The organism is Bradyrhizobium sp. CB2312 (assembly GCF_029714425.1).
Taxonomy (GTDB): Bacteria; Pseudomonadota; Alphaproteobacteria; order Rhizobiales; family Xanthobacteraceae; genus Bradyrhizobium.
On record NZ_CP121668.1, the window covers coordinates 3,227,494 to 3,282,168 of the forward strand.

Sequence of the window (54,675 nt, forward strand, 5' to 3'; positions counted from 1 at the left end):
CTCGCGGGCATAGAGTGCAAGGCCTTGCGAAACCGTGTCGCGCACCGCCTCGCGCAAGCCGTCGAGCGCGGCACGAAGACGCTCGGCCAGCGACGGATTCGTCGCAGTCAGCCCGTCGAGATCGTCGCGCAGGCGCTGGAGGCCCATGGCGTCGAGGATACGGCTGGAGAAGATGCCGCGCTGGGTGGAGTAGCGGATATCGGACAGCGAGGCTGCACCGGAAGCGCTGGCGATGGCAGCTTCGATCGCGTTGCGGTCCTGCGACAGCAGCATCTGCGCGAGCGGACCTAATCCTTGCGGAGGCTGTCCTTCGCCGGACTCGCCAGCCGAGCTGGACGAGGGCGACTGATCCGAATCCTGTGAGGCGTTGTCGTTGTCGTCGGCCTCAGGCTGATCCTGCCGCGGCTCCGGCTGGCTGAAGAACAGATCAAAGCAATCGCCGAGCGCCAGCTTCTCGTCCTGCGATTTGGCAAGCGTCAGCAGCAGCGCGTCGCGCAGGATCGCGCGGTCGGAAAAGCCGACCTGCGACACCGCGCGCATCGCATCGATGCTTTCGGCAGGCGAGACGTGGACGCCGACGCCTCGTGCCGCTCGAAAGAAACGATGCAGGTTCTCGCGCATCGGCGTCAACCGAAGACGTTGGACCGGGCCGCCTTGGCAATGAAGGTCGTCACCTGCGGCGATGCGGCCTCGATGTCGGCCTCATACTTCAGGAGCACGTTGAGCGTATCCTTGACGATATCGGTGTCGAGCTCGGTCGCCTGAAGCAGCACCAGCACGCGCGCCCAGTCGATGGTCTCGCTGACAGAGGGCAGCTTCTTCAGATCGAGCGAGCGGATCTCGTGGATGAAGCCGACCATCTGCCGGCGCAGCGCCTGCGAGATGCCGGGCACGCGGCTTTCGACGATGCGTTCCTCGAGCCGCTGCTCGGGGAAGCCGATATGCAGATGCAGGCAGCGCCGCTTCAGCGCGTCGCCGAGATCGCGCTCGCTGTTGGAGGTGAGGATCACCGTCGGCGGCGTGATCGCCGAGACGGTGCCGAGCTCGGGGATCGTGACCTGGAAGTCGGAGAGGATCTCCAGCAGCAGCGACTCGAACTCGGCGTCCGACTTGTCGATCTCGTCGATCAGCAGCACGCAGCCGCCCGGCTGCTCCAGCGCCTGGAGCAGGGGGCGCGGCTCGACGAACTCCTTGGAGAAGAACACGTCGCCGAAATCGTGGAGCTGGTCGAGCGCGGCATGCAACGTTTGCGCGCCGCCGAGCACTTCGCCGAGCTTGTCCTTGAGGATCTGCGTGTAGAGCAGCTGCTTGGCGTATTTCCACTCGTAGAGCGCCTTGGCCTCGTCGAGGCCTTCGTAGCATTGCAGGCGGATCATCTTCATGCCCCGCCAGGCGGCAATCGCCTTGGCAAGCTCGGTCTTGCCGACACCCGCGGGGCCCTCGACCAGGATCGGCTTCTCGATCTGTTGCGACAAATAGACGGCGGTCGCGATCTGCCGGCTCGCGATATAGCCCTGCGCGGCGAGGCCGCTCTCCACTGCCTCGATCGACGTCGAGGCCTTCTGATCAGCCACGAAATGGCGCTCCCAAACGTCCTATTTGACGCTTGTTCTGCCTGCGTTCCCGGCAAAGAACAAGCCTCGTTTGGGAGACATCAGACCCGCGTGAACGGCGTTTTTTCCGCGAAACGCAAATACTTGCGCCGTTCGCGCGATCAGTGCCGCAGCAGCTCCGGCTTGCGGATGGTTTGTCTGACCTCGGCGCCGCAATCGGCGCATTCATAGACGAAGTCGATCTTGGCAAGGCTCCAATGCGGCTCGACCTCGCGGACATACATTGGCAGGAACCCCATGCACGTCGGGCAAATCACAGGCGCGATTTCGATATCCTGATGATGCTGTACATAAGCTGGCATCTCGGCTCTCCTTCGCAGGCGACCCATCAAACCCCGCGCGAAGGCTACTGCCGGTTGCCTGAAGGCCGTCATCAACTCTTTCGAACAGAGGCGGAACGGCCGGCGTTTGTGGTTCGCTGTGACATTCTTGTTACGGCTCTGTACTGTAACGGGCGGACTAAATGCCTATTTCACAGGCCGATCCGGTGTTCGGACTTCACCTCAACGATAAGGGAGCAACGCCCATGACGCATACCATTCGCTTTCATAAGACCGGCGGTCCGGAAGTCCTGGTCTGGGAGGAGGTCAGCGTCGGCAAGCCCGGACCGGGCGAAGCGCGCATCCGCCACACCGCGGTCGGTCTCAACTTCGTCGACATATACAACCGTTCGGGTCTTTATCCCGCGCAATTGCCGAGCGGGCTCGGCAGCGAGGCGGCCGGCGTGGTCGAGGAAGTCGGACCCGGTGTCACCGATTTGAAGCCGGGTGATCGTATCGCCTATGGCGCCTCGCCGCTCGGCGCCTATTCCGAAGCCCGGCTGATCCCGGCCGACCGCTTGTTGAAGCTGCCTGACGGCGTCGACGACAAGACCGCGGCGGCAATGATGCTGAAGGGGCTGACGACGCAATATCTGATCCGGCAGACCTATCGGGTGAAGGCGGGCGACACAATCCTGCTCCATGCCGCCGCCGGCGGCGTCGGGCTGATCCTGAGCCAATGGGCCAAGCATCTCGGCGCGACCGTGATCGGCACCGTTAGCAATGACGAGAAGGCGAAGCTCGCCAAGGCGCATGGCTGTGACCATGTGATCATCTATACGCGCGAGGATTTCGTGAAGCGCGTCGACGAGATCACCGGCGGCAAGAAGGTGCCGGTGGTGTACGATTCCGTAGGCAAGGACACATTCCTGAAGTCGCTGGACTGTCTCGCGCCACTTGGCGTCGTCGCGCTGTTCGGTCAGTCTTCCGGCGCGGTCGAGCCGCTCAATCTCGGTCTGCTGGCCCAGAAGGGCTCGCTCTACGTCACCCGGCCGACGCTGTTCACCTACGCCGCCAAACGCGAGAACCTCGTGGCGATGGCGAACGAGCTGTTCGACGTCGTGAAGTCCGGCGCGGTCAAGATCGAGGTGCACCAGACCTATCCGTTGAAGGACGCGGCCAAGGCGCACGCCGATCTCGCCGCGCGCAAGACGACGGGATCGACCGTGCTGACGGTGTGATCGATCTTCCGTTAGGCGCTGGCGCAGGCTCGCTATCCTTGCGTCACGTCCGCTCGTGCTTGCGCAGGTCGCGGGCGTGATCGAGCCGGATCGCCTGGAGATCGATATCTTCGGGCGCGATCTGGGGGAGGGCGGCCTCGGTCAGAATGGCCTCGGTGACGTCCTCGACCGAGTTCTCCGCGATCTCGTGAATGAACGAGATGTTCTGGTATTCACCCGAGACGACGCGCGAGATGACCTCGCGCCGCGTGATTTCGGGGTCGACGATCGCCTCGCGGCCGCGTCGTCCGTAGTCGATCATCACGACGAAATACTGCATGAAACGATCCTGCCGCGCCCCTCCGTCGGAAGCGCGGCAGAGTATTTCCGAAAAACGGAATTAAGTCAAGTGCGATTTCCAAAAATCGGAAATCGCTCGATCGCCCCTACTTGCCTTTCTTGCGGGGACGGGCCGATTTGGCGCGCAGCCGCTCGAGCTGGCCCTTGGGCATGGAGAGGCAGATTTCCCCGACCCAGTCGAGCTTCACGCCGACGATCGGCTTGGCATTGAAGCTGGTGAGATTGACGACGGAAGGGGATTTGCCCCGCTCGATGGTCTTCAAATAGCGCTCCCCGGTCTTCAGCCGGACCACGGCCTCTTCGCCGTAGAAGCTCGACAACGGATGACGCTGATCCTTGTAGACCACGATCACATCACCGCTCTCGTATTTTGGCAGCATCGAATCGCCCACTATCTCGAATGCGATCGTCTCTTCCATGATGGGGAAGGGCAGCGCGATGTCGCCGAGCCCGTCGGGCGGAACCTGTTCGTAGTCCGGCTCGATCACCGCGCCGGCCCCGACGCGTCCCATGATCGGCGCGAGGTTGAGCTCGAGATATTCCATGATCGGAATGATTTCGGAGGCCTTCACCAGGCGCTCGCCGCCGAGGATCTCCGACACCGCGCCGGGCCGCACGCCCATCGCCGCCGCCAGGCCGCCCTTGCTCTTGCCCGTCTTTTCCAGGCCCCGCTCGATCATCGCAACGTCCAACATGGTGATTCCCTCGATTGCCCATCGACTGTCCTCTTGTAGTCCGGAATTCGGAATAAATGCAATTATGAATATCAGAATTATTGCTTGACTCTCGCTTCGGAATACCGGAATGTGCGTCTCGCCTCCGGTCGTGCGACCGGAGAAGGCGCATCACAGGACAGCAGCATGGAACCGGGTCATTGGCCGTCGGAACACTCCGACGCGCTTCGCGACTATTTTCTCAAAGGACTATCCTATGCGGAGATCGGGAGAGAGATTAACGCAAGGTTTGGAACGGCTTACACGCGCAATGCCGTGGCGGGCCGGGTCAAGCGGCTCGGACTTGTCGGGGTTGCACGGGTGACCAGCCCGCCGATCGCGCCGTCCTTGCCAGGCGAGACCTGTCTGCTTTCGGCACATCGCCCGGCATTGCCGAACCTGATGCTGCCGCCGAAATCCGCGATGAAGCCCGCCGCACAGGTGAAGCTGCGCTGCGTCGGCGTCCAGCCGCGGCTGATCTCGTTCGCCGAACTCGCAGCCGGCGATTGCCGCTATCCCTATGGCGGCGACAGGGACGGGGAGGAGATCACCTTCTGCGGACATCCGCGCCAGCCAGGCTCCAGCTATTGCACGCCGCATGCGCGCCTGACGCGCCGGTCCGGAGTTGCGCCCGCCCGTGCAGCCGGTCCCGTCGTGCTGAGGCTGGTTTTCGCCGCCTGAGGCGGCGGTCACCCGCCTGTCCAATCGTCTATCCTGCAAGGAGTATCCGAGTGGCACGTGCCCGACGCAACAAATCCTACAAATTGACCGGGATCTATGACCGGCGCTCGCGCGAGATGCCGTTCAATGCCGACGTGGCCGAGGTCGAGGTCGACAATCCATTGGCGCTCGATCCCGGCGAGAAGATCATGGCCATCCGCTCGGTCCGCAGCGATCCGCTCGGCCGGTTGCATTCGCACCATCAGATCGACGAGGCGCAATACCGTGGCGGACGCGCCTTTCAGAACGATTGGGAGAGGGCGGAGCGGGGGCCGCAGGCGGTGGATACGACGCGCGAATATGTCGATGGCACAAGCACGCGTGAGCCCCTCACCGAGAGCCAGCGCCAGGCGGTGCTGCGGCTGAACCGGGTCGAGCGCGAGCTCGGCACCGACGGCGCGGGGCTGGTGCACGACGTGCTGGTGCAGGGCCTGACCATGGACCAGATCGGAGAGCGTCGCGCTGTCCGTACGCAGCGCTGGAACGACTATTTTGCACGCCGCTTTCGCGAATGCCTGGACCGGCTGGCGCTGATCTATGGCTTTGCGACGGAAGCGGGAACGAAGCGTGCAGACCGCCGCAAATGATGACGGCACGCCTGCGGCCTTCGGCCGTAGGCGTACCGGTCCGCCACTTACGGGTGCGGCACGATCTGGTAAGGTGTCGTATAGGGCTCGACGCGGAGCGAGGCGTTGGCCAGAAGCCCGATCTTGGCGGTCGGCGCCTGCTGCAATTCGCCGCTCGGGCCGCGATGCACGTTGTATTGCCAGACGGTGAGGTCGCCCTTTTGCGCCAGCGCGTGCGCAACCGCGCTCGCGTCATTGCCGCCGAGCGCCTGCAGCTCCTCCGCCGACAATCCGATGACGATTTCGTCCTTGATAGTGACGATCTTGAACAGATTCATCCTGGTCTCCTGCGCCCATGCGCCTTGTATCGAGAGGGTGAAAAGCGCGACCGCGGCGCCCTTGATGAGATCGCAGCGAGAAAGCATGCCGTCGTCCTTTGGTGCTGAGGCGCGCCCTAAACGATTGAGTCCGTCGGCCATGGCGCCCGTGATCTGCGTGGCCGTTTCGCAACCGCTTTGTCGCTCGATCTTGAATGGCGGTTCACGGGCGGAAACATGTCCGTTGCGATGAACCTCGATGCCAGAAGACGAGTCCAAGCCCGAGAGCTTGAGGGACCGTCAGATGAAAATCACCGCCATCGTTTGCTTCCTGGCGCCGCTGGGCATGGCACTCCCGGCTGCGGCCGCCGATCCCTTCTACGTGGGTAGCTGGACGTTCACGACCGCGACGGTCGCGCCATGGGCCGATCCACACCGCAAGCCCGACGATACCGAGCGGACGCGGCTGATGGGCAAGGCAGTGGTCTTCAAGGCGAGAGAGATATCGGGGCCACGTCCCTTTGCCTGTGCGAAGCCGCAGTACAAGGTGACGGATTACGCTCCCGACATGATCTTCCAGGGAGCATTCGACGAGATGCAGCACGCCGACAAGAAAGCCGATCCCAAGGCGCTCGCCGCCTCGCTCGGCTTCGCCGGCGCACGGATCAGGACGCTGGAGACCGGCTGCGAGATCGACGTTCATTTCGTCGACGATACAACCGCCGAGGTCGGACTCAACAATTACGTGTATACTCTGAAGAAACTTTAATCTGACCTCGCCAATCGCCGTTCACATCGGACACACCGTGAAACGCTGTGCCGATTGACAGCGGTTGAGGCCGTGTGCGTGATTGATGCTGCTTCTTGACGCAGGTGGGTGACGACCGCAGATATTCCTGTTATCCGGAATTGCCGTGGTCAGATGCGGACGAAGCATCGCTAGGCCGATGGTTGGGCTTGCCGGAAGGGTTGTTCCTTGGCATAACTGCAACCTGCTCGGTTGGGCCCGTCCGTTCGGACACGTCGTTCAGCGTGTTACCCTGCCGGGGCCACCCGGACGCGAACTGATCGTCACCGTGACGTCCGGTCACGGCGTTCGGTTCTGGAGTTGGGCTTCTATCGGAACACGAATGCCGATGCTTGTCATAGGTGCGAGATGAAAAACCTCAATTTCGCGGCTGAACTGCACCTCAAGCTCGGCGCCCCTGCAAGTGGCACTGTCGAAAGCCTGCGCCTGCTCCGGGCGTTTTTGAAGCTCGCGCCTCGACAGCGCTTCGAGGTCATCAAGCTCGTCGAAGACCTCGCCACCGAAGAAACCCTCCCCGAACACCCCCTGTCCTGAGCCCTGGCTGCGCCGGCCTTACGCCTGTTCCTTCGTTTCCTCCAGGAGCCGGACCGCGGGGCGACGTTTGTCCCGGGGGCTGGCCGCTGGCAGCCGATCGGGCAAGTGTGGTAATCAGTTAAGAAAAAGGGAGGAGTGCGACCATGATCGAACCGAAGCTCGAAGTTCCGGCCGAACTGCGCGACCTGGCCGAGAAGACGATTGACCAGGCCGAAAAGGCCTTCGGCATGTTTTTCGAAGCCGCTACCAAGTCAATGACCACGGTTCCCGGAGCGGGCACCGAGGTCTCCAAGCAAGCGCTCGCTTTCACCGAGCAGAACATGAAGTCGGCGTTCGAGCATGCACGCAAGCTCGTCCATGCCACCGACCTTCAGGAAGCGATGCGAATCCAGTCCGATTTCCTGCGCAGCCAGTTCACCAGCGCCGGAGATCACATGCGCCAGATGACCGGCAGCTTCATGCAACCGGGCAAGGGCAAATCCTGATTCTCTGCTCGTGCAGGGCGTGCCCACAAATTGGTCTTGCCTGACGCGGCGATCCGCATTTCGATGCTGGTGCAGGTCCATGATGGGCCACCGAATGGATCCATTCGCCGTCCGTCATCCTTTCTGCTGATCCCTGTCGGTCCTCCGGCAGGGATTTGCAGTTCGTGGGATGTGTCGCGCTTGCGCAGTGTGCCGCTAGCGCAGTGATCCGATATAGGCCGCGATGTCGCCGGCCTCGGTCCTGCTCAAGGGGAAGTTCGGCATCTTTGGATGCGGGTCAAGGAGGAAGAAGGCGAGCCTCTCTGGACTGAAGTCCGGCCTGCGCGCAACCGACGCAAAAGAGGGGACGTCGGCGCTCGCCTGGGCCTGCCCGTTCCCGACGAGGTGGCAGCTCGCACACCAGCGTTTGGCGAGGTCGGCGCCGTGACCGGCGTCGGCGGCGAGGGCAGAGGACGCACCGAGGCTCGAGGCCACGACAACCATCAGACAGCTTCGTCTCAAATGCTCGCGCACCCAGTACCCCCCCATGCATGGCTTGCGGCCGTGCTCAGCCGCAGCACGATCCCGGAAATTGCGACAGATCGATGCGGGCGATGATCGATCGCAGCACCTTGCGGGCGGAACGATAGAGATGCCGCGCGAATGCCGGCGTCCGTGTCGCGGGCAGACCCAAGCTTTTCTTATCAAGGCTTTCGATGGCGTGCGACACGTGCCTCTCCGGGGATGGTGAAGCCCTTCCTAGCGCTGCCGGCCGGGGTCAGCCTTGATCTGCCGCAAAGGATTTCCGGCTAGTAATCGCCGGGGTTCATGATCATCGGGCTTCTCGTGTCGGCCGGGGCCAGCGCGCTGCTGGCGCTGTCGCGCAGGAAGCGGTCGAGCGTTGCCTGGATCTTCTCCTTGACCGCGTCGGGGCCGCGATCGCTCATCTCGGTGTGCTGTGCGCCGGTATGGACGATGTCGATGCCGCGCGCCTTCGCCTCTTCCGGCGTCGGCAGCACGCCGGGATCGGTCTGGAAGTGCGGATCCTTGGAGCGGAACGACAGAATCTTCAAATTGTCGCTGACCACGAAAGGCACCCGCAAATTGTCGAGCGTGATCACCTTCGACACCAGCTCCGGATGCTGATGGGCGACATACATGGAGACGTCGCCGCCGTTGGAATGCCCGACGAGGGTGATGTGGTCGTAATCGACGTTCTCCTGCCGCCGCTTCAGCTCGCCCAGCGTGAAGAGGATGTTGGTCTCGCAGCGGATATAGACTTCGCGCCGGCCGACATATTGCTGGCCGACATGGGTCATCAGCGGCGGATCGCTCGGCAGGTCCTGCTGGATGCTGGCAACGAGGTAGCCGCGCGCGGCGAGCACGTTGGCAAGGAAGGAATACTCGGTGGCCTTGACGGTGTTGCCGTTGCTGATGATGGCAAGCGGGAGCTTCCAGAGGCCGAGATTGGCCTTGTTCTCGTAATCGCGCCGCACGGCGATCTCGACCGAGATCGGCCGCTGGCGGGTGGCGTCGAACAAGGACAAAGTCTCATGGCGGATCGCGAACCGGCTGACCACGAAATACTGGCCGACGCCGAGGACGCAAAGGAGTGCCAGGATTGCAAACACCCTTTTCATGGTCCCGTCTCAAATCACTTTCGGCTGAAACGTGGTCATTGGGAACTCCCGGATCGAGCGATCGTGAGCAGGTTACGGGATTAAATTTAGGCAAGTCTGTGAGAAGCGCCGCAAAAAGGCCGCATCAAGGCAAGCGCTCGAGGCCGCGCGGCTAGAGGCAGCTGCCCTTGCCGCGCTCGGGGCAGAGCCGGAACGCGCTCGACAGGGTGAACAGGAAGCGCGGGCTCCGGCGCTCGTTGTCCGGCGCCCGGTAGCTCAGGGGGACGGCCACGCCGAGATCGGCCAGGAAATCGTCCGGCAGGAAAAACCGCACGCCGGCCCCGGCCGATGTCAGCGAGAGGCCGTCGCTCAGGCCGTAGCCGTCGTTCCAGACCGCGCCGACGTCGCCAAAGGCGTAGAGTTGGTAGCCGCTCCAGTAGCGGAAGTTCAGCTTCTGGTCGAAGCGCACTTCGAGCGAGCCGGCAAGACCGTTGTCGCCGCTGATCTCGGCCGCGCCATAGCCTCGGCCGAAGGCCGCGCCGCCGAGATAGAATTGCTGCGAGGTGAACAGCGGCCGCGATGCGGTCTGGCTTGCCGCCGAGAGCTTGAGCGACCAGGCGTCGTTCAGCGTCTGGTATCGCGTGAACCAGAAGTTCAGCACGGAGAAGTTCGAGGACGCGCCGTCACGCGACAGCAGATCGTCGTCGAAATGCGAGGCGCCGAAGATGTCGAGGCCCTGGCGGTAGGTCATCGTCGCGAAATTGGTGCCGCCGAAGCGATCCTGCAGCCGGTAGTCGGCGGTCAGGCTCGCGGTCCTGATGTGATCGTTGTACCAGGGGCCATAGAGATCATGCTCGGAGACGTTGCTGAAGGTGGTCGCCGCTGTCAGCGTCAGCGCGGAGGATTGCGACTGCAACGGCACGATGCCGGCACGCAGCTCGAACGCTTCGGTCGTGGTGATGTCGCGGTCGAGGCGGCGGGCGTCGCCCGGCCGCACCGCGCTGTACAGGACCGACGCGCCGAGACGCACGCCGTCCACGCCGACAGGCGCATCATAGGAGAGGCGCGCAAAGCCGAGTTCACGTGGATCGTTGGCAATGGTCGACAGGTTGATCGCCAGCGTGTCGCCGGGCGTGAGATAGGAGTTGAACGCGCCGGTCGCGTAGGTCTGCCAGGGGCCGACTGAGGACGAGCCGAGATTGTCCAGACCGAACGACGTGAAAACGTGCCAGGTCTTGAGATAGACCGTGAGACGGAAGCGGCCGGTCGTACCGCCAATCTCCTCGAGCGCGGTATCGGTGATCCGGACGCCCGGCCTGCCATTGATGAGGAAGAGCTGGCGTTCGAGGGTCGCGAGGCGCGATGGCTGTTCGGCCAGAACCGGAGCGAGCATCGGCCTCACGCCGAACTGCTCGGCGCCGTCGCCTTTCAACTCGGCGTCCACGATGGCGCCTTCGATTACCCGAACGCTGACACGACCGTCGGCGATGTCCTGCGGCGGCACGATCGCGCGGCTTAAGTGGAAGCCGGCGGCGCGGTAGAGATCGCTGATCGCGCCTGCGATCGCGGCGAGGTCGGCCTGCGAGATATTCTTGCCGAGATAGGGTTGATAGATCGCAGCGATGCGATCGCCGGAAATGGCATGGGCGCCGCTGACGTTGACGCCGCGCAGGACGAATTGCGGCCTGGTGTCGCCGCCGGTGTTGGGCTGGCCGACCGTCGGCAATCTGACTGCAGGACGCCTCAGCGACTCCTGCTCGGATTGGTTTTCAAAGTATTTCTCCGGCTGTCGCGGATCGAAGCCCGGCTGGTTCGCCTGCTGCGCGAAAGCCTGCGGAACGCCCGTGAGAATTGGTGCTGCGAGCGCCAACGCGGTGAGGGCATGCCGCCTTGCAACTTGTGCGTCTAACCGCTCTCCGTAGTTCAACGGAGAAATTCTCATGAGGCGGTAAAGGTTCGCTAGCTGCATGATTTTTCATAGGTTTTTATGGTCAATGAATCGTTAATGGCACCTGCCGACCGGATGCTTCCCGCTAATTCTATGTTGAGTGATTTCGGATACCTCGGGGTCCTCCTGTAACGGGGACTGAGGATCATCATGCTCGGCGGAGTTGGAATGCGGTGCGCCTTCGTGGCTGCGCTGATCCTGGGAATGGCTTCTGCTGCGCACGCCGCGGACGACGGTGTCTGGTCGGTCAGCAAGTCCTCGGGCGAGGTCTGGCTCGCCACTGATGGTGCGCAGCCCGTGTCGCTGAATCAGGACGGCACGCTCAAGCCTGGCGACACAATTCGCACCGGCCGCAACGGACGCGTGCTGCTCATGCGCGGTGAAGAAACCATTCTGATCTCTCCGAACTCGGTGGTCGGCTTGCCGGCCGAGAAGAAGGAGGGGCTTTCGACCACGATCATCCAGCAGGCAGGCTCGATCCTGCTCGAGGTCGAGAAGCGTAACGTCAAGCATTTCGAGGTCGAGACGCCCTATCTCGCCGCGGTCGTCAAGGGAACGCAGTTCAGCGTCACCGTCGGAGCGGGCAGCACCAAAGTCGGCGTGCGGCGCGGCCAGGTCGAAGTGTCGGACTTCAAGACGGGACAGATCGCCCAAGTCATGCCGGGACAATCGGCAACCGCCTTCGAGCACGGCAAGCCCGGCCTCAGTCTGGGCGGTGCCGGGACCTTCAATCCGATCGAGCAGGGCAAGCCGCGCGCCTCGACGATCGAGCGCGTCCCCGTGCCGAAGTCGGGCCTGTCGGCGCCGCGCAATGCGGCCAACGGCCATGCGATCCATGCGCTTGGTCCGATCGACAAGGGGACGAAGGCAGCCGGCGCGCCGAAGCAATCGCATCAGGCGAGCGGAGCTCACGCGCCCAAAGCCGGCGTAGTGCGCATCTCGAGTTCGCTCGGCGAAGTCAAGCTGAACGTCCACAAGGTCACCAACGGGCTTGCTCACGGCGCGACTGCTCCGGGACAGGTGCGCAACGCGAACGCCAGCACCAATACCGCGACGGTCTGGAGCGATAGCAAGACGAGCACGATGACAACGGCCGCGAACAGCTCGACCGCGACGGCCGCTAGCACGAGCAGCAGTGCAGCTGCGGCCAGTGCCACGTCTTCGTCGACAAGTGCGACGACGACTGTTGCGACCAGCGCCGGGTCGACCAGCGATGCGTCAGGCAAGAATGGCAACAACGGCAATGGAATTGGCGGCAACAACGGTAACGGGAATAGCGGCAACAACGGAAACGGTAACGGCAACAGTGGTGCCACCGGGAACGGCAAGGGCAACAACGGTAACGGCAACGGGAATGGCGGCGGTAACGGCAGTAACGGCCACGGCAACGGCCGACACTGACGCGAATTCCAAGGGGTGAGGGGGCGCACGCGCTGAAGCGGGTGTGTAGGTGGATCGGGTGAAACGTTATCGGCCGCATATTCTGGTCGTGATCGCGCTTGCGGTCGTGCTGTCCACGGGATGGCATGGCGCGCTTCGCAATGCGCTCACCGATCTGCGTTTCGCCTGGCAATCGCGTCCGGCGACCGGCAACGTCGTCGTGGTGGCTATCGACGCGCTCTCGATCGACCAGATCGGAGTCTGGCCGTGGCCGCGGCGGCTCCATGCCGAGCTATTGCACAGGCTCGAGGCGGCGGGCGCGCAGGACGTCGCCTTCGACGTCGATTTCAGCACGCCGTCGGATCCGGCCTCGGACGCGGCCTTCCTCACGGCGCTTCGCGAGGTCGGCGGTTCGACGATCCTGCCGTCCTTCAAGCAGCCGTCGCCGAATGGCGGCACGGCTCACATCAATCGCCCTCTGAAGCTGTTCAGCAACCAGTCGTGGCCGGCCGTCGTCAATGTCGCGATTGAATCCGACGGGCTCGTCCGCCGTTATCCGGTTGGCGAGAAGCTCGGCGAATCCCAGATGCCGTCGATGGCCGTCGTGCTGGCCGGGCAGGACGCCAATCGGCGGCCGCCCTTCCTGATCGATTTCAGCATTCGTGCGTCCTCCATCCCCACCGTCTCCTATTCCGACGTGCTGCGCGGCGACGCAGCCACTCTGGGCAAGTTGAGAGACAAGAAGATCATCGTCGGCGCCACGGCGCTCGAGCTGGGCGACCGGTTCAGCGTTCCGAACGGCAAGATCATCTCGGGGCCCGCCCTCCAGGCGCTCGCGGCGGAATCCATCCTCCAGAACCGCATGCTGCGCTGGACCTCCGATGTCGGCATGTTCATTGGCCTGGGCCTGATCTGTTTGCTGATGATGTATTCGTGGCGCCGCTTCGCTCCCGGTGTCCGCGTCGCGGTCCTCGTTGCTGCGGGGGTTGGCCTCGAGCTGGCCGCTGCCTTCGTACAGGTAAAATGGCCGCTCATCATCGACACCTCGCTGTTTCATATCGCGATCATCGCCTATCTGACGGCGATCGCGCTCGACGAGATCGATTTCCGCAGCCTCTTGGGGCGCATCGCCGAAAGCCGCTTTCATCGTATCGCAATGTCGCTCGGCGACGGTCTGGTCTGCACCGACGAGGATCACCGGATCACGGTGTGGAATCCCGGCGCCAGCGCGATCTTCGGCTACATGCCGACCGAAATGATCGGGCAGCCGTTCGAGACGCTCTGTGCGGTGCCCGCGGGTGCTGGCGCAAAGGCTTTCGCCATGCGTGATGCTGCGCGCCAGGCGCTGCTGGTGCCCGGTGGCGCCGTCGTCGTCGAGTTCGTGGGCCGGCGCAAGAACGGCGAGACGTTCCCCGTCGAAGCCAGCTTCTCGGGCTGGCAGGGAACGGACGGTTTCCAGTACGGAGCCATCCTGCGCGACATCTCGGTCCGCAAGCGCGAAGCCGAACGTGTCAGGTATCTCGCCGAACACGACGCGCTGACGGGACTTGCCAACCGGAACATGCTGCATGCCGGGCTGGTCGGCTCGATTGCGGATGCGCAGCGGCGCTCCTGCGGGGTCGCGCTGCTGGTGATCGGGCTCGACGGCTTCCAGCGCATCAACGACATGCTGGGTCATTCCGCCGGCGACCTCGTGCTGCAGGCGGTCGCTGATCGCCTGAAGGAGCAGGCCGGAGATGGCTCGGTCGTTGCCCGGCTCAGCGGCGATGAATTCGCCATCGTGCGCGAAAGCGCAGATGTTGGCGAGCCGATTGCGGAGTTCGTCGAGCGCATCGCCCGCGCGTTCGAGGCGCCGCTCACAACGGGCACGCGTCAGCATCGCGTGCGGATCAGCGTCGGCGTCGCCGTCTATCCGGAAGGCGGGCACAACGCCGACGATCTCCTCAGCAACGGCCATCTCGCACTCAGCAAGGCCAAGCTGACGCGGCGCGGCAGCCATGTGATCTTCGAGAATGCGATCAGGCAGGAGCTTGAGAACAGGCTGACGCTGGAGAGTGAACTGGCGCTCGCCGCGGATCGCGGCGAATTCGAGCTGTTCTACCAGCCCCAGGTTCGGCTGGTCGACGGCGGCCTGGTCGGGGCCGAAGCGCTCATCCGCTGGCGGCACCCCGTGCGCGGCTACGTGTCGCCTGGCGAGTTCATGCCGGTGGTCAACACCTCGGCGCTGTCCGAGCGGATCGCGACCTGGGTGATGGAGACTGCCGCTCGTCAGGCGCGCGCCTGGGAATTGTCCGGCAACAACGTGCGCGTCGCGATCAACCTGTCGCCATCGCAGCTCCACTCCGGCGATCTCGCGCATTCGGTTGCGGCCCTGCTCGAAACGACGGGGCTCACGCCGTGGCTGCTCGAGCTCGAGGTCACCGAAGACATCCTGCTCCATGACGAGACCCGCGTGCTCGACATGTTCAAGCGGATCCAGCAGCTCGGCGTGCGCATCCTGTTCGACGATTTCGGCACCGGCTATGCAAGCCTGAGCTATCTGAAGAAATTCCCGCTGGACGGCCTCAAGATCGACCGGTCGTTCGTGCTCGACCTGCTCGCCGATTCCGACGACGCTGCGATCGTCGGATCGACGATTGGCCTCAGCAAGCAGCTCGGTCTGACGGTCATGGCCGAAGGCATCGAGAACCGCGCCACGGCCGACTTCCTGGTCAGCATGGGATGCAAGGAAGGGCAGGGCTACTTTTTCGGCCGTCCGATGCCTGTGGCGGCGTTCGAGACACAATTTTTCAGGGCCGCACTCGCAGTCGTCACCGCGGCCTGAATTGCTTGATCTCGGCCGCTAGCGCCGGCGGGCGACCGCCACACCAAACAGGAAGGCGACGAACAGACTGGCCAAGGGCGCTTCGCGCGTGATCGCCGCGACAGTCGCGAGTGGTCGTCCGGGCTTTCGCGCCTCATCGATTGCATAGGTGAGACGGTCGACCGCTGCGCGCAAGCCTCCCGCGACCTCGCCGATGGTTTGGGAGACGTCGGTGGCGGCGTCGATGGCGCGTTCGGCCATGCCGGGCTGAGGATTGGGCTGCGGTATTTCCGTGCTCAAGCGCGCGACCTCCGAACCTGACGGAAAGATTGAGACCGGCACCTTTGGCTATCCTCGCGTGCGCTTGTTTTGGAACAGCGGGCCCGAAGACCTTTGGCTATCCGCGACAGGCGCCGTTTTGAACGGCGGGTGCCGGCCTTGCAGTGGAAATGCGCCGCACGGGAATTAGTTCCAGCCGGACGCATCTCGTTGCGAAATCCCCGGGAAACGACGGCTGCGAATCTCTGTTAGGCTGGTGCAGCCTTGCTGAACTCGGGAGATTGCCGTGACCGACCGGACCATGGATCGAGCCCGGCGCATCGCCTTGCTCGGCGCGCCCATCGACATGGGGGCCTCGCAGCGCGGTACCTTGATGGGCCCTGCAGCGTTGCGCACAGCCGGTCTTGCCACACTGCTCGAAAGTCTCGACTTCGAAGTCGTCGATTATGGCGATCTCTCCGTCGCCGAGGTCCCGGACCTCGCCGACAGGCCGCCTGAGAAGGCAAATCACTACCGCGAGATCCAGCGCTGGACGCGCGTGCTGAGCCGCAGAGGCCACGAGATCGCGCAAACTGGTGCGCTCCCGATCTTTCTCGGCGGGGATCACACATTGTCGATGGGCTCGGTCAATGCGATGGCGCGTCACTGGCAGGAGCGCGGGCGCGAGCTGTTCGTGCTCTGGCTCGATGCCCATGCCGACTACAACACGCCGGAGACGACGATCACGGCCAACATGCACGGCATGTCGGCCGCCTTCCTGTGCGGCGAGCCGGGCCTTGACGGCCTCCTGGGCGACGATCCGCGCGCCTCGATCGATCCTGATAGACTGGATCTGTTCGGCGCGCGCTCGATCGACAAGCTCGAAAAGGAATTGATGCGCGCGCGACGGATCAGGGTCGTCGACATGCGGCAGATCGACGAGTTCGGTGTCGCAGTGCTGATCCGACGCGTCATCGAACGGGTCAAGGCGAGCAATGGCGTGCTGCATGTCAGTTTTGACGTCGATTTCCTCGATCCTTGCGTGGCGCCAGGCGTCGGCACCACCGTACCGGGCGGTGCGACCTATCGCGAAGCGCATCTGATCATGGAGCTGCTGCACGATTCCGGCGTGGTCGGATCGGTCGACATCGTCGAGCTCAATCCATTCCTCGACGAGCGCGGCCGGACCGCGCGCACCGCGGTCGAGCTGATCGGCAGTCTGTTCGGCCAGCAGATCACCGATCGGCCGACGCCGAGCAATGCGATCGCCCCGGGGGAGTGAATCAAGCTGCTCGCGTTTGTGCACTGCAAGGAAAGGAACTGCTCCTGCGGCCGCGAGATTTAGATCAGCCCCGATCGAAATCGCCGGCTTTTGAAACAGCTGCGAATTGCAAATACCGCAGTCGGATTGTTTGATGCGGGCTCAGCGCCAGCCGAGGGCCCGCAATGAGCAGTACGACGCATCCTGACGACAATCCCGTGACGACCACGCGCCGCCGTCTCTTGACTGCCGGCTCGGCAGCCATTGGAGGCGCCGTTCTCGGCGCGGGCCCTGCTGTTGCCGCGGAGACGGACAATCTCCCGCCCAACGTTCCTGAGTGGATGAAGGCGCCGGGCGACCCCATGGGAAGCCAGCCTTACGGCGCGCCCTCGCCGTTCGAGAAGGGCGTGGTCAAAAACATCTCGAAGACTCTCAAGCAGTACATCTCTGCGTCCAGTCGTACGCCCTTGCAGGAGCTCGATGGCATCATCACGCCGAACGGGCTGTTCTACGAGCGGCATCACGGCGGCGTCCCCACCATCGATCCGGCGCAGCACCGGCTGATGCTGCACGGGCTCGTCGAACGGCCGCTGATCTTCACAATGGACGATCTCAGGCGATTTCCATCGGAGTCGCGCATCCACTTCCTCGAATGCTCCGGCAATCCCGGCTACAGCAAGCCCTACGGCAAGACGGCATCGGACCTCGTGGGTCTGGTGAGCTGCGCCGAGTGGACCGGCGTCAGCCTGAAGCTGGTGCTTCAGGAGGCCGGGCTGAAGCCGGAGGCCAAGTGGGTGATCGCCGAAGGCGCCGACGCGGCAGCGCTGACACGTAGCATCCCGATCGAGAAGTGCCTCGAGGATGCCATGCTGGTCTACAGCCAGAACGGCGAGCGGCTGCGCCCACAGCAGGGCTATCCGCTGCGCCTGCTCCTGCCGGGCTTCGAAGGCAACATGAGCGTGAAGTGGCTGCGGCGCCTGCATGTGACGGCAGAGCCCGTCTATTCGCGCGAAGAGACGTCGAAATACACCGATCTCTTGCCGGACGGCACCGCGCGCGAGTTCTCCTTCTACATGGAGGCGAAGTCGATCATCACGCGTCCATCGGGCGGCGAGCGTCTGAGCGCGCCGGGCTTCCACGAGATCACCGGCATCGCCTGGAGCGGACATGGCAAGATCGCGCGTGTCGACGTGTCAGTAGACGACGGCAAGAGCTGGCAGGAAGCGCGCTTGCAGGAGCCGGTGCTGACGCGTGCCCTGACGCGCTTCCGTCTGCCGTGGCAGTGGGACGGCAAGCCCGCCGTGATCCAGAGCCGCGCGATCGACGAGACCGGCTATGTGCAGCCGACGCTGGCCGAACTGCTCGCGGTGCGCGGCGAGAATTTTTTCTACCACAACAATGCGATCTGGCCCTGGCGCATCGCTCAAGACGGCGAGGTGGCCAATGCGCTGGCTTGACACTTGCGGCGTCGTCTCTGCGATCCCCGCCGGCATCTGGGTGAATGCGGCGCAAGCACAAAGCCCCTTCGGTATTGGTCGGCCGGCAACGGCCGCCGAGGTCGCAGGCTGGAATATCGACGTCGGCCGCGATGGCAGCAATTTGCCGAAGGGAAGCGGCTCGGTCGCGCATGGGCGTGAGGTGTACGCTCAGCAATGTGCCTCGTGTCACGGCGACAAAGGCGAAGGCGGTCTCGGTGACCGGCTCGCCGGCGGACAGGGCACGATCGGAACGGCAAAGCCGGTCCGAACCGTTGGCAGCTACTGGCCCTATGCGCCGACACTGTTCGACTACATCCGCCGCGCGATGCCGCAGAATGCGCCGCAATCGCTGGGCGACGACGACGTCTATGCGGTGTCGGCCTATGTCCTGAACCTGAACGGGCTTGTTGGGGCGGATGCGATCCTCGACGCTAAATCGCTCGCGGCCATCAGAATGCCGAACCGCGACAAATTCGTCGGCGATGCGCGCCCGGATGTGAAGAAGTGAAGCCGTGGGACCGATCAAGTTCCGCGCAGAAACGGGGAACTGCCCAAAGTATGCGGGAACTCGCGGGACCAATTTGAATTAACCTGCGAGAGGAAACAGCGTTGGATTTTTCGATGACGACGGATCGTTTCGCGAACTCCATGTCCTCGGCGCTTCGCCATCCCGGCGTGATTGCGCTGATCGTGGCCGGCTTGACGATCGCTGCAATGTTGATCGTCGACCACGGTCCTTGGAATCGCGCCAAGACCCAGCCGGCCCATGTCGCGATGTATGCAACCACCGGCGAGGCTGCGCGTGCTGCAGGTGCCGCAGTGCTTCCGACCGAGCCGAAGTCGCCGCTCGAACCGGCGCGGCCGGGGCCGAAGACATCCCCGACCGTCAATCCCGTGACGCCGTAGCCCGGTCGCAAGCCTCGCTCCAGCCACAACTGCCAGCCTAACGGCGGATCGCCGTGACCTCGAAGGACGCGGCGGCCGCAACGATCAGCACGTCGCACAAGGGGTGGAGTAGCGCGGCGGGCGAGGGCGCTTTTGTCTTTGGGGGACGACAGCAATGCTTTCGATTGATCAGTTCCTGCGGTTCATCGCCGTGCCGGCCGTGTTCGCGGCCTTCATCATCGCCTCGCAGATCTCGGCGGCGTTGTCGCCGCTCTAATCAGCCGATCAGGGACGAGCCGAGCAGGGCGAGGACGGCCAGCGCCATCAGCGCTGTGCCGAGCCAGCCCAGCGCGATCAGCCACGACCGCGCCCTGAAACGGCCCATGATCGCGCGGCTCGAGACGATCAGCATCATCATCGCCATGATCGGCACCGCGACGACGCCGTTGAGCACGGCGCTCCACACCAGCATGTGGATCGAGTCGATCCCGGTGAAGCCGAGCCCGAAGCCGATCGCGGTCGCGGCGGCGATGATGGTGTAGAACCCGGCCGCCTCGTCCGGCTTTGCCTCCAGCGTGGCGCGCCAGCCGAATATCTCCGCAACGCCGTAAGCCGCCGAGCCCGCCAGCACCGGAATCGCGAGCAGGCCGGTGCCGATGATGCCGGTTGCGAACAGGGCGAAGGTGAAATCGCCGGCGAGCGGCCGCAGCGCTTCGGCTGCCTGCGTCGCCGAGCTGATGTTGGTGACGCCGTTGGCGTGCAGGACCGACGCCGTGGTCAGGATGATGAAGAAGGCGATGCCGTTCGAGAGCAGCATGCCGGAAATGGTGTCGGCCCTGATGCGCGCAAGCTCCGGACTGCCGCCGCGCTTCAGCTCGCGAAGCGGCTTGTCGCGCTGGCCGCAATTCATCTCCTCGACCTCCTGGGATGCCTGCCAGAAGAACAAATAAGGGCTGATGGTGGTGCCGAGCACCGCGACCACCATCATGAAATAGTCGGCGCTGACATTCGTCTGCGGCCACACCGCGGCGAGCACTGCCGTGCTCCACGGGATCTTCACGGTGAAGGCGGTCGCGACATAGGCGAACAGCGCCAACGTGAGGAATTTCAGCACCGGCGAATAGCGGCGATAGGGCAGGAACACCTGGAGCAGGGTCGAGCCGGCCGCGAAGATGAGCGCGTGCTCGTGGTTGAGGCCGCCGATGACGAGCGAGAGCGCCTCCGCCATCGCGGCGATGTCGGCGGCGATGTTGAACGTGTTGGCGGCAACGAGCATCGCCACCAGTCCAAGCACCGCCCAGCGCGGCGCGATCTGCATGACGTTGGCGGCAAGCCCCTTGCCGGTGACGCGCCCGATCTGCGCGCTGACGAGCTGGATCGCGATCATGAACGGCGTGGTCAGAAACACCGTCCAGAGCAGTCCATAGCCGAATTGCGCACCGGCCTGCGAATAGGTGGCAATGCCCGACGGATCGTCGTCCGCCGCCCCGGTGATGAGGCCCGGCCCCAGCCGTTGCAGGAAGGTCCGCTCGGATTTCGTCGGGGTCAGGGCGCTGTCGGTCATGGCGGGGGCTCGGCTCGGTGCGGCGTCTCCTTGGCCAATGCAAAGCCGGGAACAAAAGTTCCACGGGCCTTTTCGGATCTTCGCATTTTCTGATTATGCTAAATTCGGTTGGCCCGTCGGGCAAAACACCTGTAGATTGGCATCGTCCCGAAAGCTCTCGAAGCGTGCCGGCCGCCCGCGGGCCTGGCCGCATCCGCCGGCGGAATTCCAGCGCCGGAGACGAGCGCAGGCGCCCCTCATTTGACGCTGACGAACATGCCCCAGGCCGCGGCGAGCGCCGCCCCGGAAAAGACGATCAGCGGGTTCTCGCAGAATGCGCTGCCATAGCTGCACATGTTCGCGCCGAACTGGCCGAGCTCGTGATGGCTCGCGGAGTAGAACAGTCCCGACAGCACCAGCAATGCGGCGGCGACGTAGTACATCGGCAATCTCTCCAGCCCGCTTAAAGCCCGGGCGCCATCATGTCGCCCGACATGTCCCAGCATGGCGCGAAGGGATTTCATTCCGCCGAATCCGCATCGTTGCATTTGAGTTAAAGTTTGACCCTTCGGAGTTAAGCCAGGAACCATTGTCCACTTTGGTACTTAGGAACCCCGAAGCGAGGTTTGAGTCGTGACCGAACAGAGGGAGGCAGAACGAACGATGCCCGGCCGTCCGCAGCCGGGGCCACCCTGTCCGAAATGCAAGATGCCGTCGCGCTACATCACATCGATGCTCGACGTGAAACGCGACAGATCGGTCCTGATCTACCGCTGCGAAGCTTGCCGTGAAGAGATCTGGCGGTGAATCCGCCGCTAGCGCGCCAGGGAGGGCGCCATGCAGGACTATCGAATGCAGCTCGAGAAGCTGCGCAAGGATGCCGCCGAATGCGCGTTGATCCGCGATCTTGCGACCGGCAAGGCCAAGCGCGAGTTGTTCGACACGCTCGCGGGCCATCTCACGGTGCTGGCGGACCAGGTTGAAACGGCCATGCACGACCGCAGCGCCGGCACCGCGGCATGAGCGCCTTCGAAGCCGAAGCTGAAGCCGTGCCCGAAGGGAAGCGCCCCATTTGCCGCCTGGATGCATAGTTTTCCCGATCGGAGTCACCCCAAAAAAGGGCCCCGGGTAGGGGCCCTTTCTCTTGGGTTGGGGGTCTCCTGGGTCTGGCGCACTCTATCGCCGGGTGCCGTAGAGTTCACGCTCGCGGCGGATGTCGTCGGGCGCGAGCGGAGGACTTGCGGCGTCAAAGTCGGTCCAGCCGGTTTTCTGCCAGGCGGAGCTGCGGTCCTGAAGGTTGACGGACCTTTCGTCGAGCAGCGCATCCAGGCGGGCGCGGTCCTGGTCGGGCACCTTGGCGGACACGAGCGTGCCGCCGCGGCGAACGCCTTCCGCATAGCGCGAAGCGTCTTCCCGCGAAACGCCCGCCTCGGTCAACGCGCCGACGATTCCGCCCGTGGCCGCGCCGGCAGCCGCGCCGACGGCGGTGGAAGCGAGCCAGCCCGCCGCGACCACCGGGCCGAGGCCCGGAATGGCGAGCAGGCCAAGACCCGCAAGTAGGCCGGCCGCGCCGCCGAGGCCCGCGCCGATGCCGGCACCGGTCCCGGCACCCTCGGCGCGATCATCGACGCCGTCGCGGTCGCGGTCGACTTTGCCGCGCGAAGAGCCGAACCAATTGTCCGAGTTGTTGGCGACGATGCTGATGTCCGAATGCGGCACACCGGCGCCTTCGAGCCGGGTCACGGCGCGCTCGGCGTCGGAATAATTGTCGTAGAGACGAGAGATGGTGATCGTCATTGCTTAAGTCCTTCTGGTTCTATTCGCTCTGGTTCTATTCGCTGCTTGCTCGTCACTTGGTGGGGTTCACGTTGCCCTGGAAGTCCACGCTGACATCGGTCTTGGTACCGGCCTTGTCGGCCTTGCCGCGCCAGACGCCCTCGTTGTCCTTCTGCAGGCCGGAGACGTTGGAATATCCCGCCGCCTCGATCCGCGACTTCGCCTGGCCCTCGGTGAAGCTGTTGCGGCCGGCGACCGGTGCGTTTGAATTGTTTTGATCGGAACTGTTGACCGCGTTGTTTCCCGGCCCGCTTTGCGCTGGCTGTGACTGGGCGCCTGCGGGCACAGAGCCGAGCAGCAGCAAGGTTGTGACCAGCAGAGTTAGACGTGACATGTTTTCGTTCTCCGGCAGTTGATTGTGCCGGCGACAACAAGCGAGATTCGAATTGGTTGCTTCGGTTCGAAGTGCGGAGTGCCGCAGGGCAGGCGTGTTTCGGGAGAGACGAACGATCGCTTTCGGCTCAGGAACTTTTGCCGCTTCTTCCCGTTCTGCGGCTGGGCCTGAATCCCCCTCCGGCAATTCAAGAGGCAACGCGTGCAAGACCGCTATCCGTGGCTGAAGAAATGGACCGCGGAAGAGCACGAGCAGCTGATGGCGATGCCAGAGGCGGGCCGGCGACCGGACGAGATTGCCGGGGCCCTCAAGCGCAGCGAAGCGGCGATCAGGGCACGTGCCTGGCAGCACGGGATCGCGCTACGCCTCGTCACGCAGAAGCGAAAGCCTTGATCGGGTTGGTTCGAAGGTTCGCAGCTCAAGCGGTCTGGACCGGGGCCGTGACCGACGGTGCACGCAAGCCGTGGCGCTTGCGCGGACCCTAGCCCTCAGATTTCGGCAGCCGCGTTATCCGCTCTTCCTGATCCGCCATGGCGTCGTAAGCCTCGGCCATCCTCAGATATTGCGCGCGCGTTGCTTCGTCGGCCATCAGTTCGGACTTGGCGCGCAGCTCTTCGGCCTGGTGGCGGTGCCGGGCTGCTTCGCTCACAAAGTCCATGGGTGAATCCCTCCGGGACGGGTCGAGAGACCTATCTTAACGCATGTGAAGGCGGAGGTTTCCATGGCTTGGCATATATGCTCGATGCCCGACCCGTTGCACGCACACGCCCTTCTCGCAAGCTGCGCGAGGACAGGATGCGTCTCGACCGTGAATATGCGGAGCAGATCGAGGCGCTTCGCTTCGCGATCCTCGAAAGTGGGATGTCGCGCGTCGAGAGCAAGGCGCGCCGCGACGACAGGAGCTGAGGCTGCCTGTCGCACCGACGCGGGCGGAAGACGGCGACGAAACACGCCTGAAACAGTCCTGAAACCAGATCATCCTGAACTCCTTCGCCCCCGGGCCCGACCAACGGAGCGACAAGGAGACAGTCATGATCCAGATCGGTTCGAAGGAAGAAGTCGCGTTTCTGCTGGCCCTGTTCGGCACCCATACCCAGCCGGTGAAGAAGCCGAAGCCGAAATCGCAGCAAAGGTGAAAGACACAATGCCTGGCCTCGCCGAATGCCAGAGCCTCTTGCGCCTGTTGATCGCGAGGGGGGACCCGAAGGCCATCCCACTCGCCAAAGGCGCCATCGACCAATATCTCAACACGGCGCCGGTCAGCGCCCGCGGGCGCGGCCTGCGCCTGCTCCAGCGCGACGCGCTCGATCAGTATGGCGTCGCGGTCGGCGTGCAGCGTTCGTTCGCCGAGACGGTGGATGCCTATATCGAGCGCAAGCTGGCCGAGGAATGAGGCGAGCGCGGTCGGCCGATCCAGGCGATCGGGAACCAGTCGGCTTAACATGAGTTAACTTGCCGGGCGTCCTGTCCGGGAGCGATTGCGATGTTGCCGAATGATCGGGAATGGCTCGCGATGCTCGTTCAGGCGAGCACGAGCCGCATTCGCGCCGGCAACGAGGTCACGCTCCAGATGCTGCACCGCTCCATCGAGATGATCGCGGCCGCGGAGGCGCTGCTGGCCGCGCCCATGCCGCGGGTGTGGCCCAAATCGCAAGATCGGTCGGAAGATTGGTCCGAAAGCGGGTCCTGAAACCAAAGTGGCCCCGATTAACCTGGGGCAGGGCGCGCCCCCGCAAAAGCTGCTTTCTTCACAGCATGACAGATGACGACGAAAAACGTGTGGGGTCGGCGGTGCACCTCTGCCGCCCCTGTCCGGAATGCGGGGCATGGCCGAGGCTCACGCACAAATTCCTGGACCCGCGCAGCGGCGCGACGGTTCGCCTCTATCTGTGCGCGTGCGGCAAACACGTCTGGGGCGACTGAAATACCTCTGCAGCTTTTGCTCGAAAGGTATATTGTCACGTCATCACCGGCCGAGGCTCTGCCCGTAGGCGTCGGTGGCTGAGAGACCGATCGCGCTCCCGCCTGCATAAGCGAAGGGAGCGCCGCCATGGCCCGCAGATCACTCATCGACAGCGTGCACGAACTGGCCGCCGAGATCAGGGCGCAGAATGCCCGCATCCGCGAGATGACGGCGCAAGCAGCCAGCGTGCTGAAGGCGCCGCAGCCCGACACCTTCCTCGGCCGCAAGACCTATGAGCCTTTTCCGAAAGAGGAGGATGTCAGGACGGGCGTGACGGATTGAGGATGCAGGCCGGGGCGGCGGCGGACGTCGCCTGCTTCAAAAGCCCGATCTTGCGGCCGAGCTGCCAGACCTCGACATTGCCTTGCCGGGTGAACTGCCGCGCGAAGGCGAGCGCCTTCTCGTCCGACAGGGCCTCGAACGCTTCGGCGGAGCGGAAGACACCGTTGTCGCCGACCAGGTAAGCGCGATATTGCTGCATCATGTCGGAGCCCTCAGGCCCGGCGAGCGAAGCCAGGCCTCGATCTGGATCGCCGCCTCGTCCTGCCGCGCCTTGCGCAGCAGCATCTCGCGGCTGCGGCCCGGCGGCAGCGCGCGCGCCTCATCGCGCAGGCGCATCACCTCTTCGGCCAGCCGCTGGTCGAGTGTCTTGGTTTGCTTGAATCGACGCCGCTTCAGCATGGCGCTGCTCCCTTGTTCGAGTAGGGCGGGAAGCGCAATTGGCGTTCTCATCACCGATCGATGCCTCGGGCCTTGCGGTGATGCGTTAACTTTACGTTCTGTCCAGGTGGAGAGTCCGTATCATATGATACGTAACTGCAAAGAATCTTCGACCAAGTCTGAGACGTTTGAGCGAATTACTCATTTTACTGCGGTGCGATTTCCGTGTTCAATTTTGAACAATAGGGACCTCTGGTCGTTGGCCAGACATCACCGGCCAAGGCTTCGTCCGTAGGCGTCGGTGGCTGAGAGACCGATCGTGCTCCCGCCTGCAATGCGAGGGAGCACGCGTGATGCGGATCTATCGCCCATTGCCAATCGACCATGAGCGGGCCGAATTCATGCGGAAGTTGGCGCATGAATGCCGAGAGCTGTTGAGACAGCCGCTGCCCGATACGTTTCTCGGACGCAGGACGATGGATGCACCGCGGAGGGAAGACGAGGAGGGTGGCGGCGAGCGGTGACCACTTGCGCGGAATGAGCTTGCGGGGAGCACGACTTCGCATTGCGCAGAACATCGAACGACCGTTTGACGTTGCTCTCTATTTGTTCCAAGTGACGGCAGCATCTCAACCTTAGGGCGAGCCGTGATTGAGCATCAGTCGCGCCTCGAACTTGCGTGGGGCGGCCGATGAGTATTTCGTTTCTCGCCTTGGTCTTGTTGGAATCCCCGGCAACTCCCGACATGGTCGCGATTGCCAAAGCCATTCGCGCGCGACATCCCGAACTGCCGATGGCGGTGGAAGGAGGCGACGCGGGCGCTCGCCAGAATTCGCCGCTCATTCGCTGTGGCAACGAACTTGTTGCGGTGATGTCGATGCCCGCGCCCGTTCCAGAGGATTCTGGGCTATGGTCGCGCGCTTCGACGACATGGCCGCAAGCCGATGCAACCGATTGCGAGCGAGGACGGTAAGCCCCTCGAGTTTATTCACCGTATCGAGCGGGTCATTGTGCATCCCGGCGATAACGTGACGATGGAAGCGGAGATTGAGGAGAGCGTGCATCGAGCACCAATCAGTGTTCTCGGAAGCCTCGGTGCAATAAATGACTTCGATGCCTCTCACGAAGAGCTCTGGCTGCTTTCACAGGAGAAGGACGAGGGCTAACTTGCAACTGGTCAAGCTCGCCTTGTGACCTCGATCACGCCTCGGCGCACCCCGGGCGTTGTTGTATGGATCGCATTTGAGATCGTTGGACGCTACGCCGCAGCGGCAGGGCCGAACCAAGTTGTCATCGCCTCCGTGAGTCCGCTTTCGCTCTCGTTTCCAACCCATGCCACATGCCCGTCGGGGCGCACCAGAACCGCATCGGGCGCGCTGACTTCTCCGATCGCGGGAAGTTCCCACGCCCCGTCGTAGCTGGCGTTGATCGCACTGATGCGATTAGTCCAGGGCGCGATGTCGAAATTCTGTGCCTCGCCGAAATTGATCAGCACGCCTCGCGCGCCGTGCAAAAGCGTGAACAGCCTCGCCGGACCGTCGTCAACGATCAAATCGAGATCGGGCATGCGGCGCCCAAGCAGCGGATGGCCTTCGCCGCAATCGTAGCGGATGTCGAGCCCGCTCATCGTCGCGCCAAGATGCTTGCGTGGCTCGTCCATGGCGAGCAGCTCGGACACGATATCGCGCGCGGCATTGAGGCCGTCCTCGGCGCGGCGGAGCAGGGCGATCTGCGCCCTGGTGTTGCGCAGTACGCGCGCGGCGACGGGATGACGCTCGGCGTGGTAGGTGTCGAGCAGATTTTGGGGCGAGATGCCCTTGACAACCTGCGCCAGCTTCCAGCCGAGATTGACCGCGTCCTGCACGCCGGCGTTGAGGCCTTGCCCGCCGACGGAGTGATGGATGTGCGCGGCATCGCCGGCGAGCAGCACGCGCCCTTTGCGATAGGAGGCGGCCTGCCGCGCCGCATCGGTGAAGCGGGAGATCCAGGCAGGATTTTTGAGGTCAAAATCGGTGCGGTAGACGGCGACGAGGGCCTCGCTGAGATCGCGCAGCCCGGGATCGCCGGTGCGCGCGAGCGTTGCTTCCGTCACGACGACCAGAACGCGCCCGCTCTCCGCCTTGCTGAGGCCGTGAAAGCCGAGCGCGTCGTGACGGAGGCCCCAGGCGGGTTCCTGGCTCATCTCGACCTCGGCCATGAGATTGCTGAGCGTCGGATCGGACCCGGCGAAGTCGATGCCGGCCGCCTTGCGCACCAGGCTGCGGCCGCCGTCGCAGCCGACCAGATAGTCCGCCCGCAGCGCCTGTCCGCTGGACAGCGTGACGTCGACGCCGGCCTCGTCCTGCGCGAAGCCCCTGACCTCGGTGCTTCGATAGATCGGCACCGCGAGCTCAGCGACCCAGTCGGCCAGGATGCGTTCGATATGGTTCTGTCGCAGTGCGAGCCCGTAAGCGTGGCGGGTGGGGAGATCGCTGATGTCGAGCCGGATCCAGGCGAAGCCCGCGAGCTGGGCAATCTGTCCTTCGCGCAGGAAACGATCCGCGATGCCGCGCTGATCGAGGATCTCGATGCTGCGCGCGTGCAGGCCGCCGGCGCGCGTGCCGACGAGCTCATGGTCCGCGCGCCGCTCGACGATGGCGACGTCGATCTGTGCAAGCGAGAGCTCGGCGGCCAGCATGAGCCCGGTTGGGCCGCCGCCGGCGATGATGACCGCATGGCCGCCTGTCGCCGCGCGTGTTGCGCTGGCTCGGCCGCGCGAGCTGGATGTCGGAAGCAATACAGGCATGTCGTGACCCCCTCGGCTTGTGGTTGAGCCCGCGGGTTCTACGGCAGGAGCGGGGACTTGAAGCAAGCCCCTTACGCACCACATATTGAGTTGCGAGGAGCGGCTTATGCGTCCGCGCTCACACCGTTGACGCGTCGGGCAGAACACCTGCAGAAGGCATCACCCCGATGCACACCGATCGCCGGTCCGCCTAATCGTCCTTCGACACATCGCCGGGCTTGGTGGGAACATCGATGGTGCCGCCATCGCCGTGCACGAGATCGCGGCCGTTGTCCTCCGTTTCGCCGGCGTCTTCGACCATTGCCTCTTGCGTGTCGCGCTCTTCGTCGATGCGCGGCTTCGGTCCCGGCAGATCTCGCGATGTCCTGGGTGAAGACGTCTCGACTGTCATTGGCGTTCCTCCTGGTCGGCTAACGCTGCTTCCGCCAATTCGTTCGTTTGACGCGTCGGGCAAAACACTGGCATACTGGCATCATCGAACGAGTTTGGTTCAGCCCACGCGGACAATCCGCGACGGGCTTTTTCGTTTTCGATCCCAGAATCGGACGGTCGCCTACGCGTTCCGGCCACGCACTCGCGTATCCGCGTTGAGCGATCAGCGTGCCGACGTCGCAACCAGTGCTGGCTGCGCACTGCGAACGTGCCGGCCTCGCGACGCTGGTGCTGTTCGCTCGTGCCGCTGCCGTCTCCGAGGCCGGAAATAGGGTTCGCGCTCGAAACGATTGCCCTCCGTCACGCGATCTGCCGCGCATCTTTTTCTGAAGGAGAGACAATGAGCGCTTATCCGATATCGCTCGCGCTCGCCGCCCTTGTTGCAATCGTGCTGTAGGAGGCGTTCTCATGAACGAGGAAATCATCGAATGCGAGCTCGAGCGTGCACCAGTTCACTTGCCCGCAACCAGGAAGATGTCGAGGTCGCGCACCCTGGCCGAGATCCGCTCGCTCGCGCGCAGACATACCAGAATGGCTATCCGTCTGCTCGTCGGCATAATGCGCAGCGATAACGCAACGCCGCCGGCGCGCGTCTCAGCCGCTAACGCGATTCTCGATCGCGCTTGGGGTCAAGCTCCTTGTCTGGGACAATGTTCTCGACCTCATTACCACCAACGCATTAGTCGGCTTTGCCGCCATTGCGGCCAATCTCGTGGTGTCCTTCTACTTCGCCAATCGCGAGTTCGAGAATGTTGCGAAGATCATCACGCGGTGAAGGTTCAAGTCGATCAGATTCGAGCGATCGTCGCCGAAACGCTCGCTGAGCAGCACAGGATTCAGCGGGAGAACATCGATGCGATCGTGTTGAAGGCTGTCGCGTCGGTGCTGGCCTCTTTTGGAATCGAAGTGGACGACCGTAAGGAGCTGAGGGTTGATTTTCAGCACCTGCGGAGATGGCGAAAGGGCGTCGAGCAGGCGCAGAGCTACACGTTCAAGGCTGTGATCACAGGGATTGCCACCGGTCTGATGGGCGCCATCTGGCTCTGCATCAAGGTCGTGCTGGGCAAGTGATGCGTCCGATGGGGACATTTGCCGACACCTTGGCCGATCTACATCAGATGACGTCGTTCTTCGACGGCGCTACTATGCGGCAATTCGAGCTGGGAGCGTGGTGGCTGGCCTATCATGGTCGCGAGGCGGTCGCGTTTGCCGGCGTCGTGCCGTCGACGCACGCTCGCAGCGAAGGTTATTTCTCCAGGCTCGGCGTGTTGCAGCGGCATTTGGGGCCGGGGCCTTCAGTGCAGGCTGATGCGCACAATCAAGGCGAGGGGACGGCGTGTGGAGTGGGCCAGTAAGTCTCCGACACGACGGACAATCCGGTCTCTGCGAATAATTTCATCCGGGCGGGCTATCGGCTCTTCGAGCCCGAAGTGCCCTGGGCGTGGCCACACAGCCCCTATTGGCGGAAATGGCTTCGCTGAACAATGGAGCGGGTTTCCCGTGATGTGGAAGGCAACTTTTCAACATAGAAAAGAGGGCCCCGCAGCTTGGCCGCTGCCGGGCCCTTTTTGCGTATTGAAGCGATGCGGGTGAAGCCCTTGCGAAGCCGGCGGCGCCGGGCTTTAAGTTGGTATTGCAGGAAATTCGGCGATCATAAGCCGATGTCAGGGAGCGCTGTCTATGCCCACCAAGCCTCAATTGCCGGAACGTTCGTCGCGGGTGACCGGCAGACCGACTGCGCTCGATGGTCTTCTGGTCGTCGACTTCACGCGCGTCGTGGCGGGGCCGGCGTGCACGCAGACGCTCGCCGATTTCGGCGCGCGTGTCATCAAGATCGAGAATCCAGACGGCGGCGACGATACGCGGGCCTATGAGCACGCCGAAATCGGCGGCGAGAGTGCGGCCTATCTCAGCCTGAATCGCAACAAGCGCGGCATCGCGCTCGATCTCACCGTGCCGGAGGCTCGCGAGATCGCGCTGGATCTGATCCGCAAGGCGGATGTGGTCGTGGAGAACTTTTCCAGCGGCGTCATGAAGAAATTCGGCCTCGACTATGAGTCCGTCGCGGCGCTGAACCCTCGGCTGGTCTATTGCTCGATCTCCGCTTATGGGCGCACCGGACCGTTTGCCTCACGCCCCGGTTTCGATCCCATCACTCAAGCAGAAAGCGGGTTCATGTCGCTCAACGGGTTTGCCGATGGCCCGGCGGTGCGAACCGGCCCGCCCATCGTGGACATGGCGACGGGGATGTCTGCCTGCAACGCGATTCTGATGGCGCTCTTGGCGCGGGACCGGCTCGGCCGCGGGCAGCATGTCGAGGTCGCCCTGTTTGATATCGCGATGGGGATGACCGGCTTCTACGGCATGGCCTATCTCATCAACGGCGAGAACCCCGGCCGGTTCGGCAATTCGCCGAGCGGGTCTCCCACCGTCGGCGTCTACGAGGCTTCCGACGGGCCGCTCTACATGGCCTGCGCCAACGACCGGCTCTATCGCCGCCTGGTGGTCGAGGTGCTGAACCGGCCCGATCTGATCACCGATCCGCAGTTCGCCTCGCGCAAAGCGCGCTCCGAGAACAAGGAGCTTCTGCGTGCCGCCATCGCGGAGGTGTTTGCGAGCGATACACTCGAGAACTGGATGGCGAAATTGAAGCTGGCCAATATTCCGGTCGGCTATCTCCGCACGGTCGAGGAGGGATTCAACGCGCCGGAGGCTCGGCAGCGCCATCGCTTGAGCCGGATTCCACACCCTACGGCGGCATGGGTCCCCAACATCGAACCACCGATCAATATGAGCCTGACCGGAGCGATTGATCCTGTGGCGGCACCCTTGCTGGGCGAGCATACCGAAGACGTCCTGCGTGATACGCTGGGATACGACGAACGTCGGATCTCGGAGCTCACACAAAAGGGCGCTTTTGGATCGGGCAAGCCGTCGGCACCGTTTTGAACCTGCTCGGTCGGTCTCGCGCAGTCAGGCTCACGCGCCCGGCTCCGCATCCGCTTGCTTTGGCGATGCTCTCGCCGCATAACTAAGCGACAGCGAGGGACACGAATGGCGCCCGATCAGGAGCCGAGCATGGGCCAGCCGACAGGACCGGAAGGCAGCGCCTATACGGCCATGATCGCGAAGGCCCGGACGCTTCTGCCGCAGCTTCGCGAACGGGCTGCGCAGACGGAGGAGCTGCGGCATCTTCCGCCGGAAACCGAGAAGGATCTCCACGACGCCGGCCTGTTCCGGATGCTTCAGCCGACACGCGTCGGCGGCGCCGAGCTTGACTATGTCGCCCTCGTTGACTGCGCGGAGCTGCTCGGACGGGCGGACGCATCAGTTGCGTGGAATCTCGCCAATCTGGCGAGCCATCATTGGATGCTCGGCATGTTCGAGCAGAAGGCGCAGGATCTGGTCTGGGGGCGCGATCCGGATGCGCTGATTGCGTCCTCGTTCATTTTTCCGGCCGGTCGCGCCACGAGGGTCGAGGGTGGATACCGGCTGCACGGGAGCTGGCCATTCTCGTCGGGCGTTGCCTCCTGCGACTGGAATATGCTCGCGAGCGTTGTCTACTCCGACGACGAGGCTGATGGCATCGAATATCGAATCTTTCTGCTGCCGAAAGACGATTACAAGGTGCTGGACACCTGGAATGTCGCGGGATTGCGCGGCACCGGTTCCTCCGACGTCGAGGTCAAGGATGCCTTTGTGCCCGATTACATGACGGTCGCCGTCGGCGATCTTGCCGGCGGTCCGACGCCTGGAAGCAGCGTCAATCCCAATCCGTCGTATACGCTGCCCGTGTTCTCGCTGTTTCCCTACGTCCTGTCCGGCGTTGCACTGGGGAATGCGCAAGCGTGTCTTGACGACTATGCGGAAGTCGCGCGTCATCGCATCTCTACCTACAACCGCGCCAAACTTAGCGACTTCCAAAGCACGCAGATCAAGATCGCGGAGGCTTCGGCCAAGATTGATGCTGCGCGTCTGATCATGCGCTCGGCCTGTATCGAAGCCGTTGGGAATGCGAGACGCCGTCATATTCCCGATATGGCGACGAAAACCAGGTATCGACGCGACGGAGCCTTTTCGGTGAATCTGTGCACCGAGGCGGTCTCGATGCTGTTTGCGGCGAGTGGAGCGCGCGGCCTGTTCACGACAGGCGTGTTGCAGCGGCAATTCCGCGACGCTCACGCCATCAACTCGCATCTTGCATTCAATTTCGATGCGGCCGGAACCAACTATGGGCGCGTGGCTCTCGGGCTACCGTCCGAGAACCTCACTTTGTGAGGCCGGCCGATGACTGACCTGCCGAAGCAGCCGGCCGTTCCTGATCCAGCCAATGAACTTGCGAGCGACAGCTCGCCGATCGATCCTCGCGATTTTCGCAACGCGCTCGGCACATACGGAACGGGCGTGACGATCATCACCGCCACGGCCGCCGACGGAAAGCCTTATGGCATTACCTGCAATTCGTTCGCGTCGGTCTCTTTAAATCCCCCTCTGGTGCTCTGGAGCCTCGGGGTCTATTCGTCGAGCCTGACCGTGTTTCAGAACGCCAGCCATTTCACCGTTCACGTGCTCGGCACCTCACAGCAGGCGCTTGCGAACAAGTTCGCGAAATCGACCGAGGACAAGTTCACGGGCGTCGACTGGACGCCGGGCCTCGGCAATGCGCCGGTGCTCGCCGAGAGCGTCGCCAATTTTCAATGCCGATCGGTCAATCGCTATTATGGCGGCGATCACGTAATCTTTCTCGGCGCGGTCGAGGCCTATGCCTACAACGCCAGCGAGCCGCTGCTGTTTGCACGTGGGACGTATGGCCGGTTCCTGACTGACGACGAACGCAAGAAGTAGCCGTGATGCGCTCCGAGCCGCGCGACGGCCTAGCGCTCTGCTGCTGAAAGCTTGTAGATTTCCAGCGCATCCGCTTCTGCGCCGCGCGCGGCCTTGGCCAGCCTGAAGAGCTGCCCCGCCAGCGACGCCATCGGCACCGGTGTCGACGTCGTTTGCGCGACGTCGGCGACCGTATCGAGGTCCTTGAGCATCGTGGCAATGTGCCCAAGAGGCGGGGAGTGAATGCCCTGGACCATCCGCGGCACGAACAGCTGAAGCGGAATGGAATCCGCAAAGCCGCCCGCGAGCGCTTCGGGCAACCGGTTGGCGTCAATGCCGGCATTCACTGCAAGGCGTGTTGCTTCCGCAAGCACGGCCATCGCGCAACCGACGATCACCTGGTTGCACAGCTTTGTGGTCTGGCCGGCGCCGGTAGGGCCCATGTGGGTGAACCTGCGGGCCATGGCCAGCACATAGGGCCGCGCCCGTTCAATGTCAGCCGCTTCGCCGCCGGCCATGATCGCAAGCGTGCCTTCCTCGGCGCCCTTGGTGCCGCCGGACACCGGCGCGTCGATCCATCCCGCACCGTTCGCCGCCTTCAACCGCGTCGCCAGGTCGCGCGCGGCGTCAGGATGGATCGATGAGAAGTCGACGACGAGCTTTCCCGCGCCGGGCGCCGTGGAGAGCCCCTCGGGCCCGAAAATCAGCTCTTCGACGGCGGCGGCATCCGTGACACACATGAAGACGATGTCCGAGATCGCCATGACGTCACGAGGCGTGGCTGCACGCCCTGCACCAGCCTCGACGAGTGGAGCGACCTTGCCCTCCGAGCGATTCCAGACGCTGACCTGATAGCCGGCCTTGAGCAGGCGCTGGGTCATCGGTGTCCCCATCAGCCCAAGGCCGAGATAGCCGAGCCTCTCGACGCCTTGCGGGTTTGTCTTGCTCGCATCAGCCATAGGTTGCCTCTTTCTGTCGCAGCGCAAACTCCGCCTTACCATACATTGCAGGCCGGGCAGCGAAACCGTCCAACCCGCATGGCTTGCCTGATTGTTTGAACCATGAAACATTTGCGGCAGTCGGGTTGGGTGGCGCCGGTCGGCGCCGGAGCAGCGGAGTTGGCACGATGCGAACCGTCTCGAGGTGGATCCTGACTTTGGGAGCGGCAGCAGCCGTGAGCGCTGGAGCAAGCTCGTCATGGGCACAGCAGACGATCCGCGTCGGCTGGACGATCCCGGCCGAGGAATCCAAGTACTGGATGATGCGCCGCCCGGCTGAGTTTCCCAACCTCGGCAAGACCTACAACATCGAATGGACCCAATTTCAGGGCACTGCGCCGATGACGCAGGCATTGGCTGCCGGCGCGCTGGACTGCGCGACTCAGGCGCCACTGTCGCTGGCCAACGGCGTGGTCGGCGGCAACCTCAAGGCCTATATCGTAGCGCAGCACGTCTTCGAAAAGCCTGGCGGCTTCTCGGTCTATTGGGCGGTGATGGATGACTCGCCGATCAAGACCATCGCGGACCTCAAGGGTAAGACGGTCGGCATTTCCGTCATTGGCGGCGGAACGCAAGGGCCGTTCAATCTGCTGCTGAAGCAGAATGGCGTCGATCCGGCCAAGGATATCAAGCTCGTCGAGGTCGGCTTTGCCGTCTCCGAGGATGCCCTGCGCCAGGGCCGCGTCGATGCGGTCAACATGAACCAGCCGTTTGCCGCGCGTGCAGAAGCCAAGGGCGGAACAAGAAAACTGTTCTCGCTGTCGCAGGCCATGCCGAACATCGTGCACATCCTGGAGGCCTGCCGTGCCGATTTCGTCGACAAGAACCCGGAGGTGGTCAAGGCCTATGTCCGCGACATCACCGCGGGCATGAAGAAGGCGCTGGCGAACCGCGAAGAGACGCTGAAGGTCGTCAATGAGGTCCTGAAGGCGCCCATTCCGGTGCTGGAGACCTATCTGCTCAAGGACAATGATTTCGGTCGCGATCCCGGTGCCGCGCCGAACTTCCCGGCGATCCAGAAGATGCTGGACATCTACGCCGAGACGGGAATGCTACCGAAGCTGGACGCGGCGCAGTTCAAGCATCCGACGATCGTCGCGCCGCTGGAATAGGCGAGCAGCTAAACGTCGAGCAAGGAGATCGCAGCGTCCCGGCTGATCCGGGACGTTGCATGAAGAAGATGTTCGTATGAAAAAGTTGCGATCACGAGTCACGACAGACGGCCTCGATCGGGCCCCGCACCGCGCCTTCATGCGCGCAATGGGGCTCGACGATGCTGCAATTGCCAAGCCTATGGTGGGCGTCGTCAGCATGAAGGGCGAGCAGACGCCCTGCAACATGACTCATGATTTCCAGGTGGCCGCGGCCAAGACAGGAATTGAGGAGGCCGGCGGCACGCCGCGCGAATTCTCGACCGTCTCGGTGTCTGACGGTATCAGCATGAATCACGAAGGGATGAAGTTCTCCCTGTTTTCGCGCGAGCTGATCGCCGACTCGATCGAGGCCGTCGTCCACGGCCTCGCCTATGACGCACTGATCGGATACGGCGGATGCGACAAGACGCTTCCCGGCGTGATGATGGGCATGGTTCGTTGCAACGTGCCGTCCATTTTCATCTACGGCGGCAGTTCGCTGCCGGGCCGCGTGGATGGCCGGACGCTCACGGTGCTCGACTCCTATGAAGCCGTCGGCAGCTTCATGACCGGTGAGATCGACGGCACCACGCTCGAGCGGATCGAGCGTGCCTGCTTGCCGACCATCGGCGCGTGCGCCGGCCAATTCACTGCAAACACGATGGGTATGGTGTCCGAGGCGATGGGCCTGACCATCCCCAACGTCTCGATGGTGCCAGGTGTCTATGCCGAGCGCGCGCAGATCTCGCGGCATGCCGGCCGGCTCATCATGGAGATGCTGGAACGCGGCGGGCCGCTGCCGCGCGACATCGTGACGCGGAAATCCCTTGCGAATGGCGCGGCGATCGTCGCCGCGACCGGCGGCTCGACCAATGCCGCGCTGCATTTGCCGGCGATTGCGAACGAGGCCGGCATTGCGTTCACGATCGAGGATGTCGGCGAGGTTTTTGCCCGAACGCCGCTGATCGGGAATCTGCGGCCGGGCGGCAAGTACACGGCAAAGGACGTCTACGATATCGGTGGCGCTGCCGTGGTGATCCGCGAGCTGATCCAGAGCGGGTATATCGACGGTAGCTGTATCACCATCACAGGCCGCACACTCGCTGAAGAATATGGTGCCGCCAATGCGCCCGATGGCGAGATCGTTCACGCGGCCAGCACGCCGATCATGCCCGATGGTGGCGTGGCGGTGCTGAAGGGCAATCTCTGTCCCGACGGTGCGGTCATCAAGGTTGCCGGCTTGAAGAGCCAGTTCTTCGAGGGCGTCGCGCGCGTGTTCGAAGACGAGGAAGCCTGTGTCAAAGCGGTTCGCGACCGCAGCTACAAGGCGGGCGAGGTTCTCGTGATCCGAAATGAAGGGCCGGTCGGCGGCCCCGGTATGCGCGAGATGCTCGGTGTCACCGCGCTGATCTACGGGCAGGGCATGGGCGAAAAAGTGGCCCTGATCACCGATGGCCGGTTCTCTGGGGCGACCCGCGGCATGTGCATCGGTTATGTGTCGCCTGAGGCATTTGTCGGTGGTCCGCTGTCGCTTGTTCGCGACGGCGACAGGATTCGGATCGATGCCGCAAACCGGCGCATGGACATGCTGGTCGACGCGCAGGAACTCGCTTCACGTCGACGGGATTGGAAGCAACGTCCGCCGCGTCACCGTGCGGGGGCGCTTGCAAAATATGCGCGGCTGGTCGGGCAGGCGCCGGGCGGAGCCGTCACGCATGAAGGCCCGGCAGAATGGCCCTGGTTCGAATGACGCGCCGCTGCCTTGCGAAAACGTCCGCCTGTCTGGCAGGTTTCTTGCTAAGCTCGTGCCGCTGATGGAGGATATTCGGCAGATCCGTCGCGTAACGTTCGCGCACGAGTGAAGCGGGAGACGGGATGACGAGGGTGGCTTCGAGATCGAGCGAATGGGTGGGACCGGCGACGTCACAAAAGCCGGCTTCTGCGATCATCGAGATCGACCGCGTCTCGCAGGTCTTTCAGACCTCGGCGCGTAGAGATCATCTGGCGCTATCGGATATCTCGTTGACGATCGACGAAGGAGCCTTCGTCTCCATCCTCGGTCCGTCCGGTTGCGGCAAGTCGACCTTGCTTTACATCGTCGGTGGCTTTGTTAGCCCAACCAGCGGCGCGGCGAAGATCAAGGGACAGGCGATTACGGGGCCCGGGCCGGATCGTGGGCCGGTGTTCCAGGAGTTCGCACTGTTTCCCTGGAAGACTGTCCTCGGCAACGTGATGTATGGCCCGCGCCAGCAAGGTGTGCACGCCAGGGAGGCGGAAGCCCAGAGCCGAGCCTTGATCGAAATGGTCGGCCTCAAGGGCTATGAGAATTTTTACCCCAAGGAGCTGTCAGGCGGCATGAAACAGCGCGTCGCGCTGGCTCGGACGCTCGCTTATCATCCCGAGGTCCTGCTGATGGACGAGCCGTTCGGCGCGCTGGACGCGCACACCCGGACGCGGCTGCAGAACGATCTCCTGAACATCTGGGAGCGTGATCGCAAGACGGTGCTGTTCGTCACGCACTCGGTCGACGAAGCCGTCTTCCTGTCGGACAAGGTCGTGATGATGTCGAAATCGCCCGGCCGCATCAGGCAGGTGATCGACATCGATCTGCCGCGGCCGCGCCGGCGTAACGAGCTCTTGCTCGATCCGCGCTATCAGAAATACGTCGTCGACATCGAACGCATGTTCGACGAGAGCGACGAGGCCGGGGCGCCCGCATGATAACGCCCGCCGCCTTGGTCAGACGCGCTGCCCCGGTGCTCGCATGCATCGTATTGCTGGCGGCTTGGCAGGTCGCCTCTCTCGCGCTGAGGAACGACAGCTTTCCGACAGCGATCGAGGCGATCCGCGCGATCCCGGACATCCTTGGCGACAAGGAGTCACTGATCAACATTCTGGCCTCGCTCCGCCGCATGGCGATCGGGTTCGGCATAGCCGTGCTGGTTTCGATTCCGCTCGGCCTGTTGATGGGCCGCAGCCGGGCTGTCGCGGCCTTCTTCAATCCGCTTCTGATGGTGATCTACCCGGTGCCGAAAGCGGCCTTGATGCCGATCATCATGCTGTGGCTCGGCGTCGGTGACATCACGAAGACGCTGGTGATCTTCCTTGGCGTCAGCCTGCCTGTGATCTACCACAGCTTCGAGGGTGCCAAGGCAGTCGAAGAGAAGATGCTGTGGTCAGGTGCCGCGATGGGGCTTTCGGCCGTGCAACGGCTAGTGCGGATCGTGCTGCCGGCGGCATTGCCGGAGATCCTGACCGGGTGCCGTACGGGGCTCGTGCTGGCGCTGATCACCATGATCACCAGCGAGATGATTGCGCGCCAGTCCGGCGCCGGCAACATCCTGTTCAATGCGCTCGATATGGGACAGTACGACACCGTCTTTGCGATGATCATCATCGTCGGAGCGATGGGCATCTGCCTCGACGCGATCTTCGAGCGGATCCGCGCGCGGCTGGTGCGCTGGTCCGAGCCTCAGTTCGACATGCCGCTGAGCTTCTCATGATGCCGCGCCTTCTCCCCACTAACGTCATTTTCGGGCTCGCGCCGATCGTGCTGGTGATAGCGCTGTGGCAAGGCCTTGTATCGTTCGGTTTTGCGCCTGCGGTCTTGCTGCCGCCGCCAGGCTTCGTCTTCAGCCGGTTGCTCCAGCAGCTCGTGACCTGGGCATTTCAGCAGGAGATTGCGGCGACCCTGATCCGGCTGTTCGCCGGCTTTGCGTTCGCGGTCGTGCTCGGCGTCAGCATCGGCATCGCCGCAGCCGCCAGTCCCGCGCTTAATTCCGTGGTTCGGCCGATCGTGCGCGTATTGGCGCCGTTGCCCAAGGTTGCGCTCTATCCGGCACTTCTGCTGCTGCTCGGCTTCGGCCACGGCTCGAAGATCACGCTGGTGGCTGCAGACGCACTTTTTCCTATCCTGCTCTCCACCTATTATGGCGCGTCGACCGTCGAGCAGAAGCTGATCTGGTCGGCCATGGCCGCGGGAACGCCGCGCTACGAAATCTTGTTCAAGGTGGTGTTGCCGGCGGCGATGCCGTCGATCCTGACTGGCTGCCGGATCGGCCTTGTCATTTCCTGCATCGTGGTGTTTCTGGCTGAGATGATCACGTCGACCGACGGGTTGGGCCATGCGCTGGTGACAGCGGCCCGGACCTTCCAGGCCGTCGACATGTTCGTGCCGCTGATCACGATCTCGCTGCTGGGCCTGATCCTGAATGGCCTGCTCGGGGCGGTGCGCTCGTATCTGCTGCGCGGCTTCCCCGAAGCGTAAGCTGACGAGAAGAAACCAAAGACCGGGAGTGAATCATGCTGGCTGACCGCATCGAAGCAAAATGGATCGACGCGTTTTGCGAGATTTTTGAACGATGCGCCGTCAAGCCCGGCGATACCGCGGCGATCCTCTCGGAAACCCAGTCGCGTGCGCTGAACGTGCATCTGGCGGAGCTTGCGCTGCTGCGCATGGGTGCGCGGCCGTTTCATGTGGTGATGCCGACGCTGCGCAACCGCAACATCGTGCCGGTTCGCTCGACGGGAGCGAGCGAGGCGATCCAGAAGCTTGGGCCGGTCATCACGGCGCTTCAGCAGGCCGGCTTCGTGGTCGATTGTACCATTGAAGGCTTGATGCATGCCGTGGAGACGCCTGAGATCCTGAAGGCCGGCGCGCGGATCCTCGTGATCTCGAACGAACATCCCGAGGCGCTTGAGCGCATGGTGCCCGATCCTGCGCTCGAGAAGCGTGTGCGCGCGGCTGCCAAGATGCTGCGCGGAACCAGGCGGATGAGGGTGACTTCGAAGGCCGGCACAGCGCTCGACGTAGATATGGTCGGTGCCTCCACAGTCGGCGTGTGGGGCTGGACCGACAAGCCAGGCACGCTCGCGCATTGGCCCGGCGGCATCGTCGTCAGCTTCCCCAAGAGCGGGACGATCAATGGCACGCTGGTGATGGCGCCCGGCGACATCAACCTCACCTTCAAGCGCTACCTGACCTCGCCTGTGAAGATGACCTTGAAAGACGACTATGTCGTCGATCTGGAAGGCGAGGGCACGGATGCTGCGATGATGCGCGCCTATCTCGCCGCCTGGGGCGATCGCGAAGCCTATGCGGTCTCGCATGTCGGCTTCGGCATGAACCCCGGCGCGCGCTACGAAGCGCTATCGATGTACGATCAGCGCGACACCAACGGCACCGAGATTCGCGCCGTCTCCGGCAATTTCCTGTTCTCGACCGGGGCGAACGAATTTGCCGGCCGCCATACGGCAGGCCACTTTGATTTACCGATGATGGGAACGACGATCGAGCTCGATGGTGTCGCAGTCGTTCGTGAAGGCCTTCTTCAGGACGTCTTCGGCTAGTTGCGATCGAGCACGGGCGGGCGAGCCAGGTCGAAGTGCCGGAGCAGGTCGACCATGGCCTGTAGCCGTTTGGCGCGGTAAGCGTCGACGTCCATGCCTGAATAATCGAGGAAACCCGCGCCCGTGCGCAGGCCGATCCGCCCCTCATGCATGTTGCGTGAGATCACCTCCGGCGCGCGATAGCGCTCGCTGCCGAGCGCGCCTTCGAGATAGCGGCTGGCATAATACAGAATATCGCCGCCGCCCCAGTCGATGAATTCGAGCAGTCCGAGCACGGCATAGCGGAAACCAAAACCGTAGCGGATCGCCTTGTCGATCTCCTCGGCGCTGGCGACACCTTCCTCGACCATGCGCGCAGCTTCATTCATCGCCAGCGCCTGGATACGCGGAACGATGAAGCCGGGCGTCGCCGCGCAAACCACCGGTACCTTCCCAATGTCTTCAAGCAGAGCCTTGACTTCGTCGATGATGGCAGGGTCTGTGGCCTTGCCGGGTGAAACCTCGACCAGCGGAATCAGATAGGCCGGATTGAGCCAGTGCACGTTGAGGAAGCGCCGGGGATGCACGATCGCACCGGAGAGATCGTCAACCAGGATGGTCGACGTCGTCGACGCGATGATCGTATCCGGGCCGATCTCTTTTGAAGCCGCCCCCAGCACCTCGCGTTTGAGCTCGACGACTTCAGGAACACCCTCGAAGACTATGCCGGCTTGGGCCAGTGCTGCGCCGCTCTGGCTCGCCGGCATCACCGACACCCGCGCGATGAGCGGATCGACATCCGTCTCGGTCAACAGCCCCAGCTTTGAGAGGCTGGCAAAGGTCTTCCTGACCTCGCCGAGTGCGTCGGCCTCCAGCTTGGCAAAATCCTCCGCGGAACGGGCCTTGACGTCGATCATCGTGACCGTGTGCCCCGCGTAGGCGAACGCGACGGCGATGCCGCGTCCCATGCGGCCGGCCCCGAGACAGGCAATCTTGACGCGGCTGGTCATCGGTCAGAATCCCGTGCTCAGAAGTGTCTGTAGGTCGGCCTTGCCGAGCTTTCCAAGCCCCAGCGTCTCGAGCGTGCGCCCGCTCTGTGCAAAGTCCTCCCCGCAGATGGCGCTGCCGATAGCGAGGAAAGCCTTGGCCAGCGGCGTGGGCACACCCGCCAGGGCGGCGACAGAGACCAGCAGCGATAACCCTAGCCGCAAATCCTCGCGCATGTAGCGGTGCTCGGTCAGTATGATCCGCTCACGCCAGTCCCCGGAATCGGTCAGGCGGTCGTGCGAGCCGCGGCCATACATCCAGATTTCCCCCTCCTTCGCATAGTGATGCGCCAGCGGGAAATGCGGGGCGCCATATCCGAGCGCCTCGCGCACGGCAATCCGCTCGGCGTCGAGTGTGTCGGTCACCCGGCGGATCGCGGCCTGCGTGCCCTCCTTGTGGATGTCCCACCGCTCGAAATGCTCGATCGGACCTGCGTTCATCACGATCAGCGGCGGGTGGATGATCGGGCCTGCATTCATCAGTGCGCCGGAGAGAGCATCTCCGCATGGCTCGATCGCATCGGGGAAGGCGCGTCCAATCACTTCGAGTGCGTGCGGTGCCTGGTCGAGCGGAAACACGCCAACCGGCAGCCGCTTCGCACGGATGGTGATTGCAACCTCGAACGGTCCGTGTTTCCGCGTCAGCCAGGGCAGTGTGCCGGTCTCGGCAAAGCTCGCCTTGGCATGGTTTCCAGCATCCCGCGCGGCCTGCGCGAAGATCATCGAGCCGAAGGTCGCCGGCGGCAGAAACACGACTTGGCCATCCCGCAAATGCGGGGCGAGCAGGCGGGCGACGTCCGGTTGCGCGAAGGCGGGGGCAGGGCAGAGGATCAGCCCGACCCCGCTGACGGCTTCGCCGATATCGGTCGTCACCAGCGCAAGCTTGACGTCGTGGTGGCCGTTATGATCCTTCACCAGAATGCGCGAGCCGGCGGCGCGATGTGCTGCGACCTGATCGGCATCGCGACGCCAGAGCCGGACCTCATGCCCGGACAGCGCAAAATCGCCTGCGGCCGCGAAAGAGCCGTTTCCCCCACCTAGGACTGCAATCTTCAAGATGCTTCTCCTTGTGCGCGCGACTGCGTATCAAGCTGCCTCAGGAGGAAATGCTGGACCTTGCCCAGCGCCGTGCGCGGCAAATCGGTAACGAAGACGATATCGCGCGGAACCTTGTAGCGCGCGAGCTGCGCCCGAAGGTGCGCTCGCAATTCCTCCGCGTCGAGCCGGCAGCCGGATCGCGGGATCACAAAGGCGACGGGCACTTCGTCCCAGCGCGGATCGGGCCGGCCGATCACGGCGCATTCGCTGACATCGGGGTGCTCGAGCAGGACGCGTTCGACCTCGGCCGGATAGACGTTCTCCCCGCCGGATATGATCATGTTCTTCTTGCGGTCGCGCACCCAGAAATAGCCGTCCGCGTCGCACAAGCCGATATCGCCGGTGCGATACCAGCCGTCGTTCAGAGCGTCGCGCGTAGCGTCCGCATTGCCCCAATATTCGAAGAACACGTTGGGCCCGCGCACCGCAATTTCGCCCGGGGTACCTGCGGGCACCTCGTGGCCCGCTTGGTCGATCACCTTCGCCTCGCAGCACAGGCCCGCAAGTCCGGTCGATCCCGCCCGCGAGAGATCGCCGCCGAGGCGTGTGTAGACGGCGATGGGGCAGGTCTCCGTCGAACCGTAGACCTGGAGCACCGGCACACCACGCGCGACGAAACGGTCGATCAGGTGCGGCGGTACGATGGTCGAACCGGTCGCGACCGCCTTGAGTGATGAGAGATCGGTCGCGGCCCATGAGGGATGCTCGCTCACGGCTTGGATGATCGCCGGCACCATCACGGTCAGCGTCGGCCGCTCGCGTTCGATCGCGGTGAGCGCCGTATCCGGTGCGAAGCGGGCATGGATCGTGACGGTCGCGCCCAGCTGGAGCGCTGCGGTGGTCTGGATGTTGAGGCCGCCGACATGGAAGAACGGCAACACGGTCAGCACATGATCGTCGGACGTCATGTTGTGCATGTGCTGGCTCATGACGCCGTTCCAGAACAGCGCCTCCTGGCGCAGCACTGCGCCCTTTGGTCGCCCGGTCGTTCCTGATGTGTAGACGATCAGGAGCGGGCAGGAGAGATCGGTGTGCGGATTGCGGCCATTGCCCTCGCTACGAGTCAGCAAGCTCCCAAACGTCGTGCCGCGCGGTGGCGCGAAATCGAGGCCGACGACGGCAGTCCCCGGCGCGAGTTCGGGAAGAATACCCGCAAACGCCTGCTCCAGCACCAGCACCTTGGCGCCTGCATCGGTGAGGATGAAGAGCTGCTCGGCGGCCGCCAGCCGCCAGTTTAGCGGCACCAGCATCGCACCGAGCCGCGCGCAGGCGTAGAGCAGAACCAGATAGTCAGGCCGGTTCAGGCTCAGGATCGCGACGCGGTCGCCGCGCCCGACTCCGAGCTCCTGCTTCAGCGCCGTAGCCGTCTGTTCGATGCGCGCGGCAAACGCCGCGTAACTCAGCCGCTGCCCCTCGAAGGCGATGGCTGTCTTGTCCGGCGAAAACGCCGCGTTGCGATCGATCAGACTGCAGAGGTCCACCGTCAGTCGTCCGTCTCACCGCTCTCGTACAGCGCCTCGCGGCCGATGCGGTCGAGGCAAAGTTCGGCGGTCCAGGGCAGCATCAGCGAGCCGCAACGGCTGTCGCGATAGATGCGCTCGAGCGGCAGCGAGCGGAGCATCGCCTGTCCGCCGCAAGTGCGGATCGCGAGCGCCGCGAGCTCATTGGCGCCCTCCATCACCGAATATTGCGCGGCATAGGCGCGGAGCACCTGCTCCTTGCTCGGATTGGCGCGCGCTTCAGTGACCGCCTGGAACCAGATCGCCTTGATCTGCTCGAGCTTGATCTGCATCTGCGCGACCGCGATCTGCTTGGTTGGGTACATCCGCCGCTTGACCGGCGGCATGCCCGGCACCTCGCCACGCAGATAGCGCACCGTGAAATCGTAAGCGGCTTGCGCAAGGCCCATATAGGTCGGCGACAGCGTCAGGAACATGTGTGGCCAGCGCATCGCCGCCTGGAAATAGACGCCGCGCGGCATCAGCGCGGAATCTTCCGGAACGAAGACATCCTTGAACAGCAGCGTTCGCGAGACCGTGCCGCGCATGCCGAGCGGATCCCAGTCGCCGACGACCGAGACGCCTTCCGAGTTTGCCGAGATGGCGAGGTAGAGAGTATTGCGGCGCGAGGCCTTCTCACCTTCCTCGTTCTCGGTGCAAAGCACGCCGTAATAGTCGGCGTGGCCGGAGAGCGATGCAAAGATCTTCTTGCCGTTGAGGATCCAGCCGCCTTCGACGGGCCTTGCTTCCGTGCCGAACGCGACGCCGCCCGCGGCTGCTGCGCCGCCTTCGGAGAACGGCTGCGAATAGATCGCGCCATCCTCGACGATGCGCTTGTAGTGAACTGCGCGACGGCGTTCATGTTCGGCGCGGGTCTCTGCGTCCATGTCGAGATCGTCAGCGAGCGGGCCCGACCACAAGGTCGAGCAGACATGCATGTTCCAGGTGAGCGCCGTCGCGCCGCAATAGCGGCCGATCTCGGCGGCTGCCAGGGCATAGGTCTGGTAGTTTGCACCGAGCCCGCCATGCTTCTTGGGCACGGCGATGCCGAGCAGCCCGACGCGGTGCAGGTCGCGATAGTTTTCGGTCGGAAAGATCGCCTCGCGATCATAGGTCGCGGCGCGGCCGGCGAACACGCTCTGTCCGATCTCCCGCGCGCGCGCGATGATGCCGGCCTGCTCGTCGCTCAGGCGAAAGGCGACGGGATCGAAGATCGGCGCATCCAGCGCGACCCTGTCAGTCGTGCCGATCGTCTTTCTGACTTGCATGGTCATTGCGCATCACCTTACGCTTTGGTCGCGACGGAGTTCAGGAACCGGCTAAGGGCCTCGTTAAAGGCGTCAGGCTGTTCAAGGTTGGCAAGATGGCCGACGCCGGCCAGCTCGACATATTCGGCAGAAGCAATGTAGGTCGCCGTCTTCGCCATCATCGGTGCGGGCGCATTGTTGTCCCTGGAGCCGGACAGCAGCAGTGTCGGCACGGAAATGTCCTTGAGCGTGCTGCGTTGATCGAACCCAATCAGGGCCAGCATCATGGCGCGATAGCTCCCCTCGGGCACGCTTGCCATGCACTCACGCGCAAGTTCCATGCCCTCGGGATCGGGGTCGTCGCCGATCAGCTCTTTCACCAGTGAAGGCGCCAGCGATTTCATCGTCTCGCCGCGATCGAGCGGTCCGAGCCGCGCCGCAATGAACGATTTCTGCCAATCGCCATCGGCCTTGCCAAAGGCCGGGCTGGTCTGCGCCAGAACGACAGCGCGCGCCAATTTCGGCGCTTGCATCAGCCATTTCTGAACGATCATGCCGCCGATCGAGTGGCCAACCAGAATGGGCCTGTTTGCGCCGATCTGTTCGATGAATTGCTGGAGCGCATCGGCCAGGGCAGCGATGCTGACGCTGGCGAGCGGCGCCGACCCGCCATAGCCCGGCATGTCCCACGCGATCGCGCGGAAGCGGTTGCCGAATGTGGCAAGCTGCTGCCGCCAGGCCCGTGCCGCGCCACCGATGCCATGCAGGAAAATCAGAGGGATCGCGCCCGGATCGCCCGCGGCTTCATAGGCGAAGCGTCCATCCCTTGTTATGATTGGCGCCGGCTGCGACACGCGACATCCTTTTGCTTGGCCCGGCGATGCTAACAGGCTTGTGGGCGATGGGAAGCGATAATTTTATACTTAAAGCAATTTTCGGGCCGCTCTTTCGCATGCAGGCGTTCAGGCGATGCTGATCGGCGATTTCATTGCAAAAATTTGAAGGTTAAAATATATCCGAGGAAACGATCAGCGGATTTCAGGGAGCCAGTGCATGTCCGGATTGCCACACTCGCCGCACGCGCTGGTGACCGGCGGCGGCCGCGGCATCGGCCGTGCGATCGCAGCCTCACTCGTCGGGGCTGGCGCCACCGTGACGGTGCTGGGCCGGAATGCCGCTACGCTCGAAGAAGCGATCAACGTGGGTGCTGCGCATTTCGCGGCCGTTGCCGACGTCTCGAACGAAGCATCATTGAAAGCTGCCATAGGCGAAGCGCATGCGCGAAAGCCGATCGACATCCTGATCGCCAACGCGGGTAGCGCCGAATCCGCGCCGTTCGCGAAATCGGACAGCGCGCTGTTCGCGCGCATGATGGATGTCAATTTCATGGGCGTTGTCCATGCCGTCCAGGCAGTGCTGCCGGGGATGAAGGATCGCCCGTATGGCCGGATCGTCGCGATTGCATCGACGGCTGGGCTGAAAGGTTATGCCTATGTCAGTGCGTATACGGCCGCGAAGCACGCCGTGGTCGGTCTGGTGCGTTCGCTAGCCCTGGAAATGGCCGGCAGCAACGTGACGGTGAACGCGGTCTGTCCCGGTTTCACCGATACTGATCTCGTCGCCGGCAGCATCGAGAACATCATGAAGAAGACAGGGCGAAGCCGCGAGCAGGCGATCGCCGAACTCGCCAAGCACAATCCGCAGGGGCGCTTGATCACGCCGCAGGAAGTGGCGAATGCCGTGCTTTGGTTGTGCAGCGAGGGGGCCGGAGCGATTACCGGTCAGGCGATTGCCGTGGCCGGCGGTGAGATCTAGCGCACGAAAGCGCGGAACGAGGAAAGCAAGGAGACCACATGAGCAGACCAGCCAATCCCGTGACCGTGCCGCTTGCGGACTATTCGCCGCAGCATTTCCTGCTGGCCGTGGTCGACGGTGTTGCCACCGTGACGCTCAATCGGCCCGAGCGGAAGAATCCGCTGACCTTCGAGAGCTACCGGGAACTGACCGACTTCTTCCGCGCCTGCGCGTTCGACGACGCGGTCAAATCCATCGTCGTCACCGGTGCTGGCGGCAATTTCTCGTCCGGCGGGGATGTCTTCGAGATCATCGGACCACTCGTGAAGATGGATACCAAGGGGCTCACTGCCTTCACGCGGATGACCGGCGATCTCGTCAAGGCAATGCGGGCCTGCCCGCAACCAATCGTGGCCGCGGTCGAGGGCATCTGTGCCGGGGCCGGCGCGATCATCGCGATGGCCTCGGACATGCGGCTGGCAGCCAGCGGGGCCAAGGTCGCGTTCCTGTTCAACAAGGTGGGCCTTGCCGGCTGCGACATGGGGGCCTGTGCCATCCTGCCACGGATCATCGGCCAGTCCCGCGCCTCCGAGCTGCTCTACACCGGCCGCTTCATGACCGCGGAGGAAGGCGAGCGCTGGGGCTTCTTCAGCCGCATCGTCACGCCTGAGCAGGTGCTGCCCCAGGCGCAAATCCTGGCCAAGCAGGTCGCGGAGGGGCCGACCTTCGCCAACACCATGACCAAGCGGATGCTGGCGATGGAATGGGCGATGTCGGTGGAGGAGGCGATCGAAGCGGAAGCCGTTGCCCAGGCCCTGTGCATGACGACGGCCGACTTCGAGCGCGCTTTCGAGGCCTTCGCCAACAAGGTCAAGCCGGTCTTCAGGGGAGACTGAGCCGGCTGCTATTATCCGCAGCCAAGCCCGCTACAGGGACTTGCGTGAAATTATTTTAGGCTTAAAATAGTTTTCATGGCCGGGTGAATTGGCGAGGCTCCCATGAAAGTCGCGATCATCGGTGGCGGACCTGCAGGTCTCTACGCAGCGATCCTGCTCAAGAAGCAGCGCCCGAGCGCCGACGTCACCGTGTATGAGCGCAACCGCGCCGACGACACGTTCGGCTTCGGCGTGGTGTTTTCCGATGCCACGCTGGACAATTTCGAGAAGCACGACCTTCCGAGCTATCGCCGTATCACCCAGGAATTCGCCTATTGGGACGACATTGCCGTGCACTTTCGCGGCACCGTCCATCGGGTCGGAGGCAACGGTTTTTGCGGCTGCTCGCGGCAGAAGCTGCTTCTGATCCTGCAGGAGCGGGCGCGCGAGCTTGGCGTCAGCCTGCATTTCGAGGTGGACATCGACGACGAGTCCCGATTCGCCGACGCAGATCTCATCCTGCTTGCCGACGGCATCAACAGCCGATTCCGCGAGAAGCATGTCGATCACTTCCAGCCGGAACTCGATCTCCGCACCAACAAGTTCGCCTGGATGGGGTCGACCAGGCCGCTTGACGCCTTCACCTTCATCTTCCAGGAGACGGAGTGGGGCCCCTTCATCGCCCATGCCTATCAGTACGAGGCCGGGCACTCGACCTGGATATTCGAGACCGATCCGGAGACGTTCGAGCGGGCAGGGCTGACCGGACTGAACGAGCAAGAGTCCGCCGCCCGGATGGCCGACATCTTCGGCTGGTTCCTCGATGGGCACAAGCTGCTGACGAACCGCTCGATGTGGCGCAATTTTCCGATGATCCGCAGCAAGCGCTGGGTCAAGGACAACATGGTGCTGCTTGGCGATGCCAAGGCGAGCGCGCATTTCTCGATCGGCTCCGGCACCAAGCTCGCAATGGAAGACGCGATCGCGCTCGCCGAGGCGATGCAGAACGCGCCGAGCATCAAGGCGGCGCTGGAAGTCTATGAGCACGGCCGCCGCGAGGAGGTCGAGAAAACCCAGCATGCCGCCGACGTCTCGCTGGTCTGGTTCGAGCACGTCGATCGCTTCTGGGACTTCGATCCCGTGCAGTTCGCCTTCGGCGTGATGACGCGCTCGAAGGCGATCACCTACGACAATCTCAAGCTTCGTGCGCCCGATTTCGTCGCCGAAGTCGAGAAGTCCTTCGCCAGGCAAGTGCGCAGCAACGGCTTCGATGTCAGCACCGATAAGCCGTTGGTGCCGCTGTTCCAGCCGTTTCGTCTGCGCGAGATGGAGATCGCCAACCGCGCGGTGATGTCCCCAATGTGCATGTATTCGGCGAAGGAGGGCGTCCCGGGCGATTTCCACCTGGTGCATTACGGCTCGCGCGCGATCGGTGGCGCCGGCCTGATTTTCACGGAAATGGCCTGCGTCAGCCGCGATGCCCGGATCACACCCGGCTGCGCCGGTCTGTGGAACGACGAGCAGGAAGCTGCTTGGCGCCGCATCGTGGACTTCGTCCACGGCAACTCGGCCGCAAAGATCTGTCTGCAGCTCGGCCACGCGGGCCGCAAGGGCGCGACCAAATTGATGTGGGACGGCATGGACCGGCCGCTGGAGCAGGGCGGCTGGGACGTGGTCTCGGCATCGCCGCTGCCCTATTTCCCCGACAGCCAGGTGCCGCGCGAGCTCGATCGCGCCGGCATGAACGCAGTGAGGGACGCTTTCGTCGCGGCAGCCGAGCGCGGCGAGCGCTGCGGCTTCGACATGCTGGAGCTGCACTGCGCCCACGGCTATCTGCTGGCAAGCTTCATCTCCCCCTTGACGAATACCCGGACGGATGAATATGGCGGCTCACTTGAAAACCGCCTGCGCTTCCCGCTCGAGGTGTTCGAGGCGCTGCGCGCGGTGTGGCCGTCGCACAAGCCGATGTCGGTGCGCATCTCTGCGACCGATTGGGCGGATGGCGGCGTCACTGGCGACGATGCTGTGGCAATTGCGCGCGCCTTCGCCGAGGCCGGTGTCGATCTCGTCGACGTCTCGACCGGGCAGACCGTGCGCGATTCGCAGCCGGTCTACGGGCGCATGTTCCAGACGCCATTCTCCGATCAGGTCCGCAACGAGGCGCGCGTCGCCACCATGTGCGTCGGCAACATCACGACCGCGGACCAGGCCAACACCATTCTGGCTGCCGGCCGGGCGGATCTCGTCGCGCTCGGCCGGCCGCATCTGGTCGACCCCTTCTTCACCATGAGGGCGGCCGCCTGGTACGGGGCGAACGATGCGTTCTGCCCGCCGCAATACCTTCCCGGAAAGGATCAGATTTTCCGCAACAGCGTGCGCGACCGCCAGGATCTCGAGGAGCTGCGCATTAAGGCTAAGCCCAAGACCCGGGCCGAGCTCAAGGCGGAGGCGACAAAGCCGCTTGCGGCGGAGTGACCGCCCGTGCGACGTTAACCGCATTGCCTGGCGTGTTTCGAGTGGAGTAGGGGCGATGAAGGCGATTATCGTCGGTGGCGGTATCGGTGGTCTCACCACGGCATTGATGCTGCGCTCGCGTGGCCTGGACTGCGAGATCTTCGAGCAGGCCGATACCATCCGCGAGCTCGGCGTTGGCATCAATACGCTGCCGCACGCGATGCGCGAGCTCGCCGGCCTCGGGCTGTTGCAGAAGCTCGACGACGTCGCGATCCGCACCGACCAGCTCTATTATCTCAATCGCCATGGCCAGGAAGTCTGGCGCGAAGCGCGCGGCATCGATGCCGGTCATGACGTGCCGCAATTCTCGATCCACCGCGGCCGCCTTCAGGGCGTCATCCATCGCGCCGTCGAGGAGCGGCTCGGCGCGGACGCAATCCACACCGGCTGCCGCCTCGGCGCCTTCACGCAGGACGAGGGTGGTGTCACCGCCTATTTCTTCGATCGTGCCGGTGCGCACATCCACACCGCGCGCGGCGATATCCTGATCGGCGCCGACGGCATCCATTCTCGCGTCCGCGACACGCTGTTTCCGAACGAGGGACCACCGTGCTGGAACGGCCTGATGCTGTGGCGTGGCGCGCGCGACTGGCCGCTGTTCCTCACCGGCAAGTCGATGATCGTGGCCGGCGGGCTCAATGCCAAGGTGGTGATCTATCCGATCGCGGAAGGATCGAGCCCGGCGAGCCGCCTCACCAATTGGGCCGTGCTGGTCAAGGTCGGCGAGGGCAATGCCCCACCGCCGCGGAAAGAGGACTGGTCGCGCCCGGGCCGGCGCGAGGAACTGATGCCGCACGTGGCGCGCTTCTCGGTGCCCTATATCGACGTGAAGAGCCTGATCTCGGCGACGCCCGAATTCTACGAATATCCAACCTGCGACCGCGATCCCTTGCCTTACTGGTCGTCCGGCCGTGTCACGCTGCTCGGTGACGCCGCGCATCCGATGTACCCGGTCGGCTCCAATGGCGCCTCGCAGGCGATTCTCGACGCGCGCTGCCTCGCCGACGCGCTGGTGCGAGCTGAGCATCCGCGCCAGGCGCTGATCGAGTATGAAAGGAAGCGCCTGCCGATGACCGCAGATATCGTCCGCTCCAACCGGCGGGGCGGCCCCGAGGGAGTCATCGATGCCGTCGAGCAGCTCGCGCCCGACGGCTTCGACAATGTCGACAACGTCCTGAGCTATTCCCAGCGCGAGGCCATCGTGCGCGGCTACGCCACCAAGGCAGGCTTTGCCGCCGTGCCGGGCTTGGCGGCGGTCCGCGCCTAGGGCAGGCCGCTAGCCGGCGCCGGGAGGCGGCGGCAGGAAGTGGATGTTGAACTCGGCAGCCATCGCCACGACGTCCTCCGGCTTCTGCTCCTTCATGTTGTGCAGGCCCCAGAACAGGTCGAACAGTTTCTTGGTCGGCGAGACCCAGAACAGCACCTTCGCAGTCTGCTCCGACTTGTTGAAAATGCCGTGCGGCACGCCCATGCCGAGGCGGATCAGGTCGCCCGCGGTCGCCTGCGCCTCCGAATTGCCGAGCATGAAGTCGAGCTTGCCCTCCAGCATGTAGAGATACTCATCCTGATCGGGATGGATGTGCGGCGGCACGAACGTGCCCGGCGGCAAGGTCGCGTGCCAGGAGAAGCTGTGCTCGGTCTTGCTCTTCGGCACGTAGGTTTGGCCGAGGATGTTCCAGGAGATGCCCTGGATCCCCTCGTTGGCCCGCGTGATGCCGGTGATTTCGCTGCTCATTGAAGTCCTCCCTTGACGCGACGCTCGGCTTAGTTCGCCGCCTTGCAATCCTTGGCATAGCGGTCGCCGTAGTTCTCGAAAACCTTCTGGACGATCTCGGTCTGGAATTTTCCATCCGGACGCTTGGCAACCTTGGTCAGGTAAAAATCCTGGATCGGATAGCCGTTGGTGTTGAACTTGAACGAGCCGCGCAGCGAGGTGAAATCGGCTTTCTTCAGCGCAGCTGCAACAGCGTCCTTGTTCGAGAGGTCGCCCTTTACGCCCTTGACCGCGCTGTCGATCAGCATCGCCGCGTCATAGGCCTGGAAGGCGTAGGTGCCGGGCACGCTGTTATAGGCGGCTTCATAGGCCGCGACGAACTTCTTGTTCTGGGGATTGTCGAGATTGGGCGCCCAGTTCGCGCCGCCGAACATGCCGACCGCCGCATCCTGCTGCGCCGGCAGCGTCGATTCATCCACCGTGAAGGCCGAGAGCACCGGAATGCTGTCGGCAAGGCCTGCCTGCCGGTATTGCTTGACGAGATTGACGCCGAGGCCGCCCGGCATGAACGTGAACAGCGCATCGGGCTTTTGCGACGAGATCTTGGACAGCTCCGGCTGGAAGTCCAGCGTGTTCAGCGGCATGTAGGATTCTTCGACGATCTCGCCCTTGTAGTCGAGCTTGAAGCCCGCGACCGAATCCTTGCCGGCCTGATAGTTCGGCACCATCAGGTACATCCGCTTGTAGCCGCGGTCCTGCGCCACCTTGCCGAGGATCTCGTGCACCTGGTCGTTCTGATACGAGGTCACATAGAAGAACGGGTTGCAGTCCTTGCCGGCGAACGTCGACGGACCTGCATTGGGACTGATCAGGAACACCTTGGATTCCGTCACAGGCCGGTGGATTGCCTGAAGAATGTTGGAGAAGATCGGGCCGACCACGAAGTCGACCTTGTCGCGTTCGAGCAGGCCCTTGACCTTGGTGACCGCCGCATCCGGCTTGAGTTCGTCGTCAACCACGACGACCTCGACGTCGCGGCCGCCCAGCTTGCTGCCGAGGTCCTTCACCGCGAGCGCAAAGCCGTCGCGCACCTGCTGGCCGAGCGCGGCGGCGGGTCCCGAAAGGGTCACGATCACGCCAAGCTTGAGCTTCTCCTGGGCGAGGGCAGGGCTCATCGCGGTGCCGAGCAGCAAGGCGGCCGCAGCCAAGGTCGTTTGCGTCTTCATGATCTGTCCCCCGTGACATCAGGGCTTGCGCTGCAAGCCGCGTACTCCAGTCCAAGCTTATGCCGATGATGGCTGCCGCGGCAAGCAAAGTGCACGGCGTCGCCATCCCGCGCGCCAGGTGCATGCAAGCGGCGCGCCAATTATTTGAAGCCTAAAGAAACTCGCGTGCGGTCGATTGTTGCAGCTTTGGACTTGCGGCCGGCGCGGATTTATTTGAAGCTCAAAACGTTGGGGAATCCGCGCCGACGCCAATGCCGGCCGTGAGTGACTGCACCGAGATGCTCGATTCCGAGACCAAGGCCGTCGAAACGCCCGAAGATCACGCCGAAGAGCTTCGGCTGTGGCTGCGCCTGCTCACCTGCACGACCCTGATCGAGGGCGAGGTTCGAGGCCGCCTGCGGCAGCGCTTCGACGTCACGCTGCCCCGGTTCGATTTGATGGCACAGCTCGACAAGGCCCCCGACGGCATGACGCTGTCCGACGTCTCCAAGCGCATGATGGTGTCCAACGGCAACGTCACCGGCCTCGTCGAACGTCTCGTGGAATCCGGCCATCTCGACCGGCGCACCTCGGATACCGACCGCCGCGTCCAGGTGATCCGCCTCACGAAGCTCGGCCG

The 54,675-nt window shown here is 63.6% G+C and carries 62 protein-coding genes (2 of these 62 cut by a window edge); 34 read left to right on the forward strand and 28 right to left on the reverse strand.

Features of this window, described 5'->3' with window-relative positions:
• The 3 genes from QA642_RS15460 to QA642_RS15470 form a co-directional block, all read right to left on the reverse strand.
• On the reverse strand, positions 1-621 hold the 5' portion of the coding sequence (locus tag QA642_RS15460; RefSeq protein WP_283085421.1) for a VWA domain-containing protein. The gene continues 759 nt to the left of window position 1, outside the view; only the first 621 of its 1,380 coding nucleotides appear in the window; it begins with the start codon at positions 619-621; its stop codon lies off the left edge, out of view.
• Between the two features lie 5 nt (positions 622-626).
• Positions 627-1,574, reverse strand: coding sequence for a MoxR family ATPase (locus QA642_RS15465; protein ID WP_027562443.1), 948 nt, complete (start codon positions 1,572-1,574; stop codon positions 627-629).
• Between the two features lie 140 nt (positions 1,575-1,714).
• A complete protein-coding gene (locus QA642_RS15470; protein WP_057749711.1) occupies positions 1,715-1,915 on the reverse strand; it encodes a hypothetical protein in 201 nt (66 codons plus the stop codon).
• Positions 1,916-2,139: 224 nt separating this feature from the next.
• Between QA642_RS15470 and QA642_RS15475 the strand changes: the two genes are divergently transcribed.
• A complete protein-coding gene (locus tag QA642_RS15475; protein WP_283085422.1) occupies positions 2,140-3,114 on the forward strand; it encodes a quinone oxidoreductase in 975 nt (324 codons plus the stop codon).
• A gap of 43 nt (positions 3,115-3,157) precedes the next feature.
• Here QA642_RS15475 and QA642_RS15480 read toward each other — a convergent pair whose 3' ends face one another.
• Both QA642_RS15480 and QA642_RS15485 read right to left on the reverse strand, forming a co-directional pair.
• The gene (locus tag QA642_RS15480; RefSeq protein WP_283085423.1) at positions 3,158-3,433 is read right to left on the reverse strand and encodes a hypothetical protein; all 276 of its coding nucleotides are present in this window, start codon (positions 3,431-3,433) and stop codon (positions 3,158-3,160) included.
• Between the two features lie 106 nt (positions 3,434-3,539).
• On the reverse strand, positions 3,540-4,148 hold the full coding sequence (locus QA642_RS15485; RefSeq protein ID WP_235544863.1) for a S24 family peptidase: 609 nt from the start codon (positions 4,146-4,148) through the stop codon (positions 3,540-3,542).
• Positions 4,149-4,313: 165 nt separating this feature from the next.
• Here QA642_RS15485 and QA642_RS15490 point away from each other — a divergent pair, with 165 nt between their 5' ends.
• Together QA642_RS15490 and QA642_RS15495 are read left to right on the forward strand one after the other, a co-directional pair.
• On the forward strand, positions 4,314-4,847 hold the full coding sequence (locus tag QA642_RS15490; RefSeq protein ID WP_283085424.1) for a GcrA family cell cycle regulator: 534 nt from the start codon (positions 4,314-4,316) through the stop codon (positions 4,845-4,847).
• Positions 4,848-4,897: 50 nt separating this feature from the next.
• Positions 4,898-5,473, forward strand: a complete 576-nt coding sequence (locus QA642_RS15495) for a hypothetical protein (protein WP_283085425.1) — start codon at positions 4,898-4,900, stop codon at positions 5,471-5,473.
• A 47-nt stretch (positions 5,474-5,520) separates the two neighbouring features.
• Here the strand turns inward: QA642_RS15495 and QA642_RS15500 are convergent, their stop codons facing one another.
• Positions 5,521-5,877 (reverse strand): hypothetical protein, encoded by a 357-nt coding sequence (locus QA642_RS15500; RefSeq protein WP_027562450.1) that lies wholly within the window; start codon positions 5,875-5,877, stop codon positions 5,521-5,523.
• Between the two features lie 196 nt (positions 5,878-6,073).
• On the opposite strand from QA642_RS15500, the gene QA642_RS15505 reads away from it, so the two are divergent.
• The 3 genes from QA642_RS15505 to QA642_RS15515 all read left to right on the forward strand — a co-directional run bounded on the left by QA642_RS15505 (position 6,074) and on the right by QA642_RS15515 (position 7,596).
• Positions 6,074-6,538 (forward strand): hypothetical protein, encoded by a 465-nt coding sequence (locus QA642_RS15505; RefSeq protein WP_283085426.1) that lies wholly within the window; start codon positions 6,074-6,076, stop codon positions 6,536-6,538.
• A gap of 387 nt (positions 6,539-6,925) precedes the next feature.
• On the forward strand, positions 6,926-7,111 hold the full coding sequence (locus tag QA642_RS15510; protein ID WP_007612798.1) for a hypothetical protein: 186 nt from the start codon (positions 6,926-6,928) through the stop codon (positions 7,109-7,111).
• Positions 7,112-7,254: 143 nt separating this feature from the next.
• Positions 7,255-7,596 (forward strand): phasin, encoded by a 342-nt coding sequence (locus tag QA642_RS15515; RefSeq protein WP_270161867.1) that lies wholly within the window; start codon positions 7,255-7,257, stop codon positions 7,594-7,596.
• A 195-nt stretch (positions 7,597-7,791) separates the two neighbouring features.
• Here the strand turns inward: QA642_RS15515 and QA642_RS15520 are convergent, their stop codons facing one another.
• From QA642_RS15520 to QA642_RS15535, 4 genes are all read right to left on the reverse strand, one after another.
• Complete coding sequence (locus QA642_RS15520) at positions 7,792-8,109, reverse strand: cytochrome c (RefSeq protein WP_283085427.1); 318 nt, start codon at positions 8,107-8,109, stop codon at positions 7,792-7,794.
• A gap of 34 nt (positions 8,110-8,143) precedes the next feature.
• Positions 8,144-8,305, reverse strand: a complete 162-nt coding sequence (locus tag QA642_RS15525; RefSeq protein WP_283085428.1) for a hypothetical protein — start codon at positions 8,303-8,305, stop codon at positions 8,144-8,146.
• A 79-nt stretch (positions 8,306-8,384) separates the two neighbouring features.
• Complete coding sequence (locus QA642_RS15530; RefSeq protein ID WP_283085429.1) at positions 8,385-9,215, reverse strand: alpha/beta fold hydrolase; 831 nt, start codon at positions 9,213-9,215, stop codon at positions 8,385-8,387.
• 151 nt (positions 9,216-9,366) lie between these two features.
• The gene (locus QA642_RS15535) at positions 9,367-11,163 is read right to left on the reverse strand and encodes a POTRA domain-containing protein (RefSeq protein WP_283085430.1); all 1,797 of its coding nucleotides are present in this window, start codon (positions 11,161-11,163) and stop codon (positions 9,367-9,369) included.
• Positions 11,164-11,292: 129 nt separating this feature from the next.
• On the opposite strand from QA642_RS15535, the gene QA642_RS15540 reads away from it, so the two are divergent.
• Together QA642_RS15540 and QA642_RS15545 are read left to right on the forward strand one after the other, a co-directional pair.
• Positions 11,293-12,543 carry a FecR family protein gene (locus QA642_RS15540; RefSeq protein ID WP_283085431.1) on the forward strand — a complete coding sequence of 417 codons (1,251 nt, stop codon included), beginning with the start codon at positions 11,293-11,295 and terminating at the stop codon, positions 12,541-12,543.
• Positions 12,544-12,601: 58 nt separating this feature from the next.
• The gene (locus QA642_RS15545; protein ID WP_283085432.1) at positions 12,602-15,346 is read left to right on the forward strand and encodes an EAL domain-containing protein; all 2,745 of its coding nucleotides are present in this window, start codon (positions 12,602-12,604) and stop codon (positions 15,344-15,346) included.
• Positions 15,347-15,364: 18 nt separating this feature from the next.
• Here QA642_RS15545 and QA642_RS15550 read toward each other — a convergent pair whose 3' ends face one another.
• Positions 15,365-15,625 carry a hypothetical protein gene (locus QA642_RS15550; RefSeq protein ID WP_283085433.1) on the reverse strand — a complete coding sequence of 87 codons (261 nt, stop codon included), beginning with the start codon at positions 15,623-15,625 and terminating at the stop codon, positions 15,365-15,367.
• A 265-nt stretch (positions 15,626-15,890) separates the two neighbouring features.
• Between QA642_RS15550 and rocF the strand changes: the two genes are divergently transcribed.
• From rocF to QA642_RS15570, 4 genes are all read left to right on the forward strand, one after another.
• Positions 15,891-16,865, forward strand: a complete 975-nt coding sequence (gene rocF, locus QA642_RS15555) for an arginase (RefSeq protein ID WP_283085434.1) — start codon at positions 15,891-15,893, stop codon at positions 16,863-16,865.
• A 164-nt stretch (positions 16,866-17,029) separates the two neighbouring features.
• Positions 17,030-18,301 carry a sulfite dehydrogenase gene (gene soxC / locus QA642_RS15560; RefSeq protein WP_283085435.1) on the forward strand — a complete coding sequence of 424 codons (1,272 nt, stop codon included), beginning with the start codon at positions 17,030-17,032 and terminating at the stop codon, positions 18,299-18,301.
• Positions 18,288-18,830 (forward strand): cytochrome c, encoded by a 543-nt coding sequence (locus tag QA642_RS15565; RefSeq protein WP_283085436.1) that lies wholly within the window; start codon positions 18,288-18,290, stop codon positions 18,828-18,830. Before soxC ends, QA642_RS15565 begins: the two co-directional genes overlap by 14 nt.
• A 113-nt stretch (positions 18,831-18,943) precedes the next feature.
• On the forward strand, positions 18,944-19,228 hold the full coding sequence (locus tag QA642_RS15570) for a hypothetical protein (RefSeq protein WP_283085437.1): 285 nt from the start codon (positions 18,944-18,946) through the stop codon (positions 19,226-19,228).
• 256 nt (positions 19,229-19,484) lie between these two features.
• Here QA642_RS15570 and QA642_RS15575 read toward each other — a convergent pair whose 3' ends face one another.
• Complete coding sequence (locus QA642_RS15575) at positions 19,485-20,771, reverse strand: divalent metal cation transporter (protein WP_283085438.1); 1,287 nt, start codon at positions 20,769-20,771, stop codon at positions 19,485-19,487.
• Between the two features lie 236 nt (positions 20,772-21,007).
• Positions 21,008-21,193, reverse strand: a complete 186-nt coding sequence (locus tag QA642_RS15580) for a hypothetical protein (RefSeq protein WP_027562464.1) — start codon at positions 21,191-21,193, stop codon at positions 21,008-21,010.
• Between the two features lie 394 nt (positions 21,194-21,587).
• Between QA642_RS15580 and QA642_RS15585 the strand changes: the two genes are divergently transcribed.
• Complete coding sequence (locus QA642_RS15585) at positions 21,588-21,773, forward strand: hypothetical protein (protein ID WP_283085439.1); 186 nt, start codon at positions 21,588-21,590, stop codon at positions 21,771-21,773.
• 153 nt (positions 21,774-21,926) lie between these two features.
• On the opposite strand, the gene QA642_RS15590 is transcribed toward QA642_RS15585, so the two are convergent.
• Entirely contained in the window at positions 21,927-22,547 is a 621-nt protein-coding gene (locus QA642_RS15590) for a hypothetical protein (RefSeq protein WP_283085440.1), read from the reverse strand.
• Between the two features lie 52 nt (positions 22,548-22,599).
• On the reverse strand, positions 22,600-22,920 hold the full coding sequence (locus QA642_RS15595) for a hypothetical protein (protein ID WP_283086898.1): 321 nt from the start codon (positions 22,918-22,920) through the stop codon (positions 22,600-22,602).
• 201 nt (positions 22,921-23,121) lie between these two features.
• Between QA642_RS15595 and QA642_RS15600 the strand changes: the two genes are divergently transcribed.
• Positions 23,122-23,313 (forward strand): hypothetical protein, encoded by a 192-nt coding sequence (locus QA642_RS15600; protein ID WP_283085441.1) that lies wholly within the window; start codon positions 23,122-23,124, stop codon positions 23,311-23,313.
• 88 nt (positions 23,314-23,401) lie between these two features.
• Here QA642_RS15600 and QA642_RS15605 read toward each other — a convergent pair whose 3' ends face one another.
• The gene (locus tag QA642_RS15605; RefSeq protein ID WP_283085442.1) at positions 23,402-23,578 is read right to left on the reverse strand and encodes a hypothetical protein; all 177 of its coding nucleotides are present in this window, start codon (positions 23,576-23,578) and stop codon (positions 23,402-23,404) included.
• 486 nt (positions 23,579-24,064) lie between these two features.
• Here QA642_RS15605 and QA642_RS15610 point away from each other — a divergent pair, with 486 nt between their 5' ends.
• From QA642_RS15610 to QA642_RS15620, 3 genes are all read left to right on the forward strand, one after another.
• Complete coding sequence (locus QA642_RS15610) at positions 24,065-24,313, forward strand: hypothetical protein (protein ID WP_283085443.1); 249 nt, start codon at positions 24,065-24,067, stop codon at positions 24,311-24,313.
• A gap of 90 nt (positions 24,314-24,403) precedes the next feature.
• Positions 24,404-24,610, forward strand: coding sequence for a hypothetical protein (locus tag QA642_RS15615; protein WP_283085444.1), 207 nt, complete (start codon positions 24,404-24,406; stop codon positions 24,608-24,610).
• 360 nt (positions 24,611-24,970) lie between these two features.
• Complete coding sequence (locus QA642_RS15620) at positions 24,971-25,165, forward strand: hypothetical protein (RefSeq protein ID WP_283085445.1); 195 nt, start codon at positions 24,971-24,973, stop codon at positions 25,163-25,165.
• Here QA642_RS15620 and QA642_RS15625 read toward each other — a convergent pair.
• Positions 25,143-25,367 (reverse strand): hypothetical protein, encoded by a 225-nt coding sequence (locus tag QA642_RS15625; RefSeq protein ID WP_283085446.1) that lies wholly within the window; start codon positions 25,365-25,367, stop codon positions 25,143-25,145. The two genes, QA642_RS15620 and QA642_RS15625, sit on opposite strands and share 23 nt — an antisense overlap.
• Positions 25,364-25,564 carry a hypothetical protein gene (locus tag QA642_RS15630; RefSeq protein WP_283085447.1) on the reverse strand — a complete coding sequence of 67 codons (201 nt, stop codon included), beginning with the start codon at positions 25,562-25,564 and terminating at the stop codon, positions 25,364-25,366. The genes QA642_RS15625 and QA642_RS15630 overlap by 4 nt, the downstream gene beginning before the upstream one ends.
• Before the next feature lie 670 nt (positions 25,565-26,234).
• Here QA642_RS15630 and QA642_RS15635 point away from each other — a divergent pair.
• Entirely contained in the window at positions 26,235-26,516 is a 282-nt protein-coding gene (locus QA642_RS15635; protein WP_283085448.1) for a hypothetical protein, read from the forward strand.
• A gap of 285 nt (positions 26,517-26,801) precedes the next feature.
• Here QA642_RS15635 and QA642_RS15640 read toward each other — a convergent pair whose 3' ends face one another.
• Positions 26,802-28,328 (reverse strand): FAD-dependent monooxygenase, encoded by a 1,527-nt coding sequence (locus QA642_RS15640; RefSeq protein WP_283085449.1) that lies wholly within the window; start codon positions 28,326-28,328, stop codon positions 26,802-26,804.
• Between the two features lie 190 nt (positions 28,329-28,518).
• Complete coding sequence (locus QA642_RS15645) at positions 28,519-28,719, reverse strand: hypothetical protein (RefSeq protein WP_283085450.1); 201 nt, start codon at positions 28,717-28,719, stop codon at positions 28,519-28,521.
• A gap of 812 nt (positions 28,720-29,531) precedes the next feature.
• On the opposite strand from QA642_RS15645, the gene QA642_RS15655 reads away from it, so the two are divergent.
• The 5 genes from QA642_RS15655 to QA642_RS15675 all read left to right on the forward strand — a co-directional run bounded on the left by QA642_RS15655 (position 29,532) and on the right by QA642_RS15675 (position 33,605).
• Positions 29,532-29,831 (forward strand): hypothetical protein, encoded by a 300-nt coding sequence (locus QA642_RS15655; RefSeq protein WP_283086899.1) that lies wholly within the window; start codon positions 29,532-29,534, stop codon positions 29,829-29,831.
• An 8-nt stretch (positions 29,832-29,839) separates the two neighbouring features.
• Entirely contained in the window at positions 29,840-30,115 is a 276-nt protein-coding gene (locus QA642_RS15660; RefSeq protein ID WP_349253842.1) for a hypothetical protein, read from the forward strand.
• Between the two features lie 325 nt (positions 30,116-30,440).
• A complete protein-coding gene (locus tag QA642_RS15665; RefSeq protein WP_283085451.1) occupies positions 30,441-31,709 on the forward strand; it encodes a CoA transferase in 1,269 nt (422 codons plus the stop codon).
• 105 nt (positions 31,710-31,814) lie between these two features.
• Positions 31,815-33,038 (forward strand): acyl-CoA dehydrogenase family protein, encoded by a 1,224-nt coding sequence (locus tag QA642_RS15670; RefSeq protein ID WP_349253843.1) that lies wholly within the window; start codon positions 31,815-31,817, stop codon positions 33,036-33,038.
• A 9-nt stretch (positions 33,039-33,047) separates the two neighbouring features.
• Positions 33,048-33,605: a flavin reductase family protein gene (locus QA642_RS15675; RefSeq protein WP_283085453.1), complete on the forward strand. Its 558-nt coding sequence runs from the start codon at positions 33,048-33,050 to the stop codon at positions 33,603-33,605.
• Between the two features lie 29 nt (positions 33,606-33,634).
• Here QA642_RS15675 and QA642_RS15680 read toward each other — a convergent pair whose 3' ends face one another.
• Positions 33,635-34,543 carry an NAD(P)-dependent oxidoreductase gene (locus tag QA642_RS15680; protein ID WP_283085454.1) on the reverse strand — a complete coding sequence of 303 codons (909 nt, stop codon included), beginning with the start codon at positions 34,541-34,543 and terminating at the stop codon, positions 33,635-33,637.
• Positions 34,544-34,710: 167 nt separating this feature from the next.
• On the opposite strand from QA642_RS15680, the gene QA642_RS15685 reads away from it, so the two are divergent.
• The 6 genes from QA642_RS15685 (at position 34,711) to QA642_RS15710 (ending at position 41,064) form a co-directional block, all read left to right on the forward strand.
• The gene (locus QA642_RS15685; protein ID WP_283085455.1) at positions 34,711-35,694 is read left to right on the forward strand and encodes an ABC transporter substrate-binding protein; all 984 of its coding nucleotides are present in this window, start codon (positions 34,711-34,713) and stop codon (positions 35,692-35,694) included.
• Between the two features lie 76 nt (positions 35,695-35,770).
• Positions 35,771-37,465, forward strand: a complete 1,695-nt coding sequence (gene ilvD, locus QA642_RS15690) for a dihydroxy-acid dehydratase (RefSeq protein ID WP_283085456.1) — start codon at positions 35,771-35,773, stop codon at positions 37,463-37,465.
• A gap of 125 nt (positions 37,466-37,590) precedes the next feature.
• Positions 37,591-38,436 carry an ABC transporter ATP-binding protein gene (locus QA642_RS15695; protein WP_283085457.1) on the forward strand — a complete coding sequence of 282 codons (846 nt, stop codon included), beginning with the start codon at positions 37,591-37,593 and terminating at the stop codon, positions 38,434-38,436.
• On the forward strand, positions 38,433-39,218 hold the full coding sequence (locus tag QA642_RS15700) for an ABC transporter permease (protein ID WP_283085458.1): 786 nt from the start codon (positions 38,433-38,435) through the stop codon (positions 39,216-39,218). Before QA642_RS15695 ends, QA642_RS15700 begins: the two co-directional genes overlap by 4 nt.
• Complete coding sequence (locus tag QA642_RS15705; RefSeq protein WP_283085459.1) at positions 39,215-39,982, forward strand: ABC transporter permease subunit; 768 nt, start codon at positions 39,215-39,217, stop codon at positions 39,980-39,982. The genes QA642_RS15700 and QA642_RS15705 overlap by 4 nt, the downstream gene beginning before the upstream one ends.
• A gap of 35 nt (positions 39,983-40,017) precedes the next feature.
• Entirely contained in the window at positions 40,018-41,064 is a 1,047-nt protein-coding gene (locus QA642_RS15710; RefSeq protein WP_283085460.1) for a peptidase M29, read from the forward strand.
• Here QA642_RS15710 and QA642_RS15715 read toward each other — a convergent pair.
• From QA642_RS15715 to QA642_RS15735, 5 genes are read right to left on the reverse strand one after another with little or no spacing between them, the layout of a single operon-like run.
• Entirely contained in the window at positions 41,061-42,053 is a 993-nt protein-coding gene (locus QA642_RS15715; RefSeq protein ID WP_283085461.1) for a 3-hydroxybutyryl-CoA dehydrogenase, read from the reverse strand. The genes QA642_RS15710 and QA642_RS15715 overlap by 4 nt on opposite strands.
• A gap of 3 nt (positions 42,054-42,056) precedes the next feature.
• On the reverse strand, positions 42,057-43,145 hold the full coding sequence (locus QA642_RS15720) for an NAD/NADP-dependent octopine/nopaline dehydrogenase family protein (RefSeq protein ID WP_283085462.1): 1,089 nt from the start codon (positions 43,143-43,145) through the stop codon (positions 42,057-42,059).
• Positions 43,142-44,668, reverse strand: a complete 1,527-nt coding sequence (locus QA642_RS15725; RefSeq protein ID WP_283085463.1) for a long-chain fatty acid--CoA ligase — start codon at positions 44,666-44,668, stop codon at positions 43,142-43,144. Before QA642_RS15725 ends, QA642_RS15720 begins: the two co-directional genes overlap by 4 nt.
• Positions 44,669-44,670: 2 nt before the next feature.
• A complete protein-coding gene (locus QA642_RS15730) occupies positions 44,671-45,960 on the reverse strand; it encodes an acyl-CoA dehydrogenase family protein (protein WP_283085464.1) in 1,290 nt (429 codons plus the stop codon).
• 11 nt (positions 45,961-45,971) lie between these two features.
• On the reverse strand, positions 45,972-46,787 hold the full coding sequence (locus tag QA642_RS15735; protein WP_283085465.1) for an alpha/beta hydrolase: 816 nt from the start codon (positions 46,785-46,787) through the stop codon (positions 45,972-45,974).
• Between the two features lie 199 nt (positions 46,788-46,986).
• Here QA642_RS15735 and QA642_RS15740 point away from each other — a divergent pair, with 199 nt between their 5' ends.
• From QA642_RS15740 to QA642_RS15755, 4 genes are all read left to right on the forward strand, one after another.
• The gene (locus QA642_RS15740; protein WP_283085466.1) at positions 46,987-47,748 is read left to right on the forward strand and encodes an SDR family oxidoreductase; all 762 of its coding nucleotides are present in this window, start codon (positions 46,987-46,989) and stop codon (positions 47,746-47,748) included.
• A gap of 38 nt (positions 47,749-47,786) precedes the next feature.
• On the forward strand, positions 47,787-48,623 hold the full coding sequence (locus QA642_RS15745) for an enoyl-CoA hydratase family protein (protein ID WP_283085467.1): 837 nt from the start codon (positions 47,787-47,789) through the stop codon (positions 48,621-48,623).
• A gap of 102 nt (positions 48,624-48,725) precedes the next feature.
• Positions 48,726-51,077, forward strand: a complete 2,352-nt coding sequence (locus QA642_RS15750) for a bifunctional salicylyl-CoA 5-hydroxylase/oxidoreductase (protein ID WP_283085468.1) — start codon at positions 48,726-48,728, stop codon at positions 51,075-51,077.
• 55 nt (positions 51,078-51,132) lie between these two features.
• Positions 51,133-52,383 (forward strand): flavin-dependent oxidoreductase, encoded by a 1,251-nt coding sequence (locus QA642_RS15755; RefSeq protein WP_283085469.1) that lies wholly within the window; start codon positions 51,133-51,135, stop codon positions 52,381-52,383.
• 9 nt (positions 52,384-52,392) lie between these two features.
• On the opposite strand, the gene QA642_RS15760 is transcribed toward QA642_RS15755, so the two are convergent.
• Complete coding sequence (locus QA642_RS15760; protein ID WP_092215923.1) at positions 52,393-52,851, reverse strand: cupin domain-containing protein; 459 nt, start codon at positions 52,849-52,851, stop codon at positions 52,393-52,395.
• Between the two features lie 29 nt (positions 52,852-52,880).
• On the reverse strand, positions 52,881-54,056 hold the full coding sequence (locus QA642_RS15765) for an ABC transporter substrate-binding protein (protein ID WP_283085470.1): 1,176 nt from the start codon (positions 54,054-54,056) through the stop codon (positions 52,881-52,883).
• 251 nt (positions 54,057-54,307) lie between these two features.
• On the opposite strand from QA642_RS15765, the gene QA642_RS15770 reads away from it, so the two are divergent.
• Positions 54,308-54,675, forward strand: partial view of a MarR family transcriptional regulator gene (locus QA642_RS15770; RefSeq protein ID WP_283085471.1) — the 5' portion only. The gene runs 151 nt beyond the window's last position; 368 of the gene's 519 nt are visible here — the first part of the coding sequence; its start codon is at positions 54,308-54,310; its stop codon lies beyond the right edge, outside the window.

Coding starts and splice junctions, on each gene's coding strand:
- QA642_RS15470 (WP_057749711.1), bottom strand. CDS start 1,915: ATGCCAGCTTATGTACAGCATCATCAGGATATCGAAATCGCGCCTGTG.
- QA642_RS15475 (WP_283085422.1), top strand. CDS start 2,140: ATGACGCATACCATTCGCTTTCATAAGACCGGCGGTCCGGAAGTCCTG.
- QA642_RS15480 (WP_283085423.1), bottom strand. CDS start 3,433: ATGCAGTATTTCGTCGTGATGATCGACTACGGACGACGCGGCCGCGAG.
- QA642_RS15485 (WP_235544863.1), bottom strand. CDS start 4,148: ATGTTGGACGTTGCGATGATCGAGCGGGGCCTGGAAAAGACGGGCAAG.
- QA642_RS15490 (WP_283085424.1), top strand. CDS start 4,314: ATGGAACCGGGTCATTGGCCGTCGGAACACTCCGACGCGCTTCGCGAC.
- QA642_RS15500 (WP_027562450.1), bottom strand. CDS start 5,877: ATGCTTTCTCGCTGCGATCTCATCAAGGGCGCCGCGGTCGCGCTTTTC.
- QA642_RS15505 (WP_283085426.1), top strand. CDS start 6,074: ATGAAAATCACCGCCATCGTTTGCTTCCTGGCGCCGCTGGGCATGGCA.
- QA642_RS15510 (WP_007612798.1), top strand. CDS start 6,926: ATGAAAAACCTCAATTTCGCGGCTGAACTGCACCTCAAGCTCGGCGCC.
- QA642_RS15515 (WP_270161867.1), top strand. CDS start 7,255: ATGATCGAACCGAAGCTCGAAGTTCCGGCCGAACTGCGCGACCTGGCC.
- QA642_RS15530 (WP_283085429.1), bottom strand. CDS start 9,215: ATGAAAAGGGTGTTTGCAATCCTGGCACTCCTTTGCGTCCTCGGCGTC.
- QA642_RS15535 (WP_283085430.1), bottom strand. CDS start 11,163: ATGCAGCTAGCGAACCTTTACCGCCTCATGAGAATTTCTCCGTTGAAC.
- QA642_RS15540 (WP_283085431.1), top strand. CDS start 11,293: ATGCTCGGCGGAGTTGGAATGCGGTGCGCCTTCGTGGCTGCGCTGATC.
- soxC (WP_283085435.1), top strand. CDS start 17,030: ATGAGCAGTACGACGCATCCTGACGACAATCCCGTGACGACCACGCGC.
- QA642_RS15565 (WP_283085436.1), top strand. CDS start 18,288: ATGCGCTGGCTTGACACTTGCGGCGTCGTCTCTGCGATCCCCGCCGGC.
- QA642_RS15570 (WP_283085437.1), top strand. CDS start 18,944: ATGACGACGGATCGTTTCGCGAACTCCATGTCCTCGGCGCTTCGCCAT.
- QA642_RS15575 (WP_283085438.1), bottom strand. CDS start 20,771: ATGACCGACAGCGCCCTGACCCCGACGAAATCCGAGCGGACCTTCCTG.
- QA642_RS15580 (WP_027562464.1), bottom strand. CDS start 21,193: ATGTACTACGTCGCCGCCGCATTGCTGGTGCTGTCGGGACTGTTCTAC.
- QA642_RS15585 (WP_283085439.1), top strand. CDS start 21,588: ATGCAGGACTATCGAATGCAGCTCGAGAAGCTGCGCAAGGATGCCGCC.
- QA642_RS15590 (WP_283085440.1), bottom strand. CDS start 22,547: ATGACGATCACCATCTCTCGTCTCTACGACAATTATTCCGACGCCGAG.
- QA642_RS15595 (WP_283086898.1), bottom strand. CDS start 22,920: ATGTCACGTCTAACTCTGCTGGTCACAACCTTGCTGCTGCTCGGCTCT.
- QA642_RS15605 (WP_283085442.1), bottom strand. CDS start 23,578: ATGGACTTTGTGAGCGAAGCAGCCCGGCACCGCCACCAGGCCGAAGAG.
- QA642_RS15610 (WP_283085443.1), top strand. CDS start 24,065: ATGCCTGGCCTCGCCGAATGCCAGAGCCTCTTGCGCCTGTTGATCGCG.
- QA642_RS15615 (WP_283085444.1), top strand. CDS start 24,404: ATGTTGCCGAATGATCGGGAATGGCTCGCGATGCTCGTTCAGGCGAGC.
- QA642_RS15620 (WP_283085445.1), top strand. CDS start 24,971: ATGGCCCGCAGATCACTCATCGACAGCGTGCACGAACTGGCCGCCGAG.
- QA642_RS15625 (WP_283085446.1), bottom strand. CDS start 25,367: ATGATGCAGCAATATCGCGCTTACCTGGTCGGCGACAACGGTGTCTTC.
- QA642_RS15630 (WP_283085447.1), bottom strand. CDS start 25,564: ATGCTGAAGCGGCGTCGATTCAAGCAAACCAAGACACTCGACCAGCGG.
- QA642_RS15635 (WP_283085448.1), top strand. CDS start 26,235: ATGAGTATTTCGTTTCTCGCCTTGGTCTTGTTGGAATCCCCGGCAACT.
- QA642_RS15640 (WP_283085449.1), bottom strand. CDS start 28,328: ATGCCTGTATTGCTTCCGACATCCAGCTCGCGCGGCCGAGCCAGCGCA.
- QA642_RS15645 (WP_283085450.1), bottom strand. CDS start 28,719: ATGACAGTCGAGACGTCTTCACCCAGGACATCGCGAGATCTGCCGGGA.
- QA642_RS15660 (WP_349253842.1), top strand. CDS start 29,840: ATGGGGACATTTGCCGACACCTTGGCCGATCTACATCAGATGACGTCG.
- QA642_RS15665 (WP_283085451.1), top strand. CDS start 30,441: ATGCCCACCAAGCCTCAATTGCCGGAACGTTCGTCGCGGGTGACCGGC.
- QA642_RS15670 (WP_349253843.1), top strand. CDS start 31,815: ATGGCGCCCGATCAGGAGCCGAGCATGGGCCAGCCGACAGGACCGGAA.
- QA642_RS15675 (WP_283085453.1), top strand. CDS start 33,048: ATGACTGACCTGCCGAAGCAGCCGGCCGTTCCTGATCCAGCCAATGAA.
- QA642_RS15680 (WP_283085454.1), bottom strand. CDS start 34,543: ATGGCTGATGCGAGCAAGACAAACCCGCAAGGCGTCGAGAGGCTCGGC.
- QA642_RS15685 (WP_283085455.1), top strand. CDS start 34,711: ATGCGAACCGTCTCGAGGTGGATCCTGACTTTGGGAGCGGCAGCAGCC.
- ilvD (WP_283085456.1), top strand. CDS start 35,771: ATGAAAAAGTTGCGATCACGAGTCACGACAGACGGCCTCGATCGGGCC.
- QA642_RS15695 (WP_283085457.1), top strand. CDS start 37,591: ATGACGAGGGTGGCTTCGAGATCGAGCGAATGGGTGGGACCGGCGACG.
- QA642_RS15700 (WP_283085458.1), top strand. CDS start 38,433: ATGATAACGCCCGCCGCCTTGGTCAGACGCGCTGCCCCGGTGCTCGCA.
- QA642_RS15705 (WP_283085459.1), top strand. CDS start 39,215: ATGATGCCGCGCCTTCTCCCCACTAACGTCATTTTCGGGCTCGCGCCG.
- QA642_RS15710 (WP_283085460.1), top strand. CDS start 40,018: ATGCTGGCTGACCGCATCGAAGCAAAATGGATCGACGCGTTTTGCGAG.
- QA642_RS15715 (WP_283085461.1), bottom strand. CDS start 42,053: ATGACCAGCCGCGTCAAGATTGCCTGTCTCGGGGCCGGCCGCATGGGA.
- QA642_RS15730 (WP_283085464.1), bottom strand. CDS start 45,960: ATGACCATGCAAGTCAGAAAGACGATCGGCACGACTGACAGGGTCGCG.
- QA642_RS15740 (WP_283085466.1), top strand. CDS start 46,987: ATGTCCGGATTGCCACACTCGCCGCACGCGCTGGTGACCGGCGGCGGC.
- QA642_RS15745 (WP_283085467.1), top strand. CDS start 47,787: ATGAGCAGACCAGCCAATCCCGTGACCGTGCCGCTTGCGGACTATTCG.
- QA642_RS15750 (WP_283085468.1), top strand. CDS start 48,726: ATGAAAGTCGCGATCATCGGTGGCGGACCTGCAGGTCTCTACGCAGCG.
- QA642_RS15755 (WP_283085469.1), top strand. CDS start 51,133: ATGAAGGCGATTATCGTCGGTGGCGGTATCGGTGGTCTCACCACGGCA.
- QA642_RS15760 (WP_092215923.1), bottom strand. CDS start 52,851: ATGAGCAGCGAAATCACCGGCATCACGCGGGCCAACGAGGGGATCCAG.
- QA642_RS15765 (WP_283085470.1), bottom strand. CDS start 54,056: ATGAAGACGCAAACGACCTTGGCTGCGGCCGCCTTGCTGCTCGGCACC.